50 protein-coding genes are annotated in these 57,385 nt (G+C 62.5%); 20 read left to right on the forward strand and 30 right to left on the reverse strand.

All coding sequences use genetic code 11. The annotated features are described in order from the left end of the window. On the reverse strand, positions 1–791 hold a 791-nt coding region (locus tag ATB98_RS28715), incomplete at its 3' end, for a tetratricopeptide repeat protein (protein WP_157111019.1). Between the two features lie 495 nt (positions 792–1,286). Here ATB98_RS28715 and ATB98_RS04200 point away from each other — a divergent pair. Further along, positions 1,287–4,307, forward strand: a complete 3,021-nt coding sequence (locus tag ATB98_RS04200) for a GT-D fold domain-containing protein (RefSeq protein ID WP_066869493.1) — start codon at positions 1,287–1,289, stop codon at positions 4,305–4,307. Between the two features lie 132 nt (positions 4,308–4,439). After that, positions 4,440–5,489, forward strand: coding sequence for a capsular polysaccharide biosynthesis protein (locus tag ATB98_RS04205; RefSeq protein WP_167354052.1), 1,050 nt, complete (start codon positions 4,440–4,442; stop codon positions 5,487–5,489). Positions 5,490–5,611: 122 nt separating this feature from the next. On the opposite strand, the gene ATB98_RS04210 is transcribed toward ATB98_RS04205, so the two are convergent. The 4 genes from ATB98_RS04210 to ATB98_RS04225 are packed head-to-tail and all read right to left on the reverse strand — an operon-like array spanning position 5,612 to position 9,181. Then, entirely contained in the window at positions 5,612–6,409 is a 798-nt protein-coding gene (locus ATB98_RS04210; RefSeq protein ID WP_066869499.1) for a 3-methyl-2-oxobutanoate hydroxymethyltransferase, read from the reverse strand. Between the two features lie 52 nt (positions 6,410–6,461). After that, a complete protein-coding gene (locus ATB98_RS04215) occupies positions 6,462–7,688 on the reverse strand; it encodes an NAD(P)/FAD-dependent oxidoreductase (RefSeq protein ID WP_066869502.1) in 1,227 nt (408 codons plus the stop codon). Between the two features lie 34 nt (positions 7,689–7,722). Further along, positions 7,723–8,040: a MocE family 2Fe-2S type ferredoxin gene (locus tag ATB98_RS04220; RefSeq protein ID WP_066869505.1), complete on the reverse strand. Its 318-nt coding sequence runs from the start codon at positions 8,038–8,040 to the stop codon at positions 7,723–7,725. A gap of 52 nt (positions 8,041–8,092) precedes the next feature. Further along, positions 8,093–9,181 (reverse strand): fatty acid desaturase family protein, encoded by a 1,089-nt coding sequence (locus tag ATB98_RS04225; RefSeq protein WP_066869508.1) that lies wholly within the window; start codon positions 9,179–9,181, stop codon positions 8,093–8,095. A gap of 158 nt (positions 9,182–9,339) precedes the next feature. Here ATB98_RS04225 and ATB98_RS04230 point away from each other — a divergent pair, with 158 nt between their 5' ends. The 4 genes from ATB98_RS04230 (at position 9,340) to ATB98_RS04245 (ending at position 13,463) form a co-directional block, all read left to right on the forward strand. Next, positions 9,340–10,371, forward strand: coding sequence for a LacI family DNA-binding transcriptional regulator (locus tag ATB98_RS04230; RefSeq protein WP_066869511.1), 1,032 nt, complete (start codon positions 9,340–9,342; stop codon positions 10,369–10,371). A 109-nt stretch (positions 10,372–10,480) separates the two neighbouring features. Next, positions 10,481–11,557, forward strand: a complete 1,077-nt coding sequence (locus ATB98_RS04235) for an ROK family protein (RefSeq protein ID WP_066869514.1) — start codon at positions 10,481–10,483, stop codon at positions 11,555–11,557. Positions 11,558–11,662: 105 nt separating this feature from the next. Further along, positions 11,663–12,073, forward strand: a complete 411-nt coding sequence (locus ATB98_RS27795; RefSeq protein WP_234781863.1) for a hypothetical protein — start codon at positions 11,663–11,665, stop codon at positions 12,071–12,073. A gap of 103 nt (positions 12,074–12,176) precedes the next feature. Continuing rightward, positions 12,177–13,463 (forward strand): amidohydrolase family protein, encoded by a 1,287-nt coding sequence (locus ATB98_RS04245; RefSeq protein ID WP_066869519.1) that lies wholly within the window; start codon positions 12,177–12,179, stop codon positions 13,461–13,463. A gap of 277 nt (positions 13,464–13,740) precedes the next feature. Here ATB98_RS04245 and ATB98_RS04250 read toward each other — a convergent pair whose 3' ends face one another. Continuing rightward, the gene (locus ATB98_RS04250) at positions 13,741–14,607 is read right to left on the reverse strand and encodes a hypothetical protein (protein WP_066869522.1); all 867 of its coding nucleotides are present in this window, start codon (positions 14,605–14,607) and stop codon (positions 13,741–13,743) included. A gap of 609 nt (positions 14,608–15,216) precedes the next feature. On the opposite strand from ATB98_RS04250, the gene ATB98_RS04255 reads away from it, so the two are divergent. Both ATB98_RS04255 and ATB98_RS27800 read left to right on the forward strand, forming a co-directional pair. Then, positions 15,217–16,539 (forward strand): type II toxin-antitoxin system HipA family toxin, encoded by a 1,323-nt coding sequence (locus ATB98_RS04255; RefSeq protein WP_066869525.1) that lies wholly within the window; start codon positions 15,217–15,219, stop codon positions 16,537–16,539. Positions 16,540–16,556: 17 nt separating this feature from the next. After that, the gene (locus ATB98_RS27800; RefSeq protein WP_084435286.1) at positions 16,557–16,841 is read left to right on the forward strand and encodes a helix-turn-helix transcriptional regulator; all 285 of its coding nucleotides are present in this window, start codon (positions 16,557–16,559) and stop codon (positions 16,839–16,841) included. Positions 16,842–17,224: 383 nt separating this feature from the next. Here ATB98_RS27800 and ATB98_RS04260 read toward each other — a convergent pair whose 3' ends face one another. The 6 genes from ATB98_RS04260 to ATB98_RS04285 all read right to left on the reverse strand — a co-directional run bounded on the left by ATB98_RS04260 (position 17,225) and on the right by ATB98_RS04285 (position 23,172). Then, positions 17,225–17,923 carry an RES family NAD+ phosphorylase gene (locus ATB98_RS04260; protein ID WP_157111020.1) on the reverse strand — a complete coding sequence of 233 codons (699 nt, stop codon included), beginning with the start codon at positions 17,921–17,923 and terminating at the stop codon, positions 17,225–17,227. Continuing rightward, positions 17,917–18,327 carry an MbcA/ParS/Xre antitoxin family protein gene (locus ATB98_RS04265; protein WP_066869531.1) on the reverse strand — a complete coding sequence of 137 codons (411 nt, stop codon included), beginning with the start codon at positions 18,325–18,327 and terminating at the stop codon, positions 17,917–17,919. The genes ATB98_RS04260 and ATB98_RS04265 overlap by 7 nt, the downstream gene beginning before the upstream one ends. A 291-nt stretch (positions 18,328–18,618) precedes the next feature. Further along, a complete protein-coding gene (gene pdxA, locus ATB98_RS04270) occupies positions 18,619–19,599 on the reverse strand; it encodes a 4-hydroxythreonine-4-phosphate dehydrogenase PdxA (protein ID WP_066869534.1) in 981 nt (326 codons plus the stop codon). Positions 19,600–19,625: 26 nt separating this feature from the next. Next, positions 19,626–20,759, reverse strand: a complete 1,134-nt coding sequence (locus tag ATB98_RS04275; RefSeq protein WP_066869537.1) for an iron-containing alcohol dehydrogenase — start codon at positions 20,757–20,759, stop codon at positions 19,626–19,628. 299 nt (positions 20,760–21,058) lie between these two features. Further along, positions 21,059–22,252, reverse strand: coding sequence for a sialidase family protein (locus ATB98_RS04280; RefSeq protein WP_066869541.1), 1,194 nt, complete (start codon positions 22,250–22,252; stop codon positions 21,059–21,061). A gap of 11 nt (positions 22,253–22,263) precedes the next feature. Beyond that, complete coding sequence (locus tag ATB98_RS04285; protein WP_066869544.1) at positions 22,264–23,172, reverse strand: dihydrodipicolinate synthase family protein; 909 nt, start codon at positions 23,170–23,172, stop codon at positions 22,264–22,266. A gap of 324 nt (positions 23,173–23,496) precedes the next feature. Here ATB98_RS04285 and ATB98_RS04290 point away from each other — a divergent pair, with 324 nt between their 5' ends. The 8 genes from ATB98_RS04290 to ATB98_RS04325 all read left to right on the forward strand — a co-directional run bounded on the left by ATB98_RS04290 (position 23,497) and on the right by ATB98_RS04325 (position 31,679). Further along, positions 23,497–25,146: an ABC transporter substrate-binding protein gene (locus ATB98_RS04290; protein ID WP_066869547.1), complete on the forward strand. Its 1,650-nt coding sequence runs from the start codon at positions 23,497–23,499 to the stop codon at positions 25,144–25,146. A gap of 301 nt (positions 25,147–25,447) precedes the next feature. After that, positions 25,448–26,404, forward strand: coding sequence for an ABC transporter permease (locus ATB98_RS04295; RefSeq protein ID WP_066869551.1), 957 nt, complete (start codon positions 25,448–25,450; stop codon positions 26,402–26,404). 1 nt (position 26,405) lies between these two features. Further along, on the forward strand, positions 26,406–27,365 hold the full coding sequence (locus ATB98_RS04300) for an ABC transporter permease (RefSeq protein ID WP_066869554.1): 960 nt from the start codon (positions 26,406–26,408) through the stop codon (positions 27,363–27,365). Further along, positions 27,362–28,363 carry an ABC transporter ATP-binding protein gene (locus ATB98_RS04305; RefSeq protein WP_066869557.1) on the forward strand — a complete coding sequence of 334 codons (1,002 nt, stop codon included), beginning with the start codon at positions 27,362–27,364 and terminating at the stop codon, positions 28,361–28,363. The genes ATB98_RS04300 and ATB98_RS04305 overlap by 4 nt, the downstream gene beginning before the upstream one ends. Further along, positions 28,363–29,346 (forward strand): ABC transporter ATP-binding protein, encoded by a 984-nt coding sequence (locus ATB98_RS04310; RefSeq protein WP_066869560.1) that lies wholly within the window; start codon positions 28,363–28,365, stop codon positions 29,344–29,346. The genes ATB98_RS04305 and ATB98_RS04310 overlap by 1 nt, the downstream gene beginning before the upstream one ends. 6 nt (positions 29,347–29,352) lie before the next feature. Next, positions 29,353–30,420, forward strand: a complete 1,068-nt coding sequence (locus ATB98_RS04315; protein ID WP_066869565.1) for a four-carbon acid sugar kinase family protein — start codon at positions 29,353–29,355, stop codon at positions 30,418–30,420. A gap of 20 nt (positions 30,421–30,440) precedes the next feature. Continuing rightward, the gene (locus ATB98_RS04320) at positions 30,441–31,199 is read left to right on the forward strand and encodes a FadR/GntR family transcriptional regulator (RefSeq protein ID WP_153435611.1); all 759 of its coding nucleotides are present in this window, start codon (positions 30,441–30,443) and stop codon (positions 31,197–31,199) included. 177 nt (positions 31,200–31,376) lie between these two features. Beyond that, complete coding sequence (locus ATB98_RS04325) at positions 31,377–31,679, forward strand: hypothetical protein (protein ID WP_066869569.1); 303 nt, start codon at positions 31,377–31,379, stop codon at positions 31,677–31,679. 98 nt (positions 31,680–31,777) lie between these two features. Here ATB98_RS04325 and ATB98_RS04330 read toward each other — a convergent pair whose 3' ends face one another. The 6 genes from ATB98_RS04330 to ATB98_RS04355 all read right to left on the reverse strand — a co-directional run bounded on the left by ATB98_RS04330 (position 31,778) and on the right by ATB98_RS04355 (position 38,612). Next, a complete protein-coding gene (locus tag ATB98_RS04330; protein ID WP_066869572.1) occupies positions 31,778–32,920 on the reverse strand; it encodes a Fic family protein in 1,143 nt (380 codons plus the stop codon). A 269-nt stretch (positions 32,921–33,189) separates the two neighbouring features. Further along, on the reverse strand, positions 33,190–33,696 hold the full coding sequence (locus ATB98_RS04335; protein WP_066869575.1) for a DUF995 domain-containing protein: 507 nt from the start codon (positions 33,694–33,696) through the stop codon (positions 33,190–33,192). Beyond that, a complete protein-coding gene (locus ATB98_RS04340) occupies positions 33,693–34,676 on the reverse strand; it encodes a glycoside hydrolase family 26 protein (RefSeq protein WP_157111021.1) in 984 nt (327 codons plus the stop codon). The genes ATB98_RS04335 and ATB98_RS04340 overlap by 4 nt, the downstream gene beginning before the upstream one ends. Further along, positions 34,673–36,586 (reverse strand): glycosyltransferase family 2 protein, encoded by a 1,914-nt coding sequence (locus ATB98_RS04345; RefSeq protein WP_084435284.1) that lies wholly within the window; start codon positions 36,584–36,586, stop codon positions 34,673–34,675. The genes ATB98_RS04340 and ATB98_RS04345 overlap by 4 nt, the downstream gene beginning before the upstream one ends. After that, positions 36,583–37,569 carry a UDP-glucose 4-epimerase GalE gene (galE, locus tag ATB98_RS04350; RefSeq protein WP_066869578.1) on the reverse strand — a complete coding sequence of 329 codons (987 nt, stop codon included), beginning with the start codon at positions 37,567–37,569 and terminating at the stop codon, positions 36,583–36,585. Before galE ends, ATB98_RS04345 begins: the two co-directional genes overlap by 4 nt. Then, the gene (locus tag ATB98_RS04355) at positions 37,569–38,612 is read right to left on the reverse strand and encodes a UDP-glucuronic acid decarboxylase family protein (RefSeq protein ID WP_066869580.1); all 1,044 of its coding nucleotides are present in this window, start codon (positions 38,610–38,612) and stop codon (positions 37,569–37,571) included. Before ATB98_RS04355 ends, galE begins: the two co-directional genes overlap by 1 nt. Positions 38,613–38,975: 363 nt before the next feature. Between ATB98_RS04355 and ATB98_RS04360 the strand changes: the two genes are divergently transcribed. Continuing rightward, on the forward strand, positions 38,976–40,127 hold the full coding sequence (locus ATB98_RS04360) for a helix-turn-helix domain-containing protein (protein ID WP_066869583.1): 1,152 nt from the start codon (positions 38,976–38,978) through the stop codon (positions 40,125–40,127). Positions 40,128–40,158: 31 nt separating this feature from the next. Here ATB98_RS04360 and ATB98_RS04365 read toward each other — a convergent pair whose 3' ends face one another. From ATB98_RS04365 to ATB98_RS04390, 6 genes are all read right to left on the reverse strand, one after another. After that, complete coding sequence (locus tag ATB98_RS04365; protein WP_066869586.1) at positions 40,159–40,497, reverse strand: slr1659 superfamily regulator; 339 nt, start codon at positions 40,495–40,497, stop codon at positions 40,159–40,161. A gap of 15 nt (positions 40,498–40,512) precedes the next feature. Next, complete coding sequence (locus ATB98_RS04370; protein WP_066869590.1) at positions 40,513–41,070, reverse strand: slr1658 superfamily regulator; 558 nt, start codon at positions 41,068–41,070, stop codon at positions 40,513–40,515. A gap of 1 nt (position 41,071) precedes the next feature. Further along, complete coding sequence (locus tag ATB98_RS04375) at positions 41,072–43,432, reverse strand: SpoIIE family protein phosphatase (RefSeq protein ID WP_066869593.1); 2,361 nt, start codon at positions 43,430–43,432, stop codon at positions 41,072–41,074. Next, positions 43,429–44,607, reverse strand: a complete 1,179-nt coding sequence (locus ATB98_RS04380; protein ID WP_066869597.1) for a class I SAM-dependent methyltransferase — start codon at positions 44,605–44,607, stop codon at positions 43,429–43,431. The genes ATB98_RS04375 and ATB98_RS04380 overlap by 4 nt, the downstream gene beginning before the upstream one ends. Continuing rightward, positions 44,604–45,122, reverse strand: coding sequence for a ubiquinone biosynthesis methyltransferase UbiE (locus tag ATB98_RS04385; RefSeq protein ID WP_066869600.1), 519 nt, complete (start codon positions 45,120–45,122; stop codon positions 44,604–44,606). Before ATB98_RS04385 ends, ATB98_RS04380 begins: the two co-directional genes overlap by 4 nt. An 82-nt stretch (positions 45,123–45,204) precedes the next feature. Continuing rightward, on the reverse strand, positions 45,205–46,917 hold the full coding sequence (locus ATB98_RS04390) for a putative bifunctional diguanylate cyclase/phosphodiesterase (RefSeq protein WP_066869602.1): 1,713 nt from the start codon (positions 46,915–46,917) through the stop codon (positions 45,205–45,207). A 446-nt stretch (positions 46,918–47,363) separates the two neighbouring features. Between ATB98_RS04390 and ATB98_RS04395 the strand changes: the two genes are divergently transcribed. The 3 genes from ATB98_RS04395 (at position 47,364) to ATB98_RS04405 (ending at position 51,367) form a co-directional block, all read left to right on the forward strand. Beyond that, a complete protein-coding gene (locus ATB98_RS04395; protein WP_066869605.1) occupies positions 47,364–48,596 on the forward strand; it encodes an HlyD family secretion protein in 1,233 nt (410 codons plus the stop codon). Beyond that, positions 48,578–50,572 carry a glycosyltransferase gene (locus ATB98_RS04400; protein ID WP_066869608.1) on the forward strand — a complete coding sequence of 665 codons (1,995 nt, stop codon included), beginning with the start codon at positions 48,578–48,580 and terminating at the stop codon, positions 50,570–50,572. Before ATB98_RS04395 ends, ATB98_RS04400 begins: the two co-directional genes overlap by 19 nt. A 582-nt stretch (positions 50,573–51,154) precedes the next feature. After that, positions 51,155–51,367 (forward strand): hypothetical protein, encoded by a 213-nt coding sequence (locus ATB98_RS04405; RefSeq protein ID WP_066869611.1) that lies wholly within the window; start codon positions 51,155–51,157, stop codon positions 51,365–51,367. Between the two features lie 400 nt (positions 51,368–51,767). On the opposite strand, the gene ATB98_RS04410 is transcribed toward ATB98_RS04405, so the two are convergent. From ATB98_RS04410 to ATB98_RS04435, 6 genes are all read right to left on the reverse strand, one after another. Continuing rightward, positions 51,768–52,010 carry a hypothetical protein gene (locus ATB98_RS04410; RefSeq protein WP_066869613.1) on the reverse strand — a complete coding sequence of 81 codons (243 nt, stop codon included), beginning with the start codon at positions 52,008–52,010 and terminating at the stop codon, positions 51,768–51,770. After that, positions 52,010–53,218, reverse strand: a complete 1,209-nt coding sequence (gene uxuA / locus ATB98_RS04415; RefSeq protein WP_066869616.1) for a mannonate dehydratase — start codon at positions 53,216–53,218, stop codon at positions 52,010–52,012. The genes ATB98_RS04410 and uxuA overlap by 1 nt, the downstream gene beginning before the upstream one ends. Before the next feature lie 73 nt (positions 53,219–53,291). After that, the gene (locus ATB98_RS04420; protein WP_066869618.1) at positions 53,292–54,335 is read right to left on the reverse strand and encodes an L-idonate 5-dehydrogenase; all 1,044 of its coding nucleotides are present in this window, start codon (positions 54,333–54,335) and stop codon (positions 53,292–53,294) included. A 14-nt stretch (positions 54,336–54,349) separates the two neighbouring features. Beyond that, complete coding sequence (locus ATB98_RS04425; protein WP_066869620.1) at positions 54,350–55,756, reverse strand: TRAP transporter large permease; 1,407 nt, start codon at positions 55,754–55,756, stop codon at positions 54,350–54,352. 5 nt (positions 55,757–55,761) lie between these two features. Continuing rightward, positions 55,762–56,334, reverse strand: coding sequence for a TRAP transporter small permease (locus ATB98_RS04430; RefSeq protein ID WP_066869632.1), 573 nt, complete (start codon positions 56,332–56,334; stop codon positions 55,762–55,764). A gap of 66 nt (positions 56,335–56,400) precedes the next feature. After that, complete coding sequence (locus ATB98_RS04435) at positions 56,401–57,369, reverse strand: sialic acid TRAP transporter substrate-binding protein SiaP (protein WP_066869623.1); 969 nt, start codon at positions 57,367–57,369, stop codon at positions 56,401–56,403. Positions 57,370–57,385 lie beyond the last annotated feature (16 nt).

Consider the following 57,385-nt stretch of genomic DNA (forward strand, 5'->3'; position numbering starts at 1 on the left):
AAATCGATAAGCACTTCCGCTAAAACCATTCTCGCATTTACATCGCTAGGATAATGCGCAACAGCAATTTTTGCCTTCGCACAGGCTTTCTCCAAGCTGCCAGCAAGGCGGAGTTCCTTGGCTTCCTTGACAATCGACCCGAGCAACCTCCTTTGACGCAATGCCGCTTTTCTCCGGAGTGGCTGGTCAACTGGAATACGATCATAGATTGTGATCGCCTCGTCGAAGTCTTGCATGCCCTCCAACGCGAAGGCCAACTGAAACAGCAGACTTCCGAAAACATCGGTGGTTCGCTCCTCATCAGTAAGTTTGTCAAGGCCAGCCTGGGCAATACGGCCGGCATCGGCGAACAACGAACCTTCGTTGAGATAATCTGCCGCGCGCAGATGGACGTCAGCTCGGTTTTCGGCTCCGGCTAAAGCAATCTCGACCGCATCAAGGGTGTAGTCGTAGGACCCGGTTATCAGTTTTAGTTTTTGTCGGGCACGGCTCTCCAATGGATCCATTGAGAGGACTAACCGCAGATGCGGCACGGCATCTGCTGGCCTATCCAGATCAACAAGCACTTCTGCTAAGGCAATCCTCGCATTTACATTTCTAGGATAGTCCCCGACGGCAACTTCCGCCTTGGCGCAGGCGCTATCGAGACTGCCAGCAAGACGGAGCTCCTTAATTTCTTTGACTAGAGCCTTGATAGAGGGCAGCGTTGCGGCGACTACGCCGGCTTTTGGTTGTGCAGCATCCGCTTTATGCCTAGGTTTTCTGAATACAGAGGAGAAGAAATGACGCACGGATGCCTCTTGAACCGACTGTTGCGTGAGGAAGCCTTGTGTTCCCCGGTCTCATAATATTTCCGCAGACTAAACACGCGCGGGAGCCCCCAAAGGACGCGTGCTGCAACGGCGCACCGCTATCCCCGATGCCCAAGATCATTGGCGGCGTAATCGTTATCCTGTTCCCATCACGAAACCAACAGTTCCGGTCACATCATGCGTCCGCGAACCGTTTTGCTGCCTCATAGCAAAACCACAACGCGTTCGCCAACCCCATGGCGCAACTCATGCAGGGGGAAATCGCTTGAGGTCAATAAGGGTGTGCGATTACGGCCGCAGAGAGGTAATTGTCGTCGGCGCCGTTGTTCCCCCCTGGCTCTGGCTTGCCCCGCCAAAGGAATTTTTCGATGGCCGCGCACACATCGTGAACTTTTCGGCGGGGCTTTCGGCTGACACCGATTTCTCGGCATGCTACACGCGGCGCCGGTCGGATCACACTAGGGAAGCCTGTTTATGCCAGTCAACGGAACCTCGTCGAACAGCCAAGTCTTGGAAACCGAGGAAGTTCAGAAGCATTTTCAGAACGGGCTTGAAAGGGTCGCACGGGTTATCGACCACAATCCGGATTATAATGCAATCATCGGTCACAAGCTCACCGATGAATTCCGTGATCGGTTCAGCCCATCGGCATCGATCGAAGATCGGCGGCGTTCCGCCATCTCGGAATTGCACGCGGCCATCAGGACGTCGAAGCAAGGCACCTACGCGCTGCCAGACGTCGATATCCTGTTTCTTGGCCGGACGGAAAACAACCTTCGTGAGTTTTCATTCCTTCTGGACGTTCTCGGGCGGCTCGACAAAAAATTCAGCCACTTCAACGCAGTCGACCTGAAGTTCTCCAAGAGACGGCACAGCCAGGCTGATCTCGACCAACTTATCGAGCATCTGACGCCCGTCATGGTCGATTACATCGACAGCAGAGAGACGATCGGGCCGGAACTCGTATACCAGCTCGGACAGTTCGCTGTCCATTTTATACGGTATCTATTCTCGCTGGCACGAAGCGACAGCAAGCATCCCTCCTTGGCCGTTGTCGCGAACGATCATTCGCCAAATCCCGTTGCGTTCTCATTGGCGATGAAGACCTTCAAGGTCAGACGGCTCTATGTCCAACATGCCGAAGTTTCCACCAGCTTTCCTCCCCTTGACTTCGAGTTCAGCATTCTCCGGAACGCTGTTTCTCGCCGGATTTATGAAGAAGTCGGTCCCATCAATGGTGACGCTTTCATTATTTCCCGTTTCCCCGAGCCTTTCCGCTATCCGAAATGCAGCCACGACGAGTCGGCAAAACTGAGCGTTGTTCTTTATACAACAGGGCGGGTCGACGTTGACGGCCTTCGGCTTGTGTTTGAGCGCCTGAGGACCAATCACCATGTCTCGTCGGTACATGTCAAACCGCACCCAAATCAGGCAACCGTCGAATGGCCGCACGGGCTTTCCGTCCTCGACGACTTTCCCGTTTTTCCCCACATCGCCGTGGTAGCGAATTCATCAGTCGTTATCGAATTGCTGCACCGAGGCATTCCCGTTTTCCAGAACTTCGATTTCGATCCCGTCGAGCCCGACTACTATGGTTTTGTCAGAAGCGGTGTCGCCGGTTCTGCGTCTATGGACGCGCTGAGCGGCGCATTTTGGAATCAATTCGACTTCGATGAGCAATGGTATTCGCGTTACGCGGACCTCTACGCTCCTCCCGAGTCGGCGTCCGAAAGCGACAAGGCTAAGCTTTTGGAGAGGATCTCCCCGATTATCGACCGCCGCTTTCGCCCCCGCGCAGGTGTTGCCATGAAACGCCCGCCGCTGAAGCCGGTTCGTAATCCCAAGACCAAGCTGCCGTCCTACGGGAAAACCATCGTGAATATCATAGCCAAAATATCGTCTCGGCTGGTTCTGGAAACGGTAAAGTACATAGCCTATGAGTCGCCCTTGAAGGCTAGGCAAGCGATTGAAGAACTGCGCGTGTCGGGACATGGATCCCCAGCGGCAGCAGACCCTAGGAAGCTGCCGTGGCTGCAAGCATCCATAACCGGGGCGCGCAATCCCAGCGAATGGCTGAATAGCACTCTTGCCATCGGAATCGTGGACCACGAGGACGCCATCAAGGCGATCGATCAGCTCTACTTGAGTCGGCACCCGGTGGTGTTCACGCTTTTCGACCGCCTCGACGACCTCGAGGAGCATCTGGCGGTCTACCTTTGGCTTTCCTTCAAACGGTTTGAAATAACCGGGGTAGCCCTCCCCTATCCACTCGACGGAATGATCGAGGCGATACTTGACGTTCCGAACCGCCGGTTTGTCCGGTTGGCGTTGGAGGGGCTCGCCTTCAACGCCTGCCTCAGGGAGGACCGCCTGGATTTGCTCGATCTCCTATTCGAGAAAGCCTTGCGTGTCCGCCGCGAAAACCTATCAACCACCCGCCGCATCGCGCTTCTTCGACACCTGATCCGGACGGGGAATATCGAAAAGTATGAGAAAGCTCGTAAAGAGTTCTGGGAGGCAGAGACGCCGTTCCACCGGCTCAAGATCGCCGATGTGGACAATGTCTTCGGCACGAGACATGGCGGTTCGACCCACCAGCAGACAGAGCTCGCTTTCGAAAACGAGGCGCCCTCAGCCGTCGCCGCAGAGTTTAAGGCGGACATCAAACCGGCCTATACCCGTCTGCGACACGGCATGCGCTTCATGGACGTCAGGTCGAATGCTGAAGAACGGAAGCAGTTCCAGCAGGTTGTAGTGGATGCGATTCAGCAGAAGAAACCCTTGTCCATGATCCGTCTCAGTGACGGCGAAGGGTATGCATTTGCCGAGCATCAGGAGTTTTTCACTCTTGACGACCAGCTCAACCGCGAACGTCATTGGTGGGGCATCGAGCTCGACACGGAGTTGAGATCATCCATTACGGCTCGTATTCGAGCCGCCGTTGATCACGCCGACATTCTAGGCATTCCGTCAATCCACCGGTTTGTACGAGATATCCACCAGAAGAGCACCACCTTCAAGGCGAGCGTTCAGGGCCGCGGCCTGCTGCAAGTTCTCCATTATTTCTCGAATCGCCCGTCATCGGCGCTTTTTGGAGAGGAGAGAATGAATGTTCCGCTGTTCCGATCGCATGAAGCAGTGAGAGAGATGTTGATTGCCTCACAGCAATGTGTCCTGGTAAGCAGCGCAAACATTAGCCAGCTCCCGGAGTGGATGCGCGGCCTCACGTCCATGAGCCACGTGACGATCCCGACGCACTTCCGGACGTCGCGCAATGAGAAGTATCACGTCTCTGATCAGCCCCTGCCCCTCGTTTATGAGGCGATCGATGAGGAGATCCGGAGAAAGACATCGCCCGGCACACTTGTTCTCGTTGCCGGCGGCATTGTAGGCAAGATATTCATCGGAACCGCCAAGGAGGCTGGGGGAGTCGCTCTGGATCTGGGCAGCGTGATGGATGAGTGGCTCGATGCCGGCATCCATTCCTTGCACTGAACCGAAACCGGTTCGATCTCCGTTCTGTGTGGTTGTTCCCTCACAATCAATTGCGATGACATCGCTCCACTGCAAGCTGAACCGGAACCCGGTTTCAGCGAGAAGCGCCACACTATGCTAAAGAGCCTGGGCATGGACGAACAGCAACGGTCGCGACCAGCACCGCTTTTTCTATTTGGATTCAGCAAATGGAAAACCTTCATGCGCGATTGGTTTCCCAAAAACGAAGTGATCTTCGGCTGCACGAAGCCATGGCCACTCGAATTCGAGCTCTACTGGAAGAGGAGGCTGCTTCGGGATCCGCGAACCCAGGTCATGGCGTGGCAGTATAAAGGGCCGCCGAAGCTCAAGGAATTCTGCACGCGCCACGGCATCACATTTCGCTATGTCGAGGACGGCTTCCTTCGTTCCGTGGCGTTGGGCGCCCTGCACGTGCCGCCGCTTTCACTAACCTTTGACGCTCAGGATATGTACTTCAATGCGGAAGCGCCCACCGACCTCGAGAACATCCTGCGTACGCATGATTTCGAGGGCGATCAGGCGTTAATTAGGCGGGCAAGAGCCGCCAGGGAGCGGCTCCTCGCAAGCCGTCTCAGCAAATACAATTCCGGCAAGTCACTCGATATCGCCTCCGTTTACGGCTCGAAAACTCGAAAGCGCGTGCTCGTGATCGGCCAGGTGGAGCGCGACGCCTCGATCGCCTTTGGCTGCGCGCGGCAGATTAACAACAATGATCTCGTGCGCCTTGCTGCATCCGAGAACCCCGAAGCGCAGATCATTTATAAACCGCACCCGGAAGTGCTGAAGGGCACGGCCGAGGCGAAGTCCGATCCGAGCCTGGTGCGCGATGTCGCGATGATTCTCACGCAGGATATCAGCCTCGCAGACGCGCTCGAAACCATCGACCACGTCTATACGATTACCTCACTCTCGGGCTTCGAGGCGCTGCTGCGCGGCATCAAGGTGACGACAGTGGGCTGCCCCTTTTACTCCGGCTGGGGGCTGACGGATGATCGCCAGCCAAGTTCACGCCGAGGCCGAACGCTCTCGATCGATGAAGTGTTTGCGGCCGCGTATATTCTCTATGCCAAGTATCTCGATCCAGTCACGAAACAGCCGATCGAGATTGAGCAGGCGCTGGAGGTTCTGGCCAAGTTGCGGGCGGAGCAGATGGCGGCTTGAGAGTTGCCGTCGTTAGAGCCGGTGCTCGTCGTCGACACGCGCACCGACAAAAAAGACCGCCTCGATCGCTGCGACCGAGGCGGCCAGGCGGCCCCACTGGGAGGTGAGCTCGTGATGCGCTTTCAGCCCCGCTCGAGTTCGGCGAGGAAGGCGTTCAGCTCCTTGTCCTCAATCCCGACAAGATGGCCTTTTTCCGGATAGGCGCCGGAGCGGACGTCGGCGGCGAATTCGGCGAAGGCGGCGATGCGCTCCTTTTGCAGGCGGTCGTATTCGGCGGCGAAGTCGCGGTAGGTCTTGGCGTGGCGCGGGTAATGGCCGCGGTGGGCGCCGAGCACGTCCTCGGCGAAGAGGTATTGCGCGTCGCAGCCCGTGCCCGCGCCCATCGACAGCATCAGCATCGAGGTGCGCGCGCTGATCGCGGCGGCGACCTCGCCCGGCACCACCTCGATCTCGGCGGCGAAGGCGCCGGCCTCTTGAAGCGCCTTCGTCTGGCGCCAGACCTCGAACGCGCTTGCGACGGTCTTGCCGACGGCGCGGAAGCCGCCGGTCCAGGTGGCCTTGGACGGGATGAGCCCGACATGGCCGCAGACGGGGATGCCCTCGTCCCGCAGCCGCCGGACGGTCGAAAGGCTTGCGGCGCAATAGACGGCGTCGCCGCCCGCCTTCAGCGCCTTGAAGGCCGCGCGGATATACTCTTCCGCGGTGACATAGTCGCCATATTCGAGGCCGGGGAAGGCAAAGACGGAGGGTGCTGCCTCGCGAAACTCAGGGCCGAGCAGCGCCGGCGGCACGGAAACGAGATCGATGCCGGCCTCTTCAGCGGCGTCCGCCTCCTCCAGCGTCACGACGCGCAGCATGGTGAGCTGCCTCTTGCCCTTCATCGACAACAGGTCGGCAACGGTCGGACGGCGGTCTCTCATCGAAATCTCCAGGAATCGGCGTTTCAAAAAACAGGTCAGGCACTGGCGGCGATCAGGCCGCCAGCAGCTTCTTGAGCTTGGTTTCGGGGGAAGCGAGTGCTGCCGGGTCCGGGCGGCTGCCGGCGGCGATCAGCATTTCGGCAAGGCGGATGTCGCGGGCAACGGCGTTGCCGGGGCCGATGCCGCTTGCGGCTATCAGCCGGCCGTCGCCATCGAGATGAAAGAGGATGAAGGCGCCATCGTCCATCGCGCGCCGGACGGTGGCGGCCGCGCCATCGGCAAGGCCGGCGATCTGCAGCGTGAGCTCGTACTGGTCCGACCAGAACCACGGCACGCTTGCAATGCGTTCGGCCCCGCCCATCAGGTTGGCGGCGGCGAGCGTCCCCTGGTCCTGCGCGTTCCGCCAGGCTTCGAGCCGCACGCGGCGCCCGCCACAATGCGACAAAGGGAAGGAGCAGCAGTCGCCGGCAGCAAGGATGTCGGGGTCCGAGGTGCGGAGCGTCTCATCGACGGCGATGCCGTTGTCGATCGTGAGCCCCGCGGCCTCCGCGAGGTCGGTATTCGGCACCGCGCCGATGCCGACGACGACGAGATCGGCGGCAAGGCTCCCGCCATCGGCGAACAAGACGCGCGCAGCGTCGCCACCATCTTCGATGGCCGCGATCCGCGCGCCGCAGACGATTTCGACACCCGCAGCCCGGTGCCGCTCGGCGACGATGGCGGCGATCTCTTCCGGTACGGCGCGGCTCAAGACGCGCGGCAGACCTTCGACGACGACCACCTCGGCACCGAGCTTGCGCGCGGTCGCGGCGAGCTCAAGCCCGATGAAGCCGCCACCGACGACAGCAAGCCGCCTGCCGGGCGCCAGCGCGGCGCGGATCGCCAGGGCGTCGGCATGAGTCCTGAGCATCCGGATGCGTGCCGCGCCTTCTGAGACGCCGGGAAAGGTGCGTGGCCGGGCGCCGGTCGCGAGAAGAAGCCGGTCATAGCCGATGGAGCGGCCGCCCGAGAGATGCACTGTCTTTCGCCCCCGGTCGATCGCTTCGGCCATGGCGCCGGTCAGCACCGTGATCCCCACTTCCTCGTAGCGCTCGGGAGCGGCGACATATTTCGGCGGCTCGGCGCCGGCGAGCCCGTCCTTGGAAAGCGGCGGCCGCTCATAGGGGTGGTGCGGCTCGGCGCCGATCAGCGTGACGTCGCCGTCGAAACCCTTTTCCCTAAGGGCAAACGCCGCCCGGGCGCCGCATTCGCCGGCGCCGACGATAACGATGTGCGTCATGCTCTTCTCCTTCGCCTCCGGCGCCAGGGCTTTCTCAGGAAATTGCGATGAAGACGCTGCCCGCCTCCACCTTGACGGGATAGGTCTTGAGGTTGACGCAGACGGGAGCGCCTTTCGCCTGGCCGGTCTTGTAGTTGAAGCGGCCGTTGTGCTTGGGACATTCGATGATGTCGTCCATCACCAATCCGTCGGCGAGGTGGATCTGCTCATGGGTGCAGAGCCCGTCGGTCGCGAAATATTCGTCCTCGGGGCTGCGATAGACGGCGAAGGTGCGCCCCTCGTGGTCGAAACGGATGACGTCTTCCTCATCGATTTCGTCAGCCGCACAGACCTCGACCCAGTTCGCGCTCATGGGTTTTCCTCCATTACGATAGTGAGTTTGATCGGTTGGTTCGCTTAGCGCCTTACTCGGCGGCATCGACGACCCGGTCGCTGTGGAACTCTTCGCGATAGGGCTTTGCCGTCGGCGGCAATTCGCGCTTCAGGAAATAGTCCTCGTTGCGCAATTGCCTGAGAAAGGCCGGGATCATCTCGCGGTAGCCGTGAAGGATCGATGGGTTCGCCGCCGGCAGGTCGTGCTTGATCATCTCGTGCAGTTTCGGCAGCGCGTGATAGGGCACCATCGGGAACATGTGGTGCTCGACGTGGTAGTTCATGTTCCAGTAGATGAACCGGCTTATCGGATTCATGTAGACGGTGCGGCTGTTCAGCCGGTGATCGGTGACATTATCGGCAAGACCGCCATGCTGCAGGAGACCGGTCAGCACGTGATGCCAGGCGCCGTAGAGCCGCGGCAGGCCGATCAGCATCAGGGGCAGGATCGAGCCGAGATAGACCGCAAGGCCGATCGTCGCCAGATAGATGGCGAGCCAGATGCGGGCAACGCGGATCGCCTTCGGCTGCTCCGTTTCCGGGATAAAAGTCTTTTCCGCGGCGCTGATCACGCCGAAGGCATTGCGGACCATGTCGATCATCGCGTGCCAGACGTCGAGGATGCCGAAGAAATTGAGGACGAGGCGCAGGAGATCCGGCGGCCGCATGACGGCGATTTCAGGATCGCGGCCGACGATGATCGTGTCGGTGTGATGACGGGTGTGGCTCCAGCGCCACGTCACCGGATTGCGCATGATCATGAAGCAGGCGATCTGGTAGCCGGCGTCATTCATCCACAACGTCTTGAAGGCGGTACCGTGGCCGCATTCATGCCAACGGCTGTCGGAGGCCGAGCCGTAAAGCACGCCATAGGCGATGAAGAACGGAACCGCTGCAAAGGTGCCCCAGAAAGCGACGCCGAGACCGCCGAAGAGCACCATGCTGCCGAGCCAGATCGCGGTATCGCGAAGGGCGGGGCCGTCCTCGCGCTTCATCAGCTCTTTCATCTGCTTGCGCGGGATATCCGTGTGATACCACTCGGCCGCGGCAAGGCCGCTCGCAACCGCGGCCTGCGCATCGCGCCCCAGCAGGCTGTAGTCTCTCTTCGTGGGAACCGTCATCCCTGCCTCCTACCACGCCACTCGTCTCTCCGGGCTCCATTTCGGAAAATGAGAATAAGTTGACTTTTGACGGTTCTCAATGCAGGTATGATATATTCTCTCAAATCCTATCAGCATAGCACATCAGGGCTGAGGGAATAGTTTCAGGAGGGGAAGGCATGACCAGGAGGCCGACAATCGCAGACCTTGCCCGCACGGCGGGCGTGAGCGTCGCAACGGTCGACCGGGTGCTGAACGGCCGGCATCCGGTACGCGAGGAGACGGCGCGGCGCGTCTATGATGCGGCGAAGGCGATCGGCTATCACGCCGTCGGCCTCTTGCGCCAACGCGTCTTCGAGGACCTGCCGCAATATCGGCTGGGCTTCCTGCTGCAGAAACCGGAGCAGTCCTTCTACAAGGCCGTGGCCAAGGAGATCGAGAACGCCGCGCTCTCTCTGACGAACGTCCGCGCCATCCCGCAGGTGGATTTCGTCGCGAGTTCGACGCCGAGCGGCATAATCGAAAAGCTGAAGGCGATGGCCGCGCGCAATCAGGCGATCGCCCTCGTCTCGCCCGACTACCCGGCCGTCACCGCCGCGATCGAGGAGCTCAAGGATCGCGGCATCCAGGTCTTCGCGCTGCTTTCGGATTTCGCGGCTGGCGTGCGCGAAGGCTATGTCGGCCTCAACAACCAGAAGGTTGGAAGAACGGCCGCGTGGATGATCGCCAAGGCCGCCAAGCGCCCCGGCAAGGTCGCGGCCTTTGTCGGCAGCCACCGCTTCCACGGCCACGAGCTGCGCGAGATCGGGTTTCGCTCCTATTTTCGCGAAAAGGCGCCCGACTTCGAAGTCCTCGACACGATGGTGAACCTCGACACGCCCGAGATCACACACGAGGCGACGCTCGACCTCCTGCAACGCCACCCCGACCTTCTCGGCTTCTACGTCTGCGGCGGCGGCATGGAGGGCGCGATCTCGGCGATCCGCGAGGAAAAGCTCGAGAACAGGCTGCTTGTCGTCGTCAACGAACTGACGCCGGAATCCCGCGCGGCGCTGGCGGACGAAGTGGTCCTGATGGCGGTCGCGACCCCGGTGCCAGCTTTGGCGCGGGAAACGATCAACCTGATGCTCGGCGCCATCGACCGCGGCGTGGCAAGCATTCCGGGCCAGACCTTCCTCCCCTTCGATATCTTCACGCCGGAGAATATCTAAAAGCTCGGGTTTGCGGCTGACGCGCGGCGGCGCCGGGAACATCGCCTGCGCTGCCTACGTTAACGGCTCGCCCGACGTTCAAGTGCCGGGTGACCATGGAGGAGGTTGCGTGGGCAATTCTGCGGACAAGAAACCGGGTGGCGCGCCGCTCACCCATGGTGCAGCCGAGCTGCCTTCGGTAACCGTCGACGGCTATAATCTGGAGCTGCGCGACAGTAACGGCTTCCTCGGCGACAACGCCAACAAATTCGCCTTTGACGAAAAGCTCGATGCCTGGCGCAAGCGCGTGCGACAGGCGGGCGCCGACCCGCTTGGCAAGACGCCGACCCGCGATCTGACGAAAAAGGAGATTGATGCTCTTCTCGATGGCGACGACAAGGAGGCCGCTGCTGTAATCTTCGGGGCCGTGGAGGATTTCGCAACCGCGTTCGCGACGGTCCTCGGCAGGTTCTTGAAGCAGGAAAGCTGGAAAGATACCGAACGCGTCGCGGTCGGCGGCGGCTTCAGCGGCCACGCGATCGGCGAACTCGCGATCGCCCGGGCCTTGGTGCTGCTGAAGGCCGAGGGCCACAGGGTAGAAATCACACCGATCGTTCACCACCCTGATGATGCGGGGCTGATCGGCGCCGCCTACCTTATGCCGCCCTGGATGCTGAAAGGCCACAAGGCCATGCTTGCCATGGACATCGGCGGCACCAATGTTCGCGTGGGCATCGTCGAACTGCGTTTGAAGGAGGCGGAGGACCTCGCGAAGGCAAAGGTGTGGAAGTCGGATATCTGGCGTCACGCCGATGACAAACCGAGCCGGAAGGCGACGGTTGAACGTCTTGTCGCCATGATCGAAAAGCTTGTTGCAAAGGCCGACAAGGCAGACCTCGAGCTCGCACCGGTAATCGGGGTCGCCTGCCCGGGCGTAATCAGCGCCGATGGCTCGATCCTGCGCGGCGGCCAGAACCTTCCGGGCGGCAATTGGGAAAGCGAGCACTTCAACCTGCCGCTCGCCCTGAAGAAAGCCGTTCCGCAGATCGGTGACGAGGAAGCCTTTGTCATTATGCACAACGACGCCGTCGTCCAGGGACTTTCGCAGATCCCGTATATGCGCGACTGCACAAGCTGGGGAATCCTGACGATCGGTACGGGCCTCGGCAACGCCCATTTCCATAACAAGCCCGAAAAATCGAAGTGACCCCGACTTTCAAAACCCGTCGCTCTTGAAATGCCGTCGAACGGAGCCTTGATGCGTATCCCGGATACGCCTAGTTAAAGCCGCACATTTTTAAAAAAAACAAAGATGTCGTCGCGTGAACGCCTGAGAAAATATCGAGAGGTCGGTGGCGCGGCAGATTTCGTGCGCGTGGAAATCCTGGTCCCCGCCCCCGACCGGGATGCGGTTCTGGATTTCGCCCGGGAGCTTCGGGAGAACCACCGAATGAAAAAGGAACGGATGGTCGAGTTCCTCCGGGCAGCAACGGAACGCTATGGCGTGCGAGTGTTTGATAATATCGATCTGAGCAATGTTGAAAGTCTGACGGGGAAATGCCGGATCGTGGCAAACGCCCTGATGGAACGAGGTGATGCTCGCGCTTTTGCGATGGCCCGTCGCATGCTCTCTGAACTCGAGGCCGAGCCTCGAGTTCATGCCGGATTTTCCGGCCATGCGGCCGAAGTGGGCGGGCGAAATTCGTCTCAGAACCGTCGATAGCGCCGCGCCATAATTGCGGCTTTCAATCCGCGTGCTAGGCTGCGCTGGATTCGAGCCGGCCCATGGCCGGGCGTCGCTCTTCCGAATTTGCGCTGGTGCCGATATGTTCGATCTGATCATCCGAAACGCAAATCTCCCGGACGGCCGCAGCCGCGTCGATATCGCTATCGGAGGTGACAAAATCGCCGATGTGGCGGTCGGGATCGAGGCAACCGCCGCCGAGGAAATCGACGCGACCGGCCGGCTCGCTTCGCCGCCCTTCGTCGATCCGCATTTCCACATGGACGCGACGCTGTCGCTCGGCCTGCCCCGCATGAATCGGTCCGGCACCTTGCTCGAAGGCATTGCGCTCTGGGGGGAACTCAGGCCGACGCTGACGCGCGAGGCGCTGGTCGAGCGGGCCTTGCGCTATTGCGACCTCGCGGTCTCGCAGGGGCTTCTCGCCATCCGCAGCCATGTCGACACGAGCGATCCCCGGCTGGTGACGGTGGAGGCGCTGCTCGAAGTGCGCGAAAGGGTCGCCCCCTACATCGATCTGCAACTCGTCGCCTTCCCGCAGGATGGCTACTACCGCTCGCCCGGCGCCGTCGATGCCTTGAACAGGGCGCTCGACATGGGCGTCGACGTGGTCGGCGGCATTCCGCACTTCGAGCGCACCATGAGCGACGGCGCGGCATCGGTGGAGGCGCTCTGCCGGATCGCCGCCGAGCGCGGACTGCCGGTCGACATGCATTGCGACGAGACCGACGATCCTTTGTCCCGCCACATCGAGGCGCTCGCGGCCGAAACGATCCGCTTCGGGCTCAAGGGACGCGTCGCCGGTTCGCACCTCACCTCGATGCACTCGATGGACAATTATTACGTATCGAAGCTCATCCCGCTGATGGCCGAGGCCGAGATCAACGTGATCCCCAATCCGCTGATCAACATCATGCTGCAGGGCCGGCACGACACCTATCCGAAACGCCGGGGCCTGACGCGCGTGCGCGAGTTGATGGAAGCTGGCCTGAACGTCTCCTTCGGGCATGATTGCGTGATGGATCCCTGGTACTCCATGGGTTCGGCCGACATGCTGGAGGTCGGCCACATGGCGATTCACGTGGCGCAGATGGCCGGCATCGAGGACAAGAAAAAGATCTTCGACGCGCTCACCGTCAATTCCGCGAAGACGATGGGACTTGATGGCTATGGCCTCGCGAAGGGCTGCAACGCCGATCTCGTCATCCTGCAAGCGCGCGACCCGCTGGAGGCCTTGCGGCTGAAGCCAAACCGCCTCGCGGTCATCCGGCGCGGCAAGATCATCGCCCGCACGCCGGCGCGCATCAGCGAACTGCTGATCGAGGGTCGACCTTCGCTTGTGGATGGCTCCGAATATGCGCCGGGTATCTGACCGGATGTCCGGATAAGCGACACGAACCGTCGATTGCCGGTTACGCGCGGCCGTCGTTCTGCCATCGCGAGCGCAAGTGGCGCGCCATGCGCGCGCCGGGATGTTTCGACTATGGTGGCAAGGCCGGGTGATCCCGCCCCTGCCCCCTTCGACACAAGGTTTCGTTTCACTCGCATTAGAGCGGGATGCACTCACATGCGTTCGCGCCATCGCTCTATCTGTTTGTTTTTGCCGCATTTGTGCGACGTCAGGTGATTCCACCTGACTGCAAAATGCTCTAGTCCAGGCTGGCTGACTTCGTTACCGAACGCTCCACGCGAAGGATGAAGTTGCTACCCGAACTGGTTACCTTGGTGATCTTCCATGAAGGTTTGACGAGCCCGCCCAACGTCGCCGAATTCCTGATGGCGCTGGCGATCTTGTCCTTCACTGCCGTTTGGTTGAGATTGGCGACAGCCGCCGACTCGATTGCCGGCGTCAGCTTGTTCTTGATTTTGCCTTCAATCCAACCGCAGATACCCTTGAAGGTTTGGCAAAGCTTATTTGCGATCTTGATGTCGTATTTGAACGTCACGTCCTGGTCTTGATTGATGTTGGCGTAAGCAATCGACCCTTTGTACGCGATCGGCTCGAGGGAAACACCGAGCATTGCATTATCGATATGAATGTCCCGCTCTATGTCGAGCGAGCATTCTTCCCATTTCTTAAGTCGCCGGCGAATGCATTTCGCCTTGATCTCCTCACCCTTGTTCTCAAATCGTAGATCCACATTGATCCGCCCGCCGTCGATCGTCGCCTGGATGGATTGCGTGTTCAGGTCGTCCACGTAGTACTTCAATTGGCGCCACTTGCTGACATTGAAGACCTGCTCGTCCACTGCAAACGATGATTTTTTTCCATTCGGGAGGAGTAGGTGGCTCGCATCGGCGTGCCAGGATATGCCACTGCCGCTCCCGTGCTTGCTGCCCAGATTATGGACGTGAGCCTTGGTCGAGGCGAAAGCGGCGTTAAATGCCGTGGCGATCACTGCCTTGGGAACGGGAATGTTGACCACCTCCATCTCCGCGCGCGCCGAAGACGCAAGCGGGGCAGCAGCAGAAAAGGCGAATGCAGCAACTGCTGCCATGGAAAGGATACGAGCCATTGGATATTTCTCCTGTTTCGGGTTGGCGCCGCATAGCGGCATGGCGACGGCCGTGCTGACGCAGCGGCACTACCTTGAGTCAGGTGAATTACATCTCAGTTCTTTGAGCACAGGACCATTTATGCGTGATCTGCGCCTTAGCAATGCTTGTTAATACGTGTGAAATGCAACTTCAGTTACCTATGGTACAATCTCAGGTTCTGAATTTTGCCTGCCAAGGCCGCTCTGCGGTTGACCCAACTATGGAGAGAAGGGCGACGATGAAATTGAGCGGTGCCGTGGCTACCTGCTTCGGCGGCAGTGGCGACGTCGCAAGGGACCGCTGTTCCTACGCTTGGTCGTGACGCCGACCGTGATCCGTCTCCCGTCAAAGCTGAGTGCCGCGGGAATGGAGTCTCGCCCACCGCACTCGGCGGCACCTTCGGGCTGATGCTCCTTGTTGTGCTGCCGCGAAAATCGGCCGGGCCTTCAACATCGAAGTCGCCGGTTCGATACCCTTCGTGACCACCATAACCGTCACGATGGCTGGGGGCCTTTAGTATTCACCCATTTCAATGGGTTGAATAATTTCGAAAGGTGCGTTAATCGATCCATCGAAGGGGTCTATTTATGCGCCTAACACTCCAAACCCATTTTGACAGTGAGTGGCATGACGCCGCTACGCTGGAACTTAAAGATGACGCGGCCGGCTATCAGGACGCGTCCATAGTCGACTACGATCTCGACTATTTCGTCACTGCGGCATCGGCGGAGTTTGCGGCCGGAAGGACGGTTCGCGACCATCGCGCCTTGTCGGTCCGTTATCCCGTTGATCTCGAAAACCGATATGGCAGCCGCTGGCCACCGTTCCTTTTGGACCTTATGCCTCAGGGGCACGCAAGGCGAAAGCTTGCGTACCACCTCGGGCTCGCTGAAGGCTCGCGCGCTTCTGATCTCCCGCTGCTTCTGCGATCGGCTGCGGGCGGCATCGGCAATATTCGCATCAAGGAAGCGGCCGACGCCGAAACGGAACGGATGCGCACTGTACAGCGCCAAGGGGTTACAGAAGCGGAAATCCTTGAGCGGTCGGAGCGGTTCATGGAAGTCGCCGATCGCTTTGGAATGCTCGCCTCCGGCTCAAGCGGCCTGCAAGGCGAATGGCCGAAGGTTTCGATGACCCAGGCGAATGACGGACTCTATTATCCTGACAGCTTCGTGACCGACGATGAGGCCGCGCGCCACGTCATCGTCAAGCTGGTGCGCAGCAACGAGCCTGTAGACCGTCTAATTCTCGAAGGCGAAGCCCTCTATTCGCAGATCGCTCAAAAGATCGGTCTGAATGTCAGCGAACCTTCGACCTATGCCGAAGGCGTGCTCATCATTCCTCGTTTCGACCGGAAGAAGACAGAAGGCGGCGGAACCGTCCGACTGGGGCAGGAAAGCCTCGTTTCAGCGATCGGCGTCGCCGATTTCGGCTATGTCGGCACGCACGAGGCCTATATCGACGTTCTGCGCCAATATTCGGCCGATCCTTTATCGGACATGGTCGAGTATCTGAAGCGCGACATTGCCAATCTGGCGTTCGGCAATCCCGACAATCACGGCCGGAATTCGGCTCTCACCAAGCATCAGGACGGCACGATCCGACTGTCTCCGCTCTTTGATTTCGCACCTATGCGGCTCGCCAAGGAGGGAATTGTTCGCTCCACCCGATGGGCAATCATGCATGACGTCGGTCGCGATCATCTTCCCGATTGGATGCACATTTACGGCGAACTGATGCGTGATCCTGCTGAGCAGAAAGCGCTCGCTGCTGCGCTTTCTGTATTTGCCGAACATTTGCTGCAGGCACCGGCCATGGCGAAAGAGATGGGTGCGGCTTCGGAAATTCTGGAGCGTGCAATGGGACGCTGCATTCAAATCGCGCATAGCGTTCTGGCGGCAAACTTGTGATGCCGGAGGACAGTCGAATGGCTCGCTGGAAGAAACCCACAAAAGAAGAGATTCTTGAGAATCGGCGAACACTGGCTGAGCGTGCTCGAACCGGTGATCTAAGGCTACCGGGTGCTGTCGCAGAGATCCGAAGGGGACTTGGCATGACACAGGAAGAGTTCGCGAAGACGCTGTCGCTTACCAGGCGTCAAATCGCTGAAATCGAAACTGGGGGAGCGAATCCGACGCTTGAAACATTGGAAAAGATAGGCCGGCTTTTTGGTTTCGGAATTGGTTTTATACCCAAAGGGCGATTGAACTAATGCATATCGCCCAAAAGTGCGCAGCGGTTTGGGGCAACGACACGGATAAAAGCGAGAACCGAGAGCGCGTCGCATGAATACATCTAATCGCGACGCGCTTTAAGCAGCCGCCTGGCTGGCGGTATGCAGCGCAAGCGCGATCGGGCCATCGAACGGAGCAACGGGAATTGCACGCCGGCCTGCAATAGCCTCAAGCTTTCCTGGCCGGCCAATAGCGGCCGCGTCGGAGTGCGTCGAGTATTCGAACGATTCCGGTCTCATCCAAAGGTGCCGGCTGCAGGTCCGCAATCGGACAGGCGGCGCACCCCGCGAAGGGTGTACCGAGCGTGTCGTTGGTGGCTGTCAAGCGAAGGCATCGGAGGCGTCGACCGGTCTCTCACGCATCATGTGGTCGCGAACACAAGCCCGGTGTCATACTGCCGCACGAAATCCACGCGGGATCCGTTCCAGTGGTAACCGTAGTGTCGCCCCTGGATGGGAATCGTGACCACGTCCGGCCAAAAAACGCCGATGCATCGCCCTCCTCGCATGCGGACGCTCTCCCATACGACGCCATCGCTTCCAGCTGACCGCAGGCCGCTTCCCTCGATTTGCGACGCAGTGTAATCGTCCGGATTCAACACGCCAGGTACCGCCCGCACGTCGTCGAGGTCGCGATCAACGCTGCCGATCAAAACGCGGAAGTCCGAGGTCCAGCCTGAGTCCTCGTCGGTCGCGCGCATGAATTCCTCGTGATGATGTATCGTTTCGGCGACTGCGACTTCTTCGCTGTCGCCAGCGTAATAGATGCCATACCTGCCATCCGTGAATCGGCCGGGTCGTAGAACCGAGCAATGCACAAAAGGAGCCATTACGAAGCTCGCTCCAGGGCCGCCAACCCGGCGAGAGGCCGGAACCTTGCCGAGATCGCCGATCTCGAGGCGCACACGGGGATTTGTCTTCTCCTCAACCGCAACAAGCGCCTCCCAGTCTCGGGGGTCTGCAATGTCCTCGAACAGGTCGATCGGGGGATAGATGGATCGAATGATACGATAGGTCTGATCCCAGTGTATGCGACGGCGGACTGCAAGCCCGCTCACCACGCACCACGCTCCGCATTCAGCCATTCACGCATTGCGGAAAGATCGGCTATTTCTCCCCGCAGCATCAAGTCGAGCGCCGAGGCGCCGGAAAAGGCGGCGTTTGGCTTGCGCAGCCAGGCATAGCCGCGGGACGGCTCCTTGAACAGGTAGCGCAGCCCTTTATGGATTCCCATGAGATGCGCCATCCTCGTGCGCAGATCACGATCGATCCGGCCGATGTTTCCTTCCTTCCAACGCGCCCACGTTCGGGGGGACATACCTCCGAGAAGGACGCAAGCTTCAGCGTCGGAGATATTCCAAACCCTGAACAAGTTGACCGTGGTCCGCGCCAACGCGCCAGCTTCCTCGTCTGTTATGGCATCGGATCGGTCGGACGGTGTGGCAATGATCGGCGTAAACTGCATCCCGATCTCCTTTGGCAAAATTATATCTTTTCTATGCCAAATGGCAACGTGACATTCCTCAGCCGAGCCCGCAGCTGCTTTGAGGTGGAGGCGGACTTTAAACGCAAGAGGCGAACGGCCGACGAGGCAATGCCGTGGTCGCCTCTGGTAAGCCACCACCGCCAGACGCCATTCCAGCGGTCAGAGGCCCGCCGTTCCTGGAAGCTGCCGGCCAAATCGAACCGTCGCGAAGCTGCACCGTGCAAAGAACTAGCTCGCGGCAGTGAGCTCCAAGATCGCAACGCCGTTTTACTATGATGCCCGCCGTGGCGAGGATGCCATCAGGCGCGCATAGGCGATGGCCGAGAGCATGTTGACGTGGTTGGCCTTGCCGGTTCCAGCGATGTCAAAGGCCGTTCCGTGGTCGACGGAAACGCGATCGATCGGCAGACCCAGCGACACGTTCACGGCGGTGTCGAAGGCGATGAGCTTGATCGGGATATGGCCCTGGTCGTGGTACTGCGCGACGACGAGATCGAAGGCGCCACTATAGGCGCGCGCATAGACCGTGTCGGCCGAGATCGGCCCCGAAACGTCGATGCCCTTCTTCCTTGCGAGCTCGACTGCGGGTGCGAGGAAGCGCATGTCCTCGTCGCCGAAAAGACCGTTCTCACCGCAATGCGGGTTGAGGCCAGCGACTGCGATGCGAGGCTTGCGGCCGAGCCGCATGAAGTGATCGTGGCCCGCCTCGATCGTCGCCAGCACCCGCTCGACCGTCGCCCGCTCGATCGCACCGCGCAGCGACACATGGGTCGAGACGTGGACGGTGTTGAGCCGCTCGGAGGCAAGCAGCATGAACGAGCTCTTCGAGCCAGTGAGATGCGCAAGAAGCCCGGTGTGGCCGTCGAAGTGATGGCCGGCAAGGTTCATGGCCTCCTTGTTGATCGGCGCGGTGACGATGCAATCGGCCTCGCCCGCCACTGCCATTTCCACGGCGCGGCAGATATAGCGCACCGAAGCTTCGCCGGCGGCCGCGCTTACCTTGCCGATCTCCGGCAGCGGCGCTTCGAGGGCGACCTCCTCGACGAGGACCGCCCCCTCCTCCCTCGTCGCCGCAAAGACCAGCGAGACGCCGGTCGTCCGCTTGGCGCGCTCCAGCGCCTCGATATTGCCGACAACGGTGAAATTCGCGCGCTCCTTCCTCGGGAAGGTCGCGAGCGCCTTGACGATGACCTCCGGTCCGACGCCGGCGGGATCGCCGAGCGTGATTGCGACGCGGGTTTCCTTGCCCATGGTTTTCCCTCCTCAAGGATACGGCCTTAATAAGCCGCCTCGTAGATCGCGAGGATATCGGCGCGCGAAAGGTCTCGCGGGTTGTTGTCGAGCAGGCGCCGGATGGCGAAGGCGTCGTCGGCCATGACGCGGAGGTCATCGGCCGGCACGCCGAGTTGCCCGAGCTTCATCTCGATGCCGAGCGAGGCGCAGAATTCGTGCGCGGCTTCGAACACGGAACCGATCTTGTCGGAGGACGGCAGGCCGAGCGCCTCGAGGACGGCCCTCGTCTTGTCGGGAACCGCGGGGGTGTTGAACGCGAGCACATGCGGGAAGATCAGGGCATTCGCCGCTCCGTGCGCCACGTGCCAGCGGGTGCCGAGCGGGTAGGCAAGCGCGTGGCCGCCGGCGGTGTTCACCGGCCCGAGGCAATAGCCGCCGTAAAGCGAGGCGAGCGAAAGCCCGGCGCGCGCTTCCGCGTCGCCGCCGTCGCGGACGGCGCGGGCTAGATAGCGCCCGACCAGCCTCGCCCCTTCGAGCGCATAGATGTCGACGGCGGGATGCGCCTTGCGGTTGGTGAAGGCTTCGACGCAATGCGCCAGCGCGTCGACGCCGGTCGCCGCCGTCACCTTCGGCGGCACGGTGAAGGTGAGCGTGGGATCGATCACGGCAATATCGGCGAGCATGTGAATGCTCTCGACCGCGAGCTTGGCCCTCGTACCCGGATCGGTGACGAGCGCGCGGATGCCGGCTTCGCTGCCCGTGCCCGACGTCGTCGGCACCTGGGCGAGCGCGACCCTGCGCGGCCCGGCCACCCTGCCCGCACCGATGACATCGACGAGCCGCTGCGCCGACCCCGACAGAACGGCCGCCAGCTTGGCGAGATCCATGGCGCTGCCGCCGCCGAAGCCGACGATGAGGTCGGCATTGGCGCTCTCCGCCGCCGCGAGCACGCGATCGAGATCGCCCGTGTCGGGCTCGGCCTTCACCTCGCCGAAGACGCTGACCTCGCCGGCAAGCCCGAGAAGCGCGGCGCGCGAAGCGTTGAAGGCATCGGAAATCACGAGGACGCGACGGTAGCCCTTGCCCTTCGCCCAGGTGCCGAGTCTCTCCGCCACACCGGCACCGAACTCGATCACGCCCGGCCTCACCATGGAAATGGGCGCATCCAGATTGCTCATCCGATCGGTCCTCCCTGAACATCACGGGCTCCCGCCGCGATCACCAGATGTAAATTTGTTATCTTCAACGCAGCGGCATGGCAAGAGCATCGGCCGAAATTTTCCCCGGAACTTGCCCCGAGACGCTGGTGACTATTCGCGAGTGCCGCGCTATCACGCTGTGTTTAAACCATATTTCCCGCGTTCAGGCATGGCGCACACCTCCCGGAACGCCGGCGCCCATGCGGGCCCGCGCGCCGCAGGAAGCGGCACAATCGACTTGTCAATTCAGACAAGTGTCAGACCCGCGCCCGCCAGCCTCAGCCGGCCGGGTCGAAAAAGCCCGGTTCCAGCCGAACATATTTGATCGCCCGGCGAAAATAGGTGTAGGCGATGTGCAGCCTGCCCTCGGCGTCCTCGACGATCGAGGGGTAGGAGAACTCCCGGTTGAGCGAATCCTTCGAATTGTTGCTGAGGCAGAAGCCGTCGCCCGTGTCGAGATCGACGCGGCGAGGGAAGGTCAGCCCGCCGTCTGTGGAGAAGGCCAGACTCAGCGGCGCCCGGGGAACGCCCCAGATCGCCGGGCGGACCGAGGCAAGGGGCGGGGCCGCCGCCTCCCCGTCTTCACCCTCGATCTCGTCATAGAGCGAGTGGCGGCGCGCATCCGACATGGAGGCATTGCTGTGGTTGTAAACCATTGCGATTGCTCCGTTTTTCATGCGTATCGCCTGGATCGACGAATTGTTGTTGGGCAGGTCGACTGGCTGCGGCGCACTCCAATGGAGCCCGGCGTCATCCGAGCGGCTCATCAGCACGCTGGTCGCGAAGCGATTGCGGTAGAAGGCGACCATGGTCTGGCCTTCGGCCGGCACGATGTTCATATGCACCGCGCCGATGCTTTCCGGCACCTCCTGCATCCGCCAAATGCGGCCCTGGTCGTGCGAGACGAGCACGGCCGCGCGGTCGAGATCGCCCGTCCAGCGCCGCCCGGCCTCGCCGATGCAACGGAAAACCGGCAGCAGCCAGTCGCCGGCGCCGTTGACGATGATCGGCTGGCGCACGAAGGTGCCGGGAATTGCGCACAGTATCTCCGGCGGCCCGAAGGTTCTGCCGCCGTCATTCGATATCCGGCGCTTGACGATGGCACCGTCCTGGTTGCCGGAGGTCTGGGAGGTGTAGAGCAGCCACACGCGCCCGTCAGGTGCGGTGAAGATCAGCGGGTTCTGCTCGGATTTCTCCGGGTCGTCGGACATTTTCTCCGGTTCGGACCAATGCCGCGCGCCGGGTTCCAGCCGCGACATGTAAACCGAGATGTCCCCCATCCCCTCCATCGTGCCGCCGAACCAGACGCAGGTGAGCGTACCGTCTGGAAGAAAAGCGAGGTTGGCAGCGTGGTTCTGCACACATGGCGAGGGAAGATAGGCGTCCGACCGGCCAGGTTCATCCTGGCTCGGCACCACCTCCCCCGTCATTCGAGGCTGAACTTCGTGCGGCTGCAGGGCGGAATAGACCATCCACTCCTCCCTTACGGCAAAGCCGCAAATTTCGCCGCGAGGTCCGCCCGCTCACTCTCGTTCAGCGGCAGCAGCGGCGCCCGCGTGCGGAACCAGGCTTCTTCGCCGGTCCTCAACGCGATCATCGCCTTGACCGTCGGAATCTGCACATAGGCGTTCGAGAGCGTCCGGTAGGCGTTGATGCGGGCCTGCGCCGCCTCGATCTCGGCCGCCCTCTCCGCATCCCACACGTGATCGAAGATGAAGCGAAGCGAGTTGGCGACGAGATTGGAGGTCGCGGTGATGCAGCCGGCGCCGCCCGACTGCAGCAGCGGCAGGAGCAGCGGATCGGCGCCCGCCAGCACCGAGAAATGCGGCAGTTCCTTGACGATCGCCTGCATGTTCGCGAGATCGCCGGCGGAATCCTTGATGCCGACGACGGTGCCGGGGAAGGCGGCGGCGAGCCGCTTGACCAGCGGCATCGACAGCGGAATGCCTGAGACCTGCGGTATATGGTAGAGGATGACCTTAAGGCGGTCGTCCCCCGTCTTTTCAATGATTTGCGAGTAAGCGGCGTAGAGGCCCTCGTCACTCACGCCATTATAATAGAAGGGCGGGAGCATCACCACCTTCGTCACCCCGAGCGAAAGCGCATGCCTCGTCAGGGCGACCGTTTCCGGGATCGCGGCAACGCCGGTTCCGGGCATCAGCCGGTCGGGCGCGATGCCCGCGGCAAGGGCGCTCTCGAGGATCGCCCGGCGTTCGTTTTGGGAAAAGGAATTGGCCTCGCCCGTCGTGCCGAGCAGCGCAATCCCGTGGCATCCCTGGTCGATGAGGTGCCTGCAATGATCGGCAAAGAGGGCGAGATCGGGGTCGCCGTTCGCCTGAAGCGGCGTCGCCGCGGCGCAGTAGACGCCGGCGACTACATGTTTTCCGTCCATTTCTGCCTCCTCCGCGCCCGATCGAACTGACAAGTAGCGACCGCTGGTCCCGAAGGCACCATTTTACCCGGTCGCGTGAGCGCTGCTTGGCGGATTTTGTCCTCAACATCGCCCATGTTGTCAATACGAAAATCTCGCCGCCGGATTTGTTCGATTTACAACATATTGATAAATATGGCTACTTTTGAACACGAAATACACAAAAGCAATTCCTTCGCATTTTTTATTGACATATTTACAATATGGGCCGAGTGTAAGCGCCAATCTGGGCGCCATTATATCCGGGGAGAGCGGGGCGCTCGGTTTCACGCACGGGAGGAAGAAATGACCAGACGGAAAGATGTCGAGTCCGCGGCAATCGCCATTTCGCGGCGCGAGGCGCTGAAGCTCAGCTTAGGCGCCACGGTCGCGCTCACCATAGCCGGCATGAACGCGCGCATCGTGATGGCCGAGGAGGGCCAGGTGCTGAAAGTCGCCAACCCGGCCTTCAACCAGGATTGGTCGCCCTTGCGCGGCGGCGGCGTGCCCTATCGCTGGAATTCGATCTGGTGGGCCTCGCCGATGTATTTTGACAGCGAAGGCAAGATCCACCCTTACGTCTTCACAAGCTGGGAATCCTCCGAAGGCAACAAGGTCTGGACCTTCAAGATCGACCCCAAGGCAACCTTCTCCGACGGCAGCAAGATCACCGCCGAGGATGTCAAGGGTTCTTGGAACGTCTCGGCGATGCCGAACACCAAGAACCAGCGTGCCGATCAGGTGCTGAGCAAAGTTGCCGGTTACGCGGAGGTCAGCAGCGGCGGCGCCAAGGAGCTTTCCGGTGTCGCAACGCCCGACGAGGGCACCGTCGTCGTCACGCTGAGCGAAGCGGACCCGATCTTCTTCATGCGCCTTGCCAACCACATCGCGCCGATCACCAAGGCTTCCCAGTCGCGCGGCGAGGACGGCGAGGAGATCGCCGACTGGTACATGCCCGACAACGGCGCCGTCTATTCCGGACCGTTCAAGCTGACGGCGATCGATATCGACGCCGGCACGCTCAGCTTCGAGCCGAACGAGAACTTCTTCGGCCCCAAGCCCCAGCTTGCCCGGATCGACATCAGCTCGATCGAGGACAACGTCACGGCGACGTCGCTCTTGAAATCCGGCGAGTTCAACGCCCACACCGAACTCGTCACCTCGACCATCGTCCAGGACCTCGGAGCCGACTTCGCCAGCGGCCCGATCATTCCGACGAGCCAGCATTTCTGGTTCAACACCAAGCGCGCGCCGATGGACGATCCGAAGGTGCGCGAGGCGCTGATCCGCGCCGTCGATCGCGACGGCCTGATGAAGGCCTCCTTCCCCGACGGCCCGCACAAGAAGACCGACCAGATCCTGAACTCGGTCCCCGGCGCCGACAATTCCGGCTTCGAGCCCTATCCATACGACCCGGAAGGCGCCAAGAAGCTGCTCGCGGAATCGAGCTTTGGCGGGCCGGAGAAACTTCCGAAGCTTCTCTTCGTCGGCGTGTCCGGGCCGGCGATCGAGGCGGCCGCGCAATTCATCGCCGAACAGTGGCGGCAGAACCTCGGCATCTCTGCGGTCGACATGAAGCCGCAGCAGGACGCCTATGCCGGTCCCGACCAGAATGCGGTGCAGATCTTCCGCGACGACGTCGGCACGCGCGTGCCGGATGCCGTCTCCTATCTGCAGGGCTCGATCGCCTCGACCTCGTCGAATGCCCAGAACAAGCTCGGCGGCTACAAGAACGACAAGGTTGACAGCCTCCTTGCGGATGCTGCCACCAAGGCAGCCGACGATCCCCAGCGCATCGCGCTGGCGCAGGAGGCGCAGAAGGCGTTCCGCGAAGACTGGGTGTTCATCCCCTGGTATGCTCAGGCGATGTCGCGCTGGGCGACCGCAGAGGTCAAGGGCATCGACAAGAACCTCGACTGGCAGGTAGCCGAACCGTGGAAGATTTCGGTCGGCTGACGTGCGCCTGACGGTTTGACGACGGCCGCGTGCGGAGACCTGGATCGGGATGCGCTCACATGTGTTCGCGCCACCGCTCTGTCTGCTTGTTCTTGCCGCATTGTGCAACCTCAGGTGATTCCACCTGACTGCAAAATGCTCTGGGGCCTCCGCACGGGCTGAAATGCGTGGATCGCACGTGAACGCGGTCCGTGCGTGAAAGGGCCGGTTGGGCGCCACCCAAGCGTTCCGGCCGACCGGAATTGGCATGGCGGTCCGGAGACCTGGTCGGGTCCCGGCGTCGTGCGGGAGGATTTGCAGCATGCTGCGCTACATCGCAACACGGTTTGCCATCTGGATACCGTCGGTGCTTCTGGTGATGATGGCGGTCTACGCGCTCGCCTTCTACGGCGCCGGCGACCCGATCAAGCTGATCTTCCTCCGCGCGCCCGGCGACGTCGCCTATAACCCTGAGCGCATCGAGGCGATCCGCGAGAGCGCGGGGCTGAACAAGCCCTTCTTCGAGCAGTTCGGCTATTACGTCTGGAACCTGCTTCAGGGCAAGTTCGGCAATTCGCTGAGTTCCGGGCGCTCGGTCTGGGCGATGATCAAGGCGGCGGCTCCCGTCTCCTTCAAGCTCGCCCTCTGTTCGATCATCCTGACGGCGGTGATTGCGATCCCGCTCGGCATGATCGCCGCACTCAACCAGAACCGGCGGCTCGACTACGTCATCCTCGGCTCGGCCCTCTTCCTCTGGGCAATCCCCGCCTATGTCGCCGGGCCGCTGCTGATGGTCGGCCTCATCGTTCTCCTGCCCGGCGTCAACGTGCCCTATGGCTGGGGCGGCGTCTTCGACATCCGCATCCTTCTGCCGCTGATCGTGCTTTCCTTCCAGCCGATCGCGCTCATCATCCGCCAGACCCGCGCCGCCGTCATCGAGGTGCTTTCCGAGGATTTCGTCCGCACCGCCCGGGCCAAGGGCGTGCCGGAGATCGTCGTCGCGCTGAAGCATATACTGAGGCCGGTGCTGACGCCGGTCGTGACCCAGCTCGGCCTCATCATGATCACGATCGTCAACGGCGCAATCTTCGTCGAGCTCGTCTTCGGTTTTCCCGGTCTCGGCCGCCTGACGGTCAAGGCGCTCACCAACTCCGATTATCCGGTGATCCTGGCGATCACGCTCATCGGCTCGTTCCTGGTGATGATCTCGAACCTCCTCGTCGACATCCTCTATCCGCTGCTCGATCCGCGCGCGGCCGACCTGAAGAGGAGCCGCTGACATGTCCGCAATTCAGACCCAGCCCGCCATCCTTGCCGAGGAGCCGCCTGTCAGCCTGTGGCGCGATGCCTGGTACCGTCTGAAACGGAACCGGCTCGCGATCTTCGGGCTCCTGATCGTCGCTCTCCTCGCCTTCACGGCGCTTTTCGGCCCCTATCTGACGCCCTACGATTTCCTCAGCCAGGATCTTGCCGCGCGCAACCAGGCGCCGTCGCTCGCCCATCTCTTCGGCACGGACGACCTGGGCCGCGACGTCTTCAGCCGGGTCGTCTACGGGACGCGCACCGCCTTTCTCGTCGCCGTGGTGGTGACGACAATCGCGCTCGTCATCGGCACCGCGCTTGGCGCGATCGCCGGCTTCTTCGGCAATCCGTTCGACCGGGTGATCATGTGGCTGACCGACGTGACCATGTCGGTGCCGAACCTGCTTCTCGTCGTCGTCATCAACGCCTCGCTGAAGACGCCGATCGCCCAATGGATGGAGGCGCGCTATCTCGCGACCCTGAACCCCTTCTACCGCGAGACGGTGTGGATCGATTTCCTGCTCGTCTTCGGCTCGATGGCGCTGATCTCCTGGCCGCCCTATGCGCGTCTCGTGCGCGCCCAGGTGCTGTCGATCCGCAGCCGGCCCTATATCACCGCCGCCCAGGCGCTCGGGCTTTCCAACCGCATCATCCTCATGCGCTATGTCGTGCCGAATGCGCTGGGACCCCTGATCGTCGCCGTCAGCGCCGGCCTCGGCACGGCAATGGTGCTCGAAAGCGCCTTCTCATTCCTCGGCGTCGGCGTCAACCCGCCGACACCGAGCTGGGGCAACATGATCTCCGACGGCCTGCGCGTCTGGCAGCACTATCCGCATCTGCTTGCCGCACCCGCGGCGGTCCTCGGTCTCGCATCGGTCGCCTTCTCATTCCTTGGAGATGGGCTCAACGATGCTCTGAACCCGCGAGGCAGCAAATGACGAAGACAGGAAACCGCCTTCTCGACGTCAAGGGGCTGACGATCGAAATCGAGACGCGCAACGGCTCGGCCGTCGTGGTCGACGGCATCGACCTGCATGTCGACAAAGGCGAAACGCTCGGCGTCGTCGGCGAGTCCGGCTGCGGCAAGAGCCTGACGATGCTGAGCCTGATGCGGCTCCTGCCGAACAAGATCCGGGTCGCGAAGGGCGAAGCGCACTTCGACGGCCGCGACCTGCAGAGAATGTCGAACCGGGAGCTGCGCAAGGTTCGCGGCGGCGACATCGGCTTCGTCTTCCAGGACCCGATGACATCGCTCAACCCGGTGATGCGCATCGGCGACCAGCTTGCCGAACCGCTGATCTACCATCGCGGCATGGGGAGGCAGGAGGCGCGCAAACGCGCGGTCGAACTCCTGCGGCTCGTCGGCATTCCGGGGCCGGAGGAGCGCATTCAGGCCTATCCGCACGAATTATCCGGCGGCATGCGCCAGCGGGTGATGATCGCGATCGGTCTCGCCTGCGAGCCGAAACTCCTGATCGCCGACGAGCCGACGACGGCGCTCGACGTGACGATCCAGGCGCAGATCGTCGACCTGGTGAAGGATTTGCGGGAAAAACTCGGCATGTCGGTGGTCTGGATCACCCACGACCTCGCGCTCATCGCCGGCCTCGTCGATCGCGTCGTCGTGCTCTATGCCGGCACCGTGGTCGAGGATGCGCCGGTCGACGCGCTTTATGCCAATCCGCGCCATCCCTATACCCGCGGCCTGCTTGCCTCGATCCCGAAGCTTTCCGACCAGCCGACCTCGCGGTTGAATTCGATCGGCGGCACGCCGCCCGAACCCGGACGCAGGCCGCAAGGCTGTCCCTTCGCGCCGCGCTGCCCGTTAGCGATGGACATCTGCCGCACCCATGTGCCGAAGCTCGAGCCCGTCGCCGCCGCAGGCCATCATCGGGCCGCCTGCTTTGCCGTTGAAAAAGCACAGGAGGCCGCCTGATGGGTGCCCAACCTCTTCTCAAGATCGAAAACCTGGTCAAGCATTTCCACGTGCGTCTCGGAGCCTTCGGCGAGCGGGCGGCAACCGTCCATGCGCTCGACGATGTCAGCCTCGACATTGCCGAAGGCGAGACGCTGAGCCTCGTCGGCGAATCCGGCTGCGGCAAGTCCACCACCGGCTTCACCATTCTGAATCTGCACCGGGCGACCTCCGGCAAGGTGCTTTACAAGGGCCAGGATCTGACCGCGCTCGACGAGAAGCGGATGCGGCCCTTCCGGCGCGATCTGCAGATCGTCTTCCAGGACCCCTATTCGACGCTCAACCCCCGCATGACCGTCGGCGAGGCGATCGGCGAGCCGATCCTCTTCCACAAGCTTGCGACGAAGGCCGAACTCGAGGGGAAGGTCGCGGCGCTGCTCACCGATGTCGGCCTGCCGCCGCGCTTCGCCTCGCGCTATCCGCACGAACTTTCCGGCGGCCAGCGCCAGCGCGTGGTGATCGCCCGGGCGCTCGCCTGCCAGCCGAAGTTCATCGTCTGCGACGAGGCGATCTCGGCGCTCGACGTGTCGATCCAGGCGCAGATCATCAACCTGCTGCTCGACCTGCAGGAGAAATACGGGCTCACCTATCTCTTCATCGCCCACGATCTTGCCGTCGTGCGCCACATCTCGACACGCGTCGGCGTCATGTATCTCGGGCGTCTCGCCGAGCTTGGGAGCCGCGACGAACTCTTCCAGTCGCCGCTCCACCCCTACACCAAAGCGCTGCTGTCGGCGGTCCCGGAGACTGACCCCGCGCTTGAGCGCAACCGCCAGCGGCAGGTCCTCCAGGGCGACGTGCCAAGCCCGCTCGCTCCGCCCTCCGGCTGCCGCTTCCACACGCGCTGCCCGATCGCGATGGAGGTCTGCCGGCACAAGGTTCCGAGATGGAAGGAGGCCCGGCCCGGTCACCTCGTGGCCTGCCATGCGGTGAACGGGGAATAGCGTGCCATGGGAATCAAAGTCGCCATCGTCGCCGATGACCTGACGGGCGCCCTCGACACCGGAACGCCTTTCGTCGATGCCGGCCTGCGCGTCGCCGTCGCGCTGGACGTGGATGCGGTCGAGGCGGCGATCGCGGCGGATGCCGAAGTCGTCGTCGTCAACACGCTCTCGCGGGCGCTCGATCCCGCCCAGGCCGCGGAGCGGGTGCGGCAGGCGGCGATCCCGCTGAAGCGGGCCTCCCCCGAAGTGGTTCTCAAGAAGATCGACTCGAGGCTCAAGGGCAATGTCGCGGTCGAAAGCGAGGCGCTCGCCAGCGCCTTCGGCTATGGCCACCTTCTGGTCGCGCCGGCCGTGCCCGATCAGCAGCGTCACACCCGCCGCGGGCATGTCATCGGCTTCGGCGTGGCCGAGCCGCTTGCGATAGAACCGCTCTTTTCAGGCGGCAAGGCCGAGATTGCGGTTGCCGACGCTGCGTCAGAAGACGATCTCGACAGGATCGTCGAAGGCCTCGACTGCTCGAGAACAGTCGCCGTCGGCGCGCGTGGGCTTGGCTGCGCCATCGCCCGGCGGGTGGAGAAGCTCTCCTCGAAAGCAGTCTTCAGGCCGTCCGCGAAGACGCTCTTCGCCTTCGGTTCGCGCGACCCGATCACCGCGGCACAGATCGACCTCTTGCTGACGAGCGGCCTCGTCCGGAGCTATCGGGAGGCGCCGGGGGGAGCGGTTCCCGAGAGCGGCATGCCGGGGGCGCTGCCGATGCTTCTCCAGTGCTCCGGCGAGATGACCGATCCGGCGCAAGAGGTCGCAGCGCGCTTTGCCGAGGGCGTCACACACATCGTCGATACCGCGGTCCCCGACATGGTGATGATGGGCGGCGGCGATACGGCCTATGCTATCCTGTCTTCTCTCGGCGCCCGCGTGCTCACGCCGAAGGGCGAGATAGAGGCCGGGATTCCCTGGTTCGAAGTGGAGCGGCCGGGCGGCGGGCGAATGCGTTGCGCTGTGAAGTCGGGGGGCTTCGGCAATCCGCAATCTCTGATAAATGTCCTGAAGCCGGAGGTGCGGCAGCCGGGATGATGAGAGGAATGGTGAATAGCATGACGGAGAGAGCCGAGGTGGGCCAGGCGGCCGCAGCCGAAGCGAAAGCGGAACGCGGCAAATCGGTGAAGCTGGTCGATCGCGTCTTCGACCAGTTGCACGAGCGTATCCGCACCGGCAACTACGCACCGGATTCGCGGCTCCCGGGCGAGCACGAGCTCGCCGCTATGCTCGGCGTCTCGCGGCCGGTCGTGCGCGACGCGCTCAGTCGGCTCCGCGAGCAGGGGCTGATCTATTCGCGCCAGGGCGCGGGCACCTTCGTCAGCGCCCAGGTCTCGGCCGCCGCCCAGCTTGCCTATTCGCCGGTCAAGTCGATCGCCGACATCCAGCGCTGCTATGAATTCCGCCTGACGATAGAGCCGGCTGCAGCCTATTTTGCCGCCCAGCGGCGCGACGAGGCGGCGATCGCCCGGATCGCAGCCGCCCTTGCCGAACTGCGCGAGGCGACGAGCCACCAGCTCCACCGCACCGATGCCGACTTCCTCTTCCACAAGGCCGTGGCAGAGGCCTCGAACAACCACTATTACACGGCCTCGCTAGAAGCCCTGCGGGCGCATATCGCCGTCGGCATGCATCTCCACGGGCTTTCCCTGATGGGACCACGGGCGGGGCTCGAGCAGGTCTACGATGAGCACCACGCGATCTTCCGCGCCGTTGCCGACGGCCGCGCGGAGGATGCCCGCGAGCTGATGCGCAAGCACCTCGAAGGCTCGCGCGACCGGCTCTTCGAGGGACGCATGCTGGATCTCTCCTTCTGACGCAGGGCCGGGCGCGATCCCGGCCTTCCATGTCCGACAGGACACGACCCGCAGAACGCCCCGAATGGTTAAGGCGCCGATGCGGCAACCGATCGAATTGCCGGCTTTTCCGCGACGGCGAATTAAAGCCTTTCCGCTAACCTCGCTTCACAACAAAAGAAGCCGGGGAGCGCAGTCGTGAAGGTAAAATCGGAAAGAGTATCCCGTCTGTTTGAAGCCCGCGGAAGGCTTGCCCGCGGCGCTGCGGCCGCATTGCTCGTCCTCACCGTTTGCGGCTGCTCCTCGACCGTCAGCCAGGAGACCACCTCGTCGGTGACCAGGGCGGCCGGCTATCCGCTGCCCGACCGCAAACCCGTTCAGGGCAAGCAGAGGGTCGCCCAAAGAGCAGTCAAGCTCATGCGCACCACCTATCTCGGGCGCGCGCCCTATATCTGCACGCCGAGCGGCTTTGGCAGCACGTCGCGGTGCTTTCTGCGATAATGCACGCCTTTTGCGCCAGAGGATCGGCGACTGCTGCGCAGGCTCGCAGCACAGCGACTTGGCGCAAACCTGAAAACTCAGGGTCAACAGATTGATGTTCAGCTGCCGCTAATCCCGCCCTTGAGCGGAATCTCTTCGACATCAGACAGAGAGTAGCTGGTGCTCCGCCCTCCGCTTGGCTCCCGAACGAGAATTCCACGTGCCACGAGGTCATTGATGTCGCGTAGGGCTGTATCCGGTGAGGTCTGCGTTAGCTTGGCCCACTTGGACGACGTCAATTTGCCCTCAAAACCCTCGAGAAGTCGATTGACGACTTTGCGCTGACGCTCACTAAACGGATGGCCGGCGTGCGCTTCCCAGAAGCGCGCCTTGCGGAGGACGTTGGCGAGCGTTTTTTCGGCACCGTCAAAGGCACGATTGAGGCAGCCGATAAACCACAGAAGCCAGCGGGTGATATCGAGATCGCCCTTCTGTGTTGTCTCGAGGACTCTATAGTAGTCCCCCCTCTCCTGCCGAATCTGCGCGGACATACTGTAGAAGCGCTGCGAGGTGCCTTCCGACCTGGCGAGCGCCATATCGGCAATAGCGCGCGCAATGCGGCCATTGCCATCCTCAAACGGATGTATGGTGACAAACCACAAATGCGCAATTGCTGCTTTCAGCACCGGGTCGTGCGACGCTGGTCCGTTGAACCAAGAAAGAAATGCCGCCATCTCTTCTGGAAGTCGTTCGGCTGCAGGCGCCTCAAAATGGACCCGCTCTCGTCCCATCGGGCCGGAGACCACCTGCATTGGGCCAGAACTCTCATCACGCCAAGCACCCACAATGATTTTGGTCATACCGCTGCGGCCGGTCGGAAATAGCGCGGCATGCCAAGCAAACAGCCGCTCATCGGAAAGCGGAGCCTCATAGTTCTGGGTTGCATCCAGCATCATCTCGACGACGCCCTCGACGTGGCGGTCGGCAGGAGCGAGCGCACCAATGTCGAGGCCGAGCCGGCGGGCAATGGAGGAGCGGACCTGATCCTTGTCGAGAAACTCGCCCTCGATCTCACTGGACTTCACAACGTCTTCAGTCAGCGTATGCAGAACTGCTTCAGCGCGAAGATCAAATCCCAACGCTTCCATCCGTCCGAGCAGGCGCCCTTGTTGATGTCGGATCGCCGCTAACGGCCCTGCCAAAGTATCGTTGCTCCAGCCAAATCTTGGCCAGCCGTCCAGGTAGTGAATATAGCTTAACATTCTCCGCATCCTTTGCGGTGAATATGGCCGTTATTCTCCGCACCCGCAAGCGCTTCTCCGCAATTCCTGCGGAGAATAATGGCCATATTCACCGCAAGGGCATACGAGCGGACAGGCATTATCACTTACCCCGGCCGCGCTCGAGTTAAACACGCTATGCCCTCGGCTTCAGGTCGGAGTTGCGCGTCGGCCGACGCCGGGCTCATCTCAACGGAGCCGGGGTTGATGTGCTGACGCCGACCGGCCGCGCAACTCCTTTCCCGGCAAGGCTACTTGACCTTGCCGAGTCTGTTCTCGATCCGGCTCAGCCGGGCACTCACATAGTTGCCGCGCCGGAGCTTCATAAATTCGTCGTCAGCCCTGGTGGGCGCGTGTCTGAAGACGTACCATTCGCCATCCGGCTCGCGCTTCTGGTAGATGACGCCGCCGCGCTTCCGGTGGCTGAAGCAGGTCGTCGCGGGAGCCGAGCCGTCCCTGGCGTGCCAGTCCGCCTTGAAGCAGAGCTTCCCCTGCCCCGCGATGAACCAACGGCCGATGCCGTAGGAGGGCGATCCGTTCTCCGCGGACCAGGCGGTGAACCGGCGCTGCCGCACCGAGAAATAGCCGGCACCCTTCTTCCATATCCAGGATTTCTGGCCGTAAAGCGCGTAGAGTTCCGCCTGCGTCAGCGGCGTCGACGTGGCACGCTTCCGGGCGGCGGCCGCCTCGGTCGATGCCGCACCGATGCCGGCGACCACGGCGATAGTGAAAGCCAGTCCGCGGATGATCGCCTTCATCTCGTCCCTCCTGCCGCGTCCTGCCGCACCAGCGTGCCGTCGCTCACCACCCGCCAGTCCGGTTTGCCATAGCCTTCCGGCCAGGGATAGACTTCGCGGTCGTTGAAGTAGACCACTGCCGTCAGGTGCGGGAATTCGCCATGACGCTTCGCGGCGTTCGCCGCCCAGTTCCTCACATATTCGGCATCGCCCTCATACCCGAGTTCGGCGACCATGACCGGCTTGCCGTAGCCCTTCACCCGCTCGTATCCGGGCGCCAGCCGCTCCTGAAAGGTCTGGTCTCGTCCCTTCGTCGCCCGGTCATAGGCCTGCAAGCCGAACACCGAGAGCCCGATGACATCCACCACGTCGTCCCCGGGGTAAAAGGCCTCCAGGCCTTCGTTTCCCTTCGGCGACCACATGAATTTCGCGGTCCCGAGATGGGCACGGCAGACGTTCACCATGCGCCGGTAGGCGGCCTTGAAACCCGCGCCGCCCCAGTGCGACCAGGAAAACTGGCTGTCCGTTTCGTCCATCTCCTGGCCCCACCGAATGATGACGGGGCTCTTGAGCGCCGCAGCGGTCGAGCAGACCGCGGCCATGTTCTCGTCGCGCGCGCCGCCGAGGATCGCGCCGAGAAGCTCCTGCCCGGAGAGCCGCCAGTCTGGCGACCAGGACCAGGGCTCGATCGTGATCAGGAGGGTGCGCCCGCGCGCCAGGGCATAGTCATCGGCAAGCGCGAGCGTCGACAGATCGACGTCTTCCCAGGGCAGGAACAGATGTTCGATCCTGGAACTCGCCGCTTCGCCAAAGTCCCCGTGCGGGTCATAGGCGCCGAAGGTGATAGAATCCTCCGTCAGCACAGGCCGCTTGTCCGATGGCGCTGCCATTTTCGGCGAGTTCGCGTCGAGAATCCCGCCCGGCATGTTGGCGGCGAGCACCGTGCCCGACAGCAACAGACCGAATGATGCGAAGGCGATCGCCTTTGATTTATTCCTCACTGCATTCCTCCGAAGTCGCTCGCCTCGGTTTCGGGGAGCACGCCGTATGATGCTCCTGTCCCTCGCATGCCCTTTTCCGGCCCGGCGGAGATCCAGCGCGGCCGGAAGACGATCTTGCGGAGGGCCTTGCCGCCCTGGCCGGCGCCTGCCGCCGCATAGCGCTCCTCGAAGAGCCGGAGGTGCCCCGCCCCCCAGGCAAGCGCCTCGAGCCCCTCTTTCCCGCGCTCGGCAACGGCGATGCCCGGCAGCGCGACGAGCGCCAGAAGCCCGGCGGCGATCGCATGCCGATAGAAGCGGGGCGCTGCAGCGATCGCATTCTCGCGTGCATGGCGCACGACGATGACGACCAGGAGTAGGCTGTAGTTCGCGGCGTTCAGGGCCGCGAAAAGGTAAAAGCCGTTCGCCGTGGCCGCCTCGTCGACCAGAAGCACCGGCAGCACCGCCGCGATGGCGAGGACCACATAGGGCGAAAGCACACGCAGGGGCAGCGGATCGACCGCGGATGTCCCCTTGGGGGTCACGCGGAAATCCACGAAGGAGCCGGTGAGCCAGTCGCGCACCGCCGCCGCGGTACCGGCAAGGGCCCAGGGCCAGCGCGCAAACAGGAAGAGCATGCATTCCCAGCTCAGGATCTTCGCGTCGTATGGCCGGTAGGTACCTGCTGCCCTCAAGCGGTGCGCCAGTACGACGAGCACGCTCGACAGCGGCACGAAATGCACGAGAAAATCGGGATAGGTCACGGCGACGAAGGTCTCGCCGCGCGCAAGGGCGATGATCGGCATCGCGAACATCAGCGCCATGAAACACGCGAAAAGCGGATACCAGAACTGTGAGAAGAGAAACTGGAATTTCAGTCGCGACGGCAACCGGCCGATGAGGCGCGGCGAGTGCTGCAGCAGGATCGTCACGAGGCTGCGCGACCACTGGAACTCCTGGGTCACGAGATCGCCGAAGGTGCGCGGCCCGTCGCCATGGGCGATCGCATCGAGCGCATGGACGCCGCGCCAGCCGGCGGCGTTCATCATCAATGTCGTCGAGTGATCCTCGGCCAGTTCCGGACCGAGCCCGCCGATAGCCGCAAGGGCCGCCGTGCGCACCGCATAATGCGAGCCGATGCACAGCGGCGCGAGCCCGCCGGTGTAGCCGGCCTGGAGCGCGCCATGCATGCTCGCCTCCGCATAAAGCCGCCCGCGCGCCGACCAGCTTTCGGCGGCATTCCGGTCGCAGATGCTCGGCGCCGAGACGTAACCCACCGCCGGATCGGCGAAAGAGCGCAGCATCGCGAGGAGGTAGCCGGGCTCGGGGACGTGGTCGGCGTCCAGTTGGACGACGAAGTCATAGCGTTCATAGCCGTAGTGATCGTAGAAGAAGGCGAGGTTGCCTTCCTTGCAGCGCGTGCGCCGCGGCCAGGAGGTGCGGTGATAATCGGCCCGCCCCTTGCGGGTCGAGACGTGAACGCCATGCTGGCGGCACCAGGCGAGCGTCTCCTCGGAAGGGTCCTCGTCAGCGACCCAGGTATCATGCGGCAGGTCCTGGGCGAGCATCGCCCTCAGCGTCTGCGCAACGACCGGGAAAGGCTCTGACGGCGCCTTGGTGACGACCATGGCGACGCGGCTCGTCGCCGGCAGGCGCAACGGTCCGCTCGGCTTGGCCGCGCGATAGAACACGATGATGAAATAGGCGGGCAGCAGGGTGACCCATGCGAGCGTCGCGGTGACGAGAATGCTGCCGAAGGCGTTGCTGTGATGGCGCGGGTCGAGCCACCAGCCCCAGAAATAAACGAGGCTGGCGGCCCAGACTCCGGCCCCCGCCAGAAACTCCGCCTTGCGCCAGCCGGTGAGCACCGGCACGAGCAGCGCTTCGCCGCTTTCCGCGGCAACTTCCCTCCTGTTGGCCGAAAGTCTCCTCAAGCCCGCACCTCCAGTCCGAAGAACGGCGCGGCGGTGCGAACGATCGTATCGAGATCGGAGTAGCGGGGCAGGAAACCGAGCGTCTGATAGGCGAGGCTCGCATCGGCGTAGAGCATCGGTGGATCGCCGCGGCGGCGCCGATGGAACACGACCGGGACGTCGCGCCCCGTCACCTCGCGGACCGTCCGCAGCACCTGCCGGATCGAAAAGCCGCGGCCCGTGCCCAGATTGAGCGCGAGGCTCTCGCCGCCCCTGACCAGATAGCGATAGGCCAGCAGATGGGCGTGCGCGAGGTCGGCGACGTGGATGTAGTCGCGCACGCAGGTTCCGTCGGGCGTATCGTAGTCCTCACCGAACACCTCAAGATGCGGAATAGTGCCGGCCGCAGCCATGAGCGCCCGCGGAATGAGATGCGTCTCGGGATCGTGCCATTCGCCGAGGTCGCCCTCCGGGTCGGCGCCGCAGGCGTTGAAGTAGCGCAGCGACACGTAGCTCAACGCAAAGGCCGCCGAATAGTCGGCGAGCATGTGCTCGGCCATCAGCTTCGACTTGCCATAGGGGCTGATCGGTGCCTGCGGCGTCGCCTCGTCGATCGGCAGCATCGCCGGGGCGCCATAGGTGGCGCAGCTCGACGAGAAGATCATCTTGTCGAGACCGGTGCGCCGGCACGCCTCGAGGAGCGTCAACGTCCCACGGACGTTGTTGCGATAGTATTTGGCAGGATCGGCGACGGACTCGCCGACATAGGCGGAGGCCGCAAAATGGATGACCGCGTCGGGCGCATACTCTTTGATCACCGCGAGGAGATGCGCGACGTCGAGTATATCCCCTTCCACGAACGGTCCCCAGCGCACGGCGGAGCGGTTGCCGGTCGCCAGATTGTCGTAGACGACGGGCTCGATGCCCTCGGTGCGGAGAAGCTTTGCGGTATGGCTGCCGATGTAGCCGGCGCCACCCGTGACGAGAATGCGCGGCGCGTCCATCAGGCGAGCTCCCTTGTTTCCAAAGTCGATCGGGTGAGAAGGCCCTCGAAATAGCGGATGGTTTCGGCAAGCCCCTCCGCAAGAGCGACCGTTGGGCGCCAGCCGAGTTCGCCGATCGCGAGCGAGATGTCCGGCCGGCGCTGGCGCGGGTCGTCGGCGGGCAAGGGCCGATGGACGATCCTGGAGCGCGAGCCGGTCAGTTCGACCACCTGCGCGGCGAGTTCGCCGATCATGAATTCTCCGGGGTTGCCGAGATTGACCGGACCGGTGAACGACGGTGGCGACGCCATCACGCGGAGGAACCCGTCTATCATGTCGTCGACGAAACAGAAGGAGCGCGTCTGCAAGCCGTCGCCGTAGATGGTGATGTCCGCCCCCTTCAGCGCCTGGACGATGAAGTTCGAGACGACGCGACCGTCATCCGGGCGCATCCGGGGACCGTAGGTGTTGAAGATGCGGACGATCTTGACGTCGACCCCGTGCATCCTGTGGAAGTCGAAGAACAGGGTTTCGGCGCAGCGCTTGCCTTCGTCGTAGCAGGCGCGCGGGCCAAAGGGATTGACGTTTCCCCAATAGCTCTCCACCTGCGGATGGATGTGCGGGTCGCCGTAGATTTCCGAGGTCGATGCCTGGAAGATGCGCGCCCCTCGGCGAGCAGCCAGCTCGAGAAGGTTCAGCGCGCCGATGACACAGGTCCTGGTCGTCTGGATCGGGTCTGCCTGATAATGGGACGGCGAGGCGGGACAGGCGAGATTGTAGATCTCGTCGACCTCGATATCCATCGGCTGCACGATGTCGTGGGCGATGATGCTGAAGGTGCCGAAGCGCTGCAATGGCGCGATGTTGCGCCTCAGCCCGGTCGAGAAATTGTCGAGGCAGGTGACCTGATGCCCGGCGGCGAGCAGGCGTTCGCAGAGATGTGCTCCGAGAAAGCCTGCCCCGCCGGCAACAAGTATTCGCTTCTGGATTTTCCGGCGCCGCAGCAAGTCACTATCGTTATCAAGCTCAAATGACGTGTTTGTAGACGCTTTACGCAAATACATAGTGGAAAATCCTCGTCAACATCTTAGTTCTAAATAAGAATTTTCTCACATCGGGGATAAATACTAGGTAATTAAAATAATATTCGTTCGAAAATGGCTGTTTTTACGCGAGACATTATTTCCTTCAACCATGTTGTTATTGATACAATCATTGAGAGTGATTGTCATTATCACCCAATCCGGATACTTATCGCTCCGTGCATTTCTAACCAAAACGAGGTATAACGGAGAACTCCTGAGTGTGGCGGCCTGAACCGGCTCCACTCTTGGGCGATTCGCCTGCCGTGTGGCCGTCGCCGCCCTGCCAGACGATTGATCGCTTGCGTCTCGCGCCTTGGGCAAATCGTGCGCTGGAGAACCTGCATGACGAGAGAAGCCGAATCGGAAGACGACTCCAACGAAGGTCCGAGCGGGTCGGACCATATGGAGCGGCGCCGTTGGCCGCGTGAACCGCCCGTCCGGCGCCAGCGCCAGGTCGGCGTTCCTGCGCTCGTGCCCTCCCGGTTCTCGACGCTCGAAGTGCCGCCGGCGGATCAGTTCCAATACTTTCGCGCCCATATGGCGCCCCTCGTGGAGGTCCGCCTGCCGGACGGGGTCTCTAAGAACGACGGCTTTCCCGCAGAGCAGATCGGATGGCATCTCGGCGATCTGCTCGTCGTTCAGCAGCGCGCGCCCGCCCACAGCTACATCCGCTCGCGTGCGATGCTGCGCTCCAGCCCGATCGATCACTGGAATGTCGGGCTTTTTCACAGCGGCCGGTCGTGGACCGAGGTCGACCGCCGCGTGACGGAGATAGGGCCCGGCGATCTCTTTCTTCGGTCGCTCGGTTACCCCTATCGCGGGCGGACGACGGAGGCCTCGGCCGTCCTTCTCTTCATGCCCTTTGAACTGCTCGCGGACGATGCCGGCCTGCTCGAGGCTGCCAACAATGCGGTGTTTTCCGGCAGCCTGGCCGATTTGCTCGTCAACTACATCGGCGGCATGGAACAGGCGCTCGGAAACCTCACGGCCGAGGAGGTGCTGCGGATCGTGCGCACCATCCGCGACATGGTCGTCGCATGCGCCGCATCGTCGGTCAGGCCGGACGCGGGGAGCGCCCCCACGAATATGGGAATAATGGAGCGGGCGCACCGCTACATTCATCTCAACCTTCATTCGGAGCAGCTGACGCCCGACGCCATCTGCCGCGCGCTCGGCATCTCCCGCACGCGCCTCTACCAATTGTTCGAGCCGAGCGGCGGCGTCTCGAACTATATTCGCCGCCGTCGGCTTCTACAGGCCTATGCGGACTTGAGCGACCCGACCAACAACCGGCCGATCGGGGAGATTGCGGAAGCCGCCGGCTTCGATCTCGCCGCCAACTTCACGCGGGCCTTCAGCAATGAATTCGGCGCGACGCCGCGCGAGATCCGCAAGTCCGCCGCGGCGACAGAACGCCTGGTCGCACCGGTTGCCCCGTCGGAGCAGCGCCGCGGGGCGACGATCGGCGATTGGCTGAAGCCGGTCCGGGGCTGAGGCGCGCTGTCGTCAGCTCAGCCTGAGGGCGTCAGCTCAGCCTGAGATCGACGCCCGGGTGCAGTTTCTTGAGATTCGGCAGAGACTTCGACTGCCAGGGAAACTGCGAGCTTCCGCGGACGGTGAACTGGATATTCGGCCGGTTGCGCGCTTCGATCGTGAGCTTTGCGAGCAGGTTGATTCCGGACGAATTGAGAAACTGGAGGCCCGTCAGGTCTATGGTCATGCGATCGGGGTCCGACTCGATGACGCTCATCACCAGGGAAAAGATCGGCGCATAGGCGTCGGTGCTGGGCAGGCGCATGGTCCCATCGAAGTAGATGTCCTTGCCTTCCGCCCAAACACGGTATTCGTCTGCCTTGATTTCCATGTCCTGTGCTGCCCATCAATTCGAGAGATCGGGGACGCTGATAGAGGCGTAGGTCTCCAGCGGGATCGTGCTGTCCTGTCCGCCGGATCCGAAGACCCAGGCGAAGCGGGCCCCATAATCGCTCATGAGGGTGAGAAGTCCAAGCCCCGACCCCGACCCCGCGCCCGTCGCATTGGCTTCGATCCGTCTTATCAGCAGATCCCCCGGATCGCCGACGGTTATTTCCGACAGTAGGCGCTGGAACCGCTCTGCCGTATCCTCATCGACGAAGTTGGAGACCTTTGCGCGGAAGGCGCTGGCCACGATCGACGCTTCCACCACGATTTCGCCGGGGGCGCGGAACTTCACGGCATTCTCAATGAGCTCATTGGTCAGATAGCCGACATTGTGCCGCACCTCCTTGTACAGGCTGCGGGAGGCTCTGTAGCGCAGCGCCACGAACTCGGCGACGAAGTCCGAGGTCAGCGCGCAATGCTTCCATCCGAGGTCGAGCGGGCCGTCGTAAAGACGAAGCCTCGTGACGCTTTCGCCCGTTCCGATTGCGAGGTCCTCCAGTCCGTATAGGGTCGTCATCTCACCTGTGCCTCATAACCACCAGCGTGATATCGTCGTGGATCTTCTGCGTGCCGATATGCGCCATCAGATCGTCGATGATTCCGGTTTTAACGTCCTCGGCGCTGCCGCCGTAGCGGCGACGCGCGCTTTCGCAGAGCCTCTCGATGCCGAAGAGTTCGCCGCTCCGGTTCTCCGCCTCGGTCACGCCGTCAGTGTGAAGAACGATCATGTCGCCGCGGCCGAAGGAGATCTCGCGAGTCGCCACGAAAGACGAGATGTCCGGCTCCAATCCGATCGGCAGGCCGAGGTCGAGCGTGTCGATCCGCTCCACCTGTCCGAGATCCCTCACGACGATCAGTTCCTCGTGCTGGCCGGAGAGCGTCAAGCGCGCGCCGTCATAGTCGAGGAAAGCGAGCGACAGATGCTTGTCGGTGCTGGTCCTGACGAGGTTCTTGTAGATGGCACGGTTCAGCCGATTGAGGAATTGGGGTGGGTCCATCTCGCCCGCTTCCTGCAAGGCGCGCGCGACCGACTGGACCATCAGCATCAGCACCCCACTCTCGAGCCCGTGCCCGGTCACATCGCCTATCCCGATCTTCAGCCGCGTGCCGTTCTTCAGGACGTCGTAATAGTCGCCGCCGACCTCGTCTGCCGGCCGCATATAAGCGGCGATCTCGAGATCGGGGATCTCCTCGAGCTCGCCGGCCTTGGGCAGGACCATCATCTGGATCTGCCGGGCTACCGCCAGTTCGGCGCCGAGACGCAAGTTCTCGCTACGCAGCTGCTGATTCAGGGCCGAGATCTGCAGGTTCGCATCCTCGATCTCCTTGGTCCGATCCTCAACGAGCTGCTCGAGATTTTCCGTATGATAGCTGATCTGCTCCGCCATGCGATTGAAGGCAGCCCCCGCCGCGCCGACCTCGTCGCGGCTCGGGATATCGACGCGGACGGAGTAATCCATGGCCTGGATGCGCTTGGCGGCATTGGCGAGCGCGCTGATGCCGCCGGTTATCCGCTTCGATATTGCGAAGACCGCCATGATGACGAAGCACAGGGAAACGAGCAGCGCCAGGATCTGGTAGATCAGGATCCTGTTTGTCGCCTGCGAGATGCCGGCTTGGGCGGCAAACAGTGATGCATAGATTTCGCGTTCCGGCACGACGATGCCGAGCATCATGGTTTCGCGCCGAACCGGGCCGGACACCCATAGATTCGTCGGCTTTAATTGTTTCATGACGACCAGATACGGCACCTTCTCGCCCTGCTCGTCGAGGTGAATGTGGCGCAACAGCCCGTCCTCGCCCAATGGGAGCTGCGCTATCTCCGGCTGCACGCTTCGGCGCAGCGAGCGGTCGAGGCCGGTCACGCCCTCACCCCCTGCGGCACTGGAAGACACAAGGCCGATGACCTTTTCTCCGACAGGGTTGATGGCGACCACGTTTCCGTCCGACATGGTCAGGAAGCCGAAGCCGGTGCTGGCAACCCTGACGTTCTCGACGATCTCGGCCAACTGGTCGAGCGTGATATCGGTTCCGGCAGCACCCGCCACGCGGCTGCGGTCGCGCGACCACAGCGGCTGGAAGAAGCTCACGATGAGCTTTCCGGTGATCGCATCCGTATAGGGCGCCGTCTGGGTGACATCGTTGCTTACGGGCCGTGACGCGGGATCGCGCGCCCATTCTTCCCAGGATTCATAAAGTCCGGGGAAGAAGAAAGACCAGAACTCGGCCTGGTTATGGCCCGGATAGAGCCGGTCGAAGGTCTGCGCCTGATCCGTATAGGGTGCCGTCCTGAAGATCGGCCGCTCCTTCGGGCCGATATAGTACATCTGCAGCTTCGACTGGCCGTTTGCGAGCAGGCTCGGGGCGACGAGGTCGAGGACGGCGCTGTTCTCGATGTCCGTCTGGACCTCGGGAAGCGGAACGTGATTGGAATCGAGCAGGTATCCCCAGACGCTGACGACCGACAAGGGGCCGGGGAGGTTCTGCGCCCAACCGCCTTTCTCGTTGTAGGTGACGGTCACCGTTCCCGGCGCGCCGCGCGACATCGCCTCGCCGATTTGTGATTCTCGCAGCGGTCGGTCGATCTGCGCCTGGAGGACACCTGCCAGAGTGCCGACGTCGGAGTGGACCTGGTCGAGAAGCAGATTGACGCGCGCCGCGGTCGTTTCGACATAGGACTGGATATAGTCCTGGCTCGCCTCTTCGAGGCCACGGCCGACCTCGGCGGCGGCATCGCGGGAAAGCCTCTGCACGTTCCAAAGCGCAAGCCCGCCGGTGACGAGCAGATCGAAGAGCACTGCGCTGCCGACGACGAGAACGAATTTGGCGCGGAACGAGCGCAAGCCTAGACGGGCGGTCTTGTCGCCGAACACGCTCATAGCGGCTTGCGTCCCGACGCGGCCCAGATCGGCCAGCCCGCGTAGCCTTTGGGATGGAGGGCGGCGAAGATATGGTCCCGGAAGCCCTGGCGGAAGCGTTCGATGAACTCCGGCGGGTCGCCGCGTTTGACAGCCATCTCGCCGGCATAGACGTTTTCCCAGGCGGTGATGACATCGGCAAAATCCTGCGGGTCGCCGTCGAGATTGGTGACCATGAAGGACTCGACGAGAATGTCATCAAAGCCGGCATCCGCAAGGTAGCGCCGGCTCTTGGGCCCGAGTTCGACATCCATCTCGAAGTGGCTGAACAGCTTCGCGACCTCGTTATAGGTCCACTGGATGCTCTTTGAGCGCGGCTCGCCCAGGCAGTGCGAATTCTTCTCATTGGTGATGTAGACCCGCCCGCCGGGCTTGCAGATCCGGTAAAGCTCCTTCAGCAATACGTCCGGCTGGTTGAAGATCTGCAGCGAGTGGCGGCAGGTCACGAAGTCGAACTGGTTGTCCTCGAGCAGCATCTCGGACGCGTCGCCGTAGGTGTATTCGATATCGGCGATACCGAAGCCTGCCGCCACGTCGCGCGCATAGGCGAGGCTTGCCCGCGAATGGTCGAGGGCGACGATCCGCCCCGGCTGGAACTCCTTGCGCACGAGCAGGGCAAAATCGCCGATGCCGCAGCAGATGTCGGCCATCGCCATTCCCGGGCGCATGCCGTGGCGGGGAAGGATCGTGCGTTCGTGGCGCCAGGTCATCTTGGTCTGGGTGCGCAGTATCGGGATGAAGCTGGTGTTTTCGACGAAGCTCTGGCCGGGATAGAACTTGGAGTCGTAGACCTCGACGGTGACCTGCGGTTCGATCCTGTTCAGATGCCCGAACATGCGTTCCGTCCAGCCGACGACGCTCGACGTCACGACCACGAAGCGTAGGTCAGACCTCACCCGGCAGGCATCGAGGAGGACGCGCGCAAAGGCGTGGAAGGCCGTATTGTTCATCTGCACCAGGCGCTTCACGTTGATGTAGAGAACGCCGCGCACATTGTCGATCGCCTCCCTGAGCATCGACAGGCTCGTGGCGATCTCGTCGGCGGAATGCGGACGGATCACGCCAGCGAGCGAGAACTCCTGGCTGTTGGGGTCGAAGTCCGCTTGGAACTGTGCTGCAAGGTTCGACGTGCTCAACTGACGATTCCTTCAAGAGGCAAGTCCACGACGAGCGTTATCGACGGCGGATCGCTTTCCTCCAGGCGAATGTCCGCATCGAAATTGATCGCCAGCTCCAAAAGAACGACGTCCCTGCTCGGCGCGAGATCGGTCGAAATGGCATCGAGATAGCGCGCATAGGCATTGCCCCTTCGGGTCTTCGACACGGCCTCGCGATAGAACTGCCTCTGCCCCGGCGGGCAGGGAAAGGTGAGCTTCACCCGTTCCTTCGCGCCTTGCCGATAGACGGCACAGCCGATCTGGCCGTCGGGCGAACCGCCGCGGAACGACACCTCCAGGAGCTCGTTCAAGGCGGATGAAAAGAAGTTCGAATGCCGGACCGGATCCGTCCGATTGTGGCTGATCATCCTCGCCATGAAACTCGAGACCTGATCGCAATGTTGCCAGTCCGAAAGAAAGGCTCCCATCTCCATCTCGAATTGGAGCAGGGGCTCGAAAGCAGCTTCCACTGGCTCCTTTTCGGCTAGATTCATGCCGTATCCTCCTCCTTATTTGACGATGCCCAAAGGATCCCCGCCCCTTCAAGGCGCATCACGCTCACAGGTAGATGCGCGCTCAACTGTTGGCCTTGTGCATGTTGCCATCCCATATACGCTGCAGCCTCGCCGGGGCCTTGCGGAGAAACTCGCCGATCGCTTCCGCCGGCATCGGAAAACCGAGAAAGTACCCCTGCAGCCGGTCGCAACCCTCCCGTTGGAGCCAGGCCGCCTGCTCTGCCGTTTCCACTCCCTCGGCGGTCACATGCATGCCGAGACCATGGGCGAGCGCGATGATCGTGCGCACGATCGTCTGGCTCTTCTCGTCCCGCTCGACGTCCTTGATGAAGTACTGGTCGATCTTGATCGTGTCGAAGGGAAAATTCTTCAGGTAGCTCAGCGAGGAGTAAAAAGTGCCGAAATCATCTAGCGAAATCTGAACACCCAGGACATTCAGGGTGTTGAGCGTATCGAGATTGTTGATCGTCCGCTCCAGAAGCACCGACTCGGTGATCTCGAGCTCGAGCCGGTCGGCACGGAAGCCGACGAGGTCGAGCGTCTGGGCCACGCGATCGGTGAGACCTTCGTGCAGGAATTCCGCGGGGGAGAGGTTGACGGCGGCGGTGAAATGGGAGGGCCAGGTCAGGGCGGCGCGGCAGACCTGCTCCAGGAGCCACTGCCCGATCTCGCTCATCAGGCCGTCGGCTTCCGCCATGGGAATGAAGACATTCGGCGGAATGACGCCGATCTGCGGGTGGCGCCATCGCAACAGCGCCTCGAAACCGACGACCGAGGCGGACGGCTTCACGAGCGGCTGGTATTCGATGAAGAACTGGCCCTCCTGAAGGGCGGTGCGCAGGCTGCGGCGCAGGACTTCCCGCTGTTCGAGCACGATCAGCATCGAGCGCGTGAAGGTCCTTGACCGGCTGCGGCCATCCTTCTTTGCGGCATAGAGCGCAATGTCCGCCGCCTTCATCAGCTGCTCGACTTCGTTCCCATCCGCCGGGGCGACGGCAATTCCGACGCTGGCGCCGACGAAAACGTTTATGCCGTCAACCGTGAACGGCTCCTTGAAGGCGTTGATCAGCGCATCGGCGAGACGCTCGGCCTCCCTTGGCTGATCGGCCCTCCACTGGATCACCGCGAATTCGTCGCCGGCCAGCCGATAAGCGAATTCCCGCTCCCGCAGCACGCTCCTGATCCGCTCCGCCGCCATCTTCAGAACATCGTCGCCGACGCCGTGGCCCAAAGTGTCGTTGATCGACTTGAAATCGTCGAGGTCGATCTGCATGAGGGCCAGCCGGGCGCCGTTCGGCGCCGGCAATGCGGCATGCAACTGATCGCTGAACTGCCGCCGGTTCGGCAGTCCCGTCAGGGCGTCATGGGTCGCCTGGTGAAGCAGGAGCGCGCGATCGCTCTCGCTCTGGCTCGATGTCTCGCGGTGGGTGGCGCTGCGTTCCGCCTCCATCACCCCAAGTCCGCGGTCGCTGCGGAAGAGGACCAGGGTGCGGCGATTGCCCGTCGTCGCGTCCGCGATCTCGACGGTTCGCGGCAGCCCGCTCGCGAGGACGAATTCGACCGCGGATTTCGCGCCGGGGGCCAGTAGCTCGGGATAGATGTGCCACAGCGTCGTCTCCACCAGCGAGTCGACGGCATATACCTTTCTGTGCCTTTCCGTGCATCGGGTGAGCTGGAACCCCTCGTCATAAAGGGAGACAAGCTCGTCCGCCCGGGTGAAAAACTCGGTCTCCACGGAAGATGAAGCAGGCAGTCTGGTATCGCCGTTCCGCATCCGCGCCTTCCCTTTCCCCGCTTCGTGCCCCCCCCAACGCATCACCCTGCTAGTCGGGAAAAGCCCCCTTGACGTTGATGCACCTCAAAGACTTAGGTCTCGATTGAAAATTATCGCACAACGTGTCGCGGTCAATGCCGCACGACCAGCAAGTTAGTGATTTCTGAATTCTCCTTGCATGCGCAGGATCCCGTCGAGGCGAGATTGCGGCGCTCGGAACCGGTATTTTCATTTTCTCACCACCAAAGCACGTAAAATTGAGGGTTGTTCAACGCGAGATACCGATGAATGCTTGTCATGGGAGCGCGCCGAATCGAGTGCACGGGATGCAGCATCGCACAGATCCGATTGCGTCGGCAGTGGATCGCCCGGTCTGCGTTCAAGCTGTCAAGGCAGTGTACACGGGGCAGTGCGTACGGGGGCAGTGAGTACGGGGCGGCTGGGATATGATCCTGAACCATCGAGTCACGCGCGTCGCGGTCGGCATCCTTCTCTTGATTGTTGCCGTCATCGTCCTCTTGCCGGGCCTGACCGGGTTCACCAGCCTCGACGGGACCGTCAATGCGCGGTTTGCGATCATAAATGCGCCGATCGACGGCGAAGTCGGCCAGGCGCCGCCCCGCATCGGGACCCCGGTTGCCGAAGGCGAGACGCTGCTGACCATTCGTAACGACCGCGTCAATCGCGCGATTCTCGCCTCCTTGCGCGCCGAGCACCAGACCGCGGTCGACCGCGTCGCGGCTTTGGAGCAGGAGCGCGACGCGCTTGCCGCGCTCCGCGATGACCTTGGCGAGCGGCTCGACGTCTTCAGGAGCGCGACGATCGCCAGCCTGGAACGGGAGCTTGAGATCCTCAAGAAGCGGGTCGAGGTCGCGCGGGCCCAGGACGTCGTCGCGAAGGTCGATCTCGACCGGCGGCAGGAGCTGGAATCGAAGGGCATCTTCACCCGCAAGATGGTGGAGTCGGCGCAAGCCGCCGGCGCAGCGACAGGCGGCGAGGTCGAGATCAACAATCTGACGGTCGAGCTGCTGCAGCATCGGCTGGACGCGGTGCGCCAAGGCATATTCGTCGTCGGCGACGGCCAGAACGACGTGCCTTATTCCCGCCAGCGCCAGGATGAGGTCATGGTCCGCATCGGCGACCTCAACACGCGGATCGCCGAAAACAAGACGCGCGCGGCCGAGGTCCGGGAGCAGCTGATCGAGGAGGAAAAGCGCGTTCGCAGCCTCGAACTTGCAACGGTCCCGTCTCCCTTCGGCGGCGTCGTGTGGACCCGCAATGTCGTCAACGGTTCCAACGTCGTTCTCAACAACGAGCTGCTGCGGATTCTCGACTGCCGCCAGCTCTTCGTCGATATCCTCGTTCCCGAGGTCGATTATGACGACATCTATCCCGGGCGGACGGCGGAGGTGCGGCTATTCGGCCGCGCCGAAGTCTTCGAAGGGCGGGTGCAAGCGGTGAAAGGCAGCTCCGCCGTCGTCGAGAAGGATTCGCTTGCCGCCAACGAGCCGGAAACCGACGAACGCAATGCCAGGATCCGCGTCGCGCTGCAGCCCTCGGCCCTCAACACCGACTTTGCCAATTTCTGCCAGGTGGGACGAACCGCGCAGGTGCGCTTCTCGAAGCGCACTCTGCGCCTCACGCAGTGGATAGAAAGCCTGTGGTTCAGTCTCTTCTAGCGCTGGCACCGACCTTCGTGGTCATCGCGTTCTTCCTGCTCGGCCCGTCCAACTGGCCGCGGCACAAGACCTGGACGCGGGCGCTTACCTGCAGCTTCGTCGGCGCCGTCGCGCTTCGCTACATCTGGTGGCGGCTGACCGAGACCGTCCTGCCCTACCCCGCCGACGGCGCCAACTTCTACTGGGTCTGGATCGTGTTCATCGTCGAGCTGCTCGCCTTTGCCGAGGTCTCGCTGTTCCTCATCCTGATGAGCCGCTACGTCGACCGCAGTGCCGAGGCGGACCGGCTCGGGCGCGCCTTCTTCGCGCGCGACCAGAGCGGGCTGCCCACCGTCGACGTCTTCATTCCGACCTATAACGAGCCGCTCGACGTGCTGGAGCGAACGATCGTCGGGGCACTGGCGCTCGACTACCCGAAGGACAAGTTAAACATCTACGTGCTCGATGACGGCCGCCGCCAATGGCTCAAGACCTTCTGCGAAACCCGGGGCGTCGTCCATGTGACGCGGCGCGACAATGCCCATGCCAAGGCCGGCAACATGAACAACGGCCTCGAGGTCAGTTCCGGCGACTTCGTCGCGATCTTCGACGCGGACTTCGTCCCCTACCAACACTTCCTGCGCCGGACGCTGCCCTTCTTCTCCGACGAGACCATAGGCATCGTCCAGACGCCCCAGCACTTCTTCAATGTCGATCCGGTGCAGTCCAATCTCGGGCTGGAAAACATCTGGCCGGACGAGCAGCGGCTGTTCTTCGACGAGATCGCCCCGAGCCGCGACGTCTGGGATGTCAGCTTCTGCTGCGGCTCCTGCTCGATCGCCAGGCGCAAGGCGATCGACGCGATCGGCGGCTTCCCGACGGAATCGATCACGGAAGACCTCCTGAGCACGCTTGCGATGCTGAACAAGGGCTATAAGACCCGCTACCTGAACGAGCGGCTGTCGATGGGGCTCGCCGCGGAGAACCTGACCGGCTATTTCGTTCAGCGCGAACGCTGGTGCCAGGGCGGGATTCAGACGCTTTATCTGCACAACGGGCCGCTGCGCGGGCCGGGATTGAACCTGTTCCAGCGCGTGATGTTCCTGCCGATGTCCTGGCTGGTCCAGTACCTGGTCCGCTTCATGGTCATTCTCGTTCCGATCGTCTATCTCTGGTTCGGTGCGCTGCCGCTCTATTTTACCGATGTCGGCGACTACGTTTCCAACCAGGTGCCGCTGCTCACGGCCTATTTCCTGTTGATGCTGTGGATCACGCCGACCAGATACCTGCCGCTGGTCTCGAGCGCCGTCGGCACCTTCGCGACCTTCCGCATGTTGCCGACGGTAGTGTCCAGCCTAGTGCGCCCCTTCGGCAAGCCGTTCAAGGTCACGCCCAAGGGCAGCGCCAACGAGGCCAGCGTCTTCGATGGCTATACCTTCACCTGGATCGCCAGCCTCATCGTCATCACCGCCGCCGGCCTCGTGATCAACATCGTTCCCGAAACGTCGCGCGTGCACGGCTCCTTTTCGACCGTTGCAGCACTCTGGGCCGGCATCAACATCGTCATCCTGCTCATCGCCTCGCTGATCTGTTTCGAAAAGCCGCGGCGCCTCTTCCAGGCCTTCAAGGTCGACGAAGCCGTCGATGTCGACGGAACGACGGGACGGCTGGTCAGCCTGTCGCTTGACAAGGCGGTCGTCGCCGTTTCGACCCGCACCCGCTTCCAATCCACGCGCGTGAGGCTGAGCATCAACGGCTTCGAGCCGATGCGCTCGGAACTCAGGCAGGTGACGCAGCGGCGCGGCGACATCAGCCGTGCCGGCGACAAGCAACTCTACTATCTGCATCTCCATTTCGATCTGCATGGCGCCGAACGGGACAAAATGATCGTCAAGCTTTATACAGGCCGCTATTCGCAGGACATTCCGGACATCGACAAGGTGGCCGTTTCCGTCAACCTGCTGCTGCGCGCATTTGGACGCACGCGCACGGCATAGCCGCTGCGGCAGGTCATTGGCACCCCACCGGCCCGCAGCATGAGATCGTCAAAAAAGTCGATGCGGTTTCGGAACGTTCTCGCAAGGGGATGGTAACGGACCTTTGATGTTCGGGTAAGAACTAGCTCGAAAGAGCATGTATTCCAATTCCTCCATTCGCTGTAAATTGCTGATATAAAAAGAGAGAATTGCCCCGGAGAGCCTGGAGGGCGACCCCGTCGAAGGCGCCGGATGCAGTCGCCGGTCACCCGGACCTTAGTCCGGTATGGCGCGGGCAAAGGTCTTACGGCGGTTGCTGCACGGCTCTTTCGCTACATATGCCTTTGATGTGTGTCCACAAGGCAAACGGCAACCCCCGGCCACCACTGTGGGCATGGGTCCCAGGGCCGCCTCGATAGTCCCTTCCGGGCAGCTCTGGGGCTCCATCCGCCAACTAGAGGGGGATGCGCTCACATGCGTTCGCGCCACCGCTCTATCTGCTTGTTTTCGCCGCATTTTGTGCGACGTCAGGTGATTCCACCTGACTGCAATATGCTCTAGGTGGACAGTTCTGTCCGGATCGCGTTGCGAGAGGATGTCGTGATGTACAACAGAAACCGTTATGGGCAACCGGAGCGAAAGGCGTCGGCAGGCGCGCCATTGGCCATTGCACTCCTCGCGATGCTGGCGATCGCAGCTTATCTGCTGGTCGGAGGCGCACTGCTGGACAACAGGGGCCGCGACGTCGCGGTATACCTCCCGCCGGCCGCCAATGTGAACTCCGCTGTGCAGGCTGAAACGGCGCAACGCCCGTGACCTCCCGCTGTCGTGACGGGCGGCAGCCTACCATGGCCGCTTTCGCGAGCGACGGCGCGCGGACCGGCCATTGGCCTGCTCCGGTTGACGTCGGTCAACGCCGGGCTGAGGCCGGACGGTCGACGGCCTCACAACGACCGTCTGCCGACATATTGGACTATGGCGCCCTCCCTTTGGGACCGGAGCAATGGCGAACTAAGCTTGAAATGTGTTCAGGGCGCGAAATTCCTCCTGCCCGGCGCGCAGGCCGGCAGCCTCGAGAAAAACAAATTGGAACTCGCCTGCAGTGGTGCTCGTTCAACTCGCTGAAAGGAGTGGACCATGAACCAACTGATTTACCTCGTGGGTCTCGTAGTGGTCGTGATAGCAATCTTGTCGTTCTTTGGCCTGAGCTGAGGCCCTAACCGGCGAAGTTCGCCAGGCCAGAATGGGCCACATCTACCTGAATATCGTGCGCGTCGGCGCGCCGAAAGGCAGCCCAGAGACGCCCGAAATGAGGTATTTGAGACAGTTTCACAAACCGCGTGACGACGACCTTGATCGTGCTCGTACCAAGGGGTTCGGCCACCGACCTTGTGACCTGCTCCCGCCCATGCTGCGGATCCAGGAATGTCGCGCCGCCGAAAGGCAATCGCTGGTTCATCACGATCGCGATGAAGGGATTGTCATGACCGCATGCGAAAGGGCGCGTTCGATGCCGCGCAGTTCCGCGAGCCCCTTCAGGCGGCCAATGGCCGGGTAGCCGGGCTGGGCACCGCGCGCAAGGTCGTCGAGGATTTCCTGGCCGTGGTCGGGCCGCATCGGGATCTGGTGGTCCGCGCGCCCGGCAGCTCGGCGCCGTTTTTCCTCCTCGAGCAGTTCGGCGATCACCGCCACCATGTCGGTGTCGCCCTCCAGATGCTCGTCCTCGTAAAACGAGCATGGCGTCCTGTCCTCCTCGCGGCGGACATTGCGAAGATGGACGAAGTGGATGCGCGGGGCGAACTGGCGGACCATCGCCGGGAGATCGTTCTGCGCGCGGGCGCCGAGCGAGCCGGTGCAGAAGGTGACGCCGTTCGCAGGGCTATCGACCTCGCGCAGCATGAAGGCATAATCCTCCGCCGTGGACAGGATGCGCGGCAGGCCGAGCAGCGCCCACGGCGGATCGTCCGGGTGGGCGCAGATGTTGATGCCGACCCGTTCGGCGACCGGCGTCACTTCGGTGAGGAAATCGACGAGGTGGCGCCTGAGCTTTTCGCGGTCGATGCCGGCATAGGTCTTAAGGTGGTCGCGGAGCTGCGGCAGGCTGTAGCCGTCCGCCGATCCCGGAAGCCCGGCGCCGACGTTCCGCGACAGCGCAACCCGCCGTTCCTCGGTCATCTCGCCGAAGCGCCGCTCGGCCTTCGCGCGTGTCTCCGCGTCATAATCTTCAAGCGCGCCCGGCCGCTCCAGAAGATGGATGTCGAACGCCGCGAAATCGATCCGGTCGAAGCGCATCGCCTTGGCGCCGTGGCGAGCCGTCCAGCGCAGGTCGGTGCGCGTCCAGTCGAGCACCGGCATGAAATTGTAGCAGACCGTGCGGATGCCGGCGGCGGAAAGACGCCGCAGCGTCTCCTGCCAGTTGGCGATATGCTCGCGCCAGGGGCCCGTCTGCGTCTTGACGCTCTCCGAGACCGGAACGCTTTCGACAACCTCCCATTCCAGGCCACCTGCCCGGACTTCCTGTTGCCGCTTCTCGATCTCGGCGGCCGGCCAGACGTCACCGGTCGGAACGTGGTGGAGCGCGCTGACGATCCCGTGCGCGCCGGCCTGCGCCGCATCATGCACGCTCGCTTTATCCACCGGTCCGAACCAACGCCATGTATGTCGCATTTCAACTCCTCTCGAGCGGGATAAGCGTGACGCGGTTTTCCGCCCGCATCCCGCGTTCGACCTATTAAACCGATCACGACAGAAATGTCAGTTGCACCTTGCAGGCCGCGGAGCGGTCGCCCGCCTGCTCGAAGGCCTGCACCGCCTCCTCGATCGGAAACCTGTGGGAAATGATCGGCCGGACGTCGATCCGGCGGCTGCCGATGAGCTCGACGGCGAGGGCGAACTCGCGATCGAAGCGCTGCGATCCGACGAGCCGCAGTTCCTTGCCGACGAGCGCATTGAGCGGAAGGGTGATATCGCCCGTCACCCCGACCTGCACGATCTGGCCGCGCGGCCTCACCGTCGCGATCGCGCTGCGCAGCGCCGGTTCGGCCGCCGAGCACTCGAAGGCGACGTCGAAGCGGCCCTTGTCGGCTTCATACGGAGCAAGGCCCGCCGGATCGCGGCGGATGTTGACGACCCGCGCAGCGCCCATTGCGATCGCCCGCTCGAGCGCCGCGTCGGCGAGATCGGTGACCACGATCTCGGCCGCGCCGGCGTGGCGGGCGGCGGCGACGACGAGCGCGCCGATCGGCCCCGCGCCGGTGACGAGCACCCGCCTGCCGGTCAGGTCGCCCGCTTCGGCGACCGCATGGAGGCAGACCGCCAGCGGCTCGGCGCAGGCCGCCTCCCCCGCGCCGACGAGCGTGCCCGCCGGAAAACATTGGCCAGCTGGAACCACCAGCCAGTCGCGGAACATGCCTTGCGTGTGGGGGACGCGCATGGCGCTGCCCATGAACCGCATGTTCAGGCAATGAATGGACAGCCCCTCGCCGCAAAAGCGGCAGGAGCCGCAGGGCTGGCTCGGATTGACCGCCACCAGTTCGCCGACCGCAAGGCCTGGGACATTGGCGCCCAGCGCCGCGACATGGCCCGACGCCTCGTGACCGGGGATGAGCGGCTCGCGCACCCGGATCGGACCGAAGCCGCCGTCCTGGTAGTAGTGAAGATCGGAACCGCAGATGCCGCCGGCGGCCATCTTCAACAGGACCTCGCCTTCGCCGGGTTCCGCGACATCCTGAGCTTCGAGCCTCAGATCACGCTGGCCGTGAAGCCTCGCGAGACGTGCACGCATCAAGGTTCCTCCACTTAGCGGATCAGCCCGACCGTGGCCGGCAGCCACAGGGTGATCGCCGGAACGAAGGTGATGAGGATGAGCGCTATGAAGAGCGGCAGGAGCCAGGGCAGGATCGCCATGGTGGTCTTCTCGACCGAGAGCTTGGCCACGCGCGACAGCACAAAGAGCACCATGCCGAGCGGCGGATGCAAAAGGCCGATCATCAGGTTGAGGGTCATGATCAGGCCGAAGTGGACCGGATCGATGCCGAACTCGGCCGACAGCGGCAGGAGGATCGGCACCAGAATGGTGATCGCGGCGATCGTGTCGAGGAAGCAGCCGACGAACAGCATCAACAGGTTCACCAGGATGAGGAACACCCATTTGTTTTCGGTGATCGTCAGGATCGCGCCGGAAAGCATCTGGGCGGCCTGGCTGACGGTCAGGAGCCACGCGAAGATCGAGGCGGCCGTGACGATGAAAAGCACCGAAGCGGTCGTCTCGATCGTGTCGAAGGTGGCGCGCGTCAGCGTCGACAGGGTCATCGTCCGGTAACGCACGAGGCCCAGGAACAGCGACCATAAGACCGCGGCGACGGCCGCCTCGGTCGGCGTGAACCAGCCCATCGTCATGCCGCCGATCAGGATCACCGGGGTCATCAGCGCCATCACGGCGGAAAAGTCGAAATACCAGTCGAGGGCCAGCAGCACGAGGAGGGCGATGCCGGCGGCGGCGTTGATCGAGAGGCCTGCCGCCATCAGCAAATAGGCCACGACCGGGACTGAGAGTACGACGACGACCTCGAGCGAGGCCGACATGAGGCGCTTCATCTCGAACGGCGTGTCCGATCCCCAGCCGCGCTTGTAGGCGAAGATCGCGACCGTCAGCATCATCAGCACGGTCATCACCACGCCCGGCACGATGCCGGCCATGAACAGCGCACCGATCGAGACGTTCGCCATCATGCCGTAGATGACGAAGGGCAGCGACGGCGGAAAGATCGGCCCGAGCGTCGCCGAAGCGGCGGTGACGCCGACGGCGGCCTCGACCGGATAGCCATGATCCTTCATCGCCTTGATCTCGATCGTGCCGATGCCGGCGGCATCGGCGAGCGCCGTGCCCGACATGCCGGAGAAGATCACCGAGCCGATGATGTTGACCTGCGCCAGCCCGCCCTTCATCCAGCCGACGAGAGCGACGGCGAAGGAATAGATGCGGCCGGTGACGCCGGCGGAGTTCATCAGGTTGCCGGCGAGAATGAAGAACGGCACCGCCAGGAGCGGGAAGCTCTCGACCCCGGCGATCATGCGTTGCGCCGCGATGATGTCGGGCGCGACATTGTAGAACACGAGATAGAGGACCGACGCGACGGCCATCGAGATGGCGACCGGCAAGCCGACCAGCATGAGCAGAAGAAACGAACCGACGAGCAGCAGCATGGGACTCAGCCCTCAACCTTCTGGAATTCCTCCGGCTTTTCGAGAACCGAATAGCCGCGGCGCTGATTGGCGATGAAGACCTGGATCGAGCGGACGAGCATCAGCACGAAACCGGCCATGACGCTGTAGAAGACGATGCTGCGCGGCAGATCGACGGTCACCATGCGCTCATCCGCGACGATTGCCACATAGCGCCACATGAGCCAGCAGGCATAGGCGAAGAAGCCGATCCGCACGAGATCGACGAAGATCGCCAGGACCCGCGCCACCGGCCGCGGCAGATAGTGATAGAGCACGTCGACCTGGATGTGCCGGGAAACCCGCACGCACATGACCGAGCCCAGGAACACCACGCCGATCAGGCAGTTGGTGGCGATCTCCTCGGTCCAGGCATAGGAATTGTTGAGCACGTAGCGCGTGAAGAACTGCAGGAACACGCAGGCCGTCATCACCCAGAACATGGCGAGCGTCGCCCAATCCTCGATGGCATAGTTCGAAATGTCGGCGGCTGGCGGGGCTTCGTCGAAGGAATGGGCGATTTCCTCCGGCGTCACTTGCAAATGGATTTCCTGAGACATGGCGATCATCCGGCGAATGGTGGGCGGAATGCCGGCCGCTCGGCAGAGCGGCCGGCAAGCGTGCGATCACTTGATGGCGCGGACGGCTTCCCAGTCTTCCTTGTTGTAGCCGAAGTCTTCGAGCTTCGTCTTCTCCATCACGTTCGCTTCGAAATCGGCCTTGTCGACTTCGGCAACGTCGATGCCCTGCGCCTTGAAGCTCTCGACGAGCTTCTTCTCGCGTTCCTCGATGATCTTGGTCGCGCGCTCGGCCGCCTCCTGCATCACGTCGGTGAAGATTTTCTTGTCGGCATCCGAAAGCTGCGACCACAAGTTTTTCGAAACGACCGTGTTGAGGTGGTCGACGATGTGGCCGGTCAGGACGATGTGTTTCTGCACCTCGAAGAACTTCTTCGCCTCGATCGTCGTTAGCGGGTTTTCCTGCGCCTCGACCGTGCCGTTCTGGAGCGCGAGATAGACCTCCGCAAAGGCGATCGGCGTCGTATTGGCGCCGCAGGCCCGCGGCATGGCGAGATAGGCAGGGACGTCGGGCACGCGCATCTTCAGGCCCTGCATGTCGGCGCACTTGGCGATCGGCCGGTTCGACGTGGTCTGGCGGGTGCCGTAATAGGTGACGGCGGCGATATGATTGCCCGAGGCTTCCTCGTATCCGGCGGCGAGCCGCTTGAAGACATCGCTCTTGGTGTAGGCGATAAGATGGGCGGGGTCGCGGAAGATATAGGGAAAATAGGTGACGCCGATCGGCGCATATTCGCGGGCGGCGAAGCTCGAGCCGGAAATGATGATATCGACCGTGCCGAGTTTCAGGCCCTGGTTGATGTCCGCCTCCTTGCCGAGCTGCGAGGCCGGGAAGACGTCGATCTTGTAGCGCCCCTCGGTGCGCTTGCCGATTTCCTCGGCGGCCCAGACGGATTCGGTATGGAACGGTTCCGAGGTCTCGTAGACATGCGCCCATTTGAGCACCGTCTGAGCCTCGGCGGCGAGCGCCGAAGCGAGAATGGTCGCAGTCGCCCCCAAGAGCGTCAAGAATTTCATGCTCTTCTCCTCCGAA

Origin of the sequence: Sinorhizobium saheli (genome assembly GCF_001651875.1) — a bacterium.
In the GTDB taxonomy this organism is placed as follows: Bacteria; Pseudomonadota; Alphaproteobacteria; order Rhizobiales; family Rhizobiaceae; genus Sinorhizobium; species Sinorhizobium saheli.

Excerpts from the sequence above, each read along its gene's own strand:
- ATB98_RS04230 (WP_066869511.1), top strand. The coding sequence starts at position 9,340 with ATGACCAGGAGGCCGACAATCGCAGACCTTGCCCGCACGGCGGGCGTG.
- ATB98_RS04210 (WP_066869499.1), bottom strand. The coding sequence starts at position 6,409 with ATGAGAGACCGCCGTCCGACCGTTGCCGACCTGTTGTCGATGAAGGGC.
- ATB98_RS04295 (WP_066869551.1), top strand. The coding sequence starts at position 25,448 with ATGCTGCGCTACATCGCAACACGGTTTGCCATCTGGATACCGTCGGTG.
- ATB98_RS04220 (WP_066869505.1), bottom strand. The coding sequence starts at position 8,040 with ATGAGCGCGAACTGGGTCGAGGTCTGTGCGGCTGACGAAATCGATGAG.
- ATB98_RS04200 (WP_066869493.1), top strand. The coding sequence starts at position 1,287 with ATGCCAGTCAACGGAACCTCGTCGAACAGCCAAGTCTTGGAAACCGAG.
- ATB98_RS04265 (WP_066869531.1), bottom strand. The coding sequence starts at position 18,327 with ATGCAGTTTACGCCGATCATTGCCACACCGTCCGACCGATCCGATGCC.
- ATB98_RS27800 (WP_084435286.1), top strand. The coding sequence starts at position 16,557 with ATGGCTCGCTGGAAGAAACCCACAAAAGAAGAGATTCTTGAGAATCGG.
- ATB98_RS04410 (WP_066869613.1), bottom strand. The coding sequence starts at position 52,010 with ATGAACCAGCGATTGCCTTTCGGCGGCGCGACATTCCTGGATCCGCAG.
- ATB98_RS04245 (WP_066869519.1), top strand. The coding sequence starts at position 12,177 with ATGTTCGATCTGATCATCCGAAACGCAAATCTCCCGGACGGCCGCAGC.
- ATB98_RS04375 (WP_066869593.1), bottom strand. The coding sequence starts at position 43,432 with ATGAGCGTGTTCGGCGACAAGACCGCCCGTCTAGGCTTGCGCTCGTTC.
- ATB98_RS04370 (WP_066869590.1), bottom strand. The coding sequence starts at position 41,070 with ATGACGACCCTATACGGACTGGAGGACCTCGCAATCGGAACGGGCGAA.
- ATB98_RS04355 (WP_066869580.1), bottom strand. The coding sequence starts at position 38,612 with ATGTATTTGCGTAAAGCGTCTACAAACACGTCATTTGAGCTTGATAAC.
- ATB98_RS04405 (WP_066869611.1), top strand. The coding sequence starts at position 51,155 with ATGTACAACAGAAACCGTTATGGGCAACCGGAGCGAAAGGCGTCGGCA.
- ATB98_RS04420 (WP_066869618.1), bottom strand. The coding sequence starts at position 54,335 with ATGCGTGCACGTCTCGCGAGGCTTCACGGCCAGCGTGATCTGAGGCTC.
- ATB98_RS04430 (WP_066869632.1), bottom strand. The coding sequence starts at position 56,334 with ATGTCTCAGGAAATCCATTTGCAAGTGACGCCGGAGGAAATCGCCCAT.
- ATB98_RS04435 (WP_066869623.1), bottom strand. The coding sequence starts at position 57,369 with ATGAAATTCTTGACGCTCTTGGGGGCGACTGCGACCATTCTCGCTTCG.
- ATB98_RS04335 (WP_066869575.1), bottom strand. The coding sequence starts at position 33,696 with ATGAAGGCGATCATCCGCGGACTGGCTTTCACTATCGCCGTGGTCGCC.
- ATB98_RS04425 (WP_066869620.1), bottom strand. The coding sequence starts at position 55,756 with ATGCTGCTGCTCGTCGGTTCGTTTCTTCTGCTCATGCTGGTCGGCTTG.
- ATB98_RS04290 (WP_066869547.1), top strand. The coding sequence starts at position 23,497 with ATGACCAGACGGAAAGATGTCGAGTCCGCGGCAATCGCCATTTCGCGG.
- ATB98_RS04330 (WP_066869572.1), bottom strand. The coding sequence starts at position 32,920 with ATGTTAAGCTATATTCACTACCTGGACGGCTGGCCAAGATTTGGCTGG.
- galE (WP_066869578.1), bottom strand. The coding sequence starts at position 37,569 with ATGGACGCGCCGCGCATTCTCGTCACGGGTGGCGCCGGCTACATCGGC.
- ATB98_RS04315 (WP_066869565.1), top strand. The coding sequence starts at position 29,353 with ATGGGAATCAAAGTCGCCATCGTCGCCGATGACCTGACGGGCGCCCTC.
- ATB98_RS04305 (WP_066869557.1), top strand. The coding sequence starts at position 27,362 with ATGACGAAGACAGGAAACCGCCTTCTCGACGTCAAGGGGCTGACGATC.
- ATB98_RS04225 (WP_066869508.1), bottom strand. The coding sequence starts at position 9,181 with ATGACGGTTCCCACGAAGAGAGACTACAGCCTGCTGGGGCGCGATGCG.
- ATB98_RS04255 (WP_066869525.1), top strand. The coding sequence starts at position 15,217 with ATGCGCCTAACACTCCAAACCCATTTTGACAGTGAGTGGCATGACGCC.
- ATB98_RS04320 (WP_153435611.1), top strand. The coding sequence starts at position 30,441 with ATGACGGAGAGAGCCGAGGTGGGCCAGGCGGCCGCAGCCGAAGCGAAA.
- ATB98_RS04390 (WP_066869602.1), bottom strand. The coding sequence starts at position 46,917 with ATGCGGAACGGCGATACCAGACTGCCTGCTTCATCTTCCGTGGAGACC.
- ATB98_RS04205 (WP_167354052.1), top strand. The coding sequence starts at position 4,440 with ATGGACGAACAGCAACGGTCGCGACCAGCACCGCTTTTTCTATTTGGA.
- ATB98_RS04385 (WP_066869600.1), bottom strand. The coding sequence starts at position 45,122 with ATGAATCTAGCCGAAAAGGAGCCAGTGGAAGCTGCTTTCGAGCCCCTG.
- ATB98_RS04275 (WP_066869537.1), bottom strand. The coding sequence starts at position 20,759 with ATGAGCAATCTGGATGCGCCCATTTCCATGGTGAGGCCGGGCGTGATC.
- ATB98_RS27795 (WP_234781863.1), top strand. The coding sequence starts at position 11,663 with ATGTCGTCGCGTGAACGCCTGAGAAAATATCGAGAGGTCGGTGGCGCG.
- ATB98_RS04250 (WP_066869522.1), bottom strand. The coding sequence starts at position 14,607 with ATGGCTCGTATCCTTTCCATGGCAGCAGTTGCTGCATTCGCCTTTTCT.
- ATB98_RS04310 (WP_066869560.1), top strand. The coding sequence starts at position 28,363 with ATGGGTGCCCAACCTCTTCTCAAGATCGAAAACCTGGTCAAGCATTTC.
- uxuA (WP_066869616.1), bottom strand. The coding sequence starts at position 53,218 with ATGCGACATACATGGCGTTGGTTCGGACCGGTGGATAAAGCGAGCGTG.
- ATB98_RS04215 (WP_066869502.1), bottom strand. The coding sequence starts at position 7,688 with ATGACGCACATCGTTATCGTCGGCGCCGGCGAATGCGGCGCCCGGGCG.
- ATB98_RS04360 (WP_066869583.1), top strand. The coding sequence starts at position 38,976 with ATGACGAGAGAAGCCGAATCGGAAGACGACTCCAACGAAGGTCCGAGC.
- ATB98_RS04300 (WP_066869554.1), top strand. The coding sequence starts at position 26,406 with ATGTCCGCAATTCAGACCCAGCCCGCCATCCTTGCCGAGGAGCCGCCT.
- ATB98_RS04285 (WP_066869544.1), bottom strand. The coding sequence starts at position 23,172 with ATGGACGGAAAACATGTAGTCGCCGGCGTCTACTGCGCCGCGGCGACG.
- ATB98_RS04395 (WP_066869605.1), top strand. The coding sequence starts at position 47,364 with ATGATCCTGAACCATCGAGTCACGCGCGTCGCGGTCGGCATCCTTCTC.
- ATB98_RS04280 (WP_066869541.1), bottom strand. The coding sequence starts at position 22,252 with ATGGTCTATTCCGCCCTGCAGCCGCACGAAGTTCAGCCTCGAATGACG.
- pdxA (WP_066869534.1), bottom strand. The coding sequence starts at position 19,599 with ATGGGCAAGGAAACCCGCGTCGCAATCACGCTCGGCGATCCCGCCGGC.
- ATB98_RS04365 (WP_066869586.1), bottom strand. The coding sequence starts at position 40,497 with ATGGAAATCAAGGCAGACGAATACCGTGTTTGGGCGGAAGGCAAGGAC.